49 protein-coding genes, 3 tRNA genes and 1 pseudogene (2 of these 53 cut by a window edge) are annotated in these 57,671 nt (G+C 38.5%); 8 read left to right on the forward strand and 45 right to left on the reverse strand.

Annotation, left to right across the window (positions count from 1 at the left end):
* From ACXYSM_RS08005 to ACXYSM_RS08070, 14 genes and pseudogenes are all read right to left on the reverse strand, one after another.
* Window positions 1-54 carry the 5' portion of an Mbeg1-like protein gene (locus ACXYSM_RS08005; RefSeq protein ID WP_414288143.1) on the reverse strand. Its footprint begins 1,134 nt before the window's first position, so 54 of the gene's 1,188 nt are visible here — the first part of the coding sequence; it begins with the start codon at window positions 52-54; its stop codon lies off the left edge, out of view.
* Window positions 51-1,238, reverse strand: a complete 1,188-nt coding sequence (locus tag ACXYSM_RS08010; RefSeq protein WP_458634959.1) for a hypothetical protein — start codon at window positions 1,236-1,238, stop codon at window positions 51-53. The genes ACXYSM_RS08005 and ACXYSM_RS08010 overlap by 4 nt, the downstream gene beginning before the upstream one ends.
* Window positions 1,239-1,329: 91 nt before the next feature.
* Window positions 1,330-1,713, reverse strand: coding sequence for a TM2 domain-containing protein (locus ACXYSM_RS08015; protein ID WP_024053632.1), 384 nt, complete (start codon window positions 1,711-1,713; stop codon window positions 1,330-1,332).
* Between the two features lie 352 nt (window positions 1,714-2,065).
* Window positions 2,066-2,446, reverse strand: a pseudogene (locus ACXYSM_RS08020) (TM2 domain-containing protein); the annotation flags it as partial.
* Window positions 2,447-2,580: 134 nt separating this feature from the next.
* On the reverse strand, window positions 2,581-3,441 hold the full coding sequence (locus ACXYSM_RS08025) for a DUF4299 family protein (RefSeq protein WP_458634960.1): 861 nt from the start codon (window positions 3,439-3,441) through the stop codon (window positions 2,581-2,583).
* Window positions 3,442-3,564: 123 nt separating this feature from the next.
* Window positions 3,565-4,551, reverse strand: coding sequence for an oxygen-dependent tRNA uridine(34) hydroxylase TrhO (trhO, locus tag ACXYSM_RS08030; protein ID WP_414262761.1), 987 nt, complete (start codon window positions 4,549-4,551; stop codon window positions 3,565-3,567).
* A gap of 293 nt (window positions 4,552-4,844) precedes the next feature.
* On the reverse strand, window positions 4,845-6,329 hold the full coding sequence (locus tag ACXYSM_RS08035; protein ID WP_458634961.1) for an ABC transporter substrate-binding protein: 1,485 nt from the start codon (window positions 6,327-6,329) through the stop codon (window positions 4,845-4,847).
* Window positions 6,330-6,435: 106 nt separating this feature from the next.
* On the reverse strand, window positions 6,436-7,356 hold the full coding sequence (locus ACXYSM_RS08040; protein ID WP_458634962.1) for a carbohydrate ABC transporter permease: 921 nt from the start codon (window positions 7,354-7,356) through the stop codon (window positions 6,436-6,438).
* A gap of 13 nt (window positions 7,357-7,369) precedes the next feature.
* Window positions 7,370-8,299: an ABC transporter permease gene (locus ACXYSM_RS08045; RefSeq protein ID WP_458634963.1), complete on the reverse strand. Its 930-nt coding sequence runs from the start codon at window positions 8,297-8,299 to the stop codon at window positions 7,370-7,372.
* 203 nt (window positions 8,300-8,502) lie between these two features.
* A complete protein-coding gene (locus tag ACXYSM_RS08050) occupies window positions 8,503-10,383 on the reverse strand; it encodes a beta-N-acetylhexosaminidase (RefSeq protein WP_458634964.1) in 1,881 nt (626 codons plus the stop codon).
* Complete coding sequence (locus ACXYSM_RS08055; protein WP_458634965.1) at window positions 10,377-11,246, reverse strand: ROK family protein; 870 nt, start codon at window positions 11,244-11,246, stop codon at window positions 10,377-10,379. Before ACXYSM_RS08055 ends, ACXYSM_RS08050 begins: the two co-directional genes overlap by 7 nt.
* A gap of 84 nt (window positions 11,247-11,330) precedes the next feature.
* A complete protein-coding gene (locus ACXYSM_RS08060; protein WP_458634966.1) occupies window positions 11,331-13,976 on the reverse strand; it encodes an alpha-mannosidase in 2,646 nt (881 codons plus the stop codon).
* A gap of 232 nt (window positions 13,977-14,208) precedes the next feature.
* Complete coding sequence (locus ACXYSM_RS08065) at window positions 14,209-15,489, reverse strand: glycoside hydrolase family 125 protein (RefSeq protein ID WP_458634967.1); 1,281 nt, start codon at window positions 15,487-15,489, stop codon at window positions 14,209-14,211.
* 127 nt (window positions 15,490-15,616) lie between these two features.
* Window positions 15,617-17,035, reverse strand: a complete 1,419-nt coding sequence (locus ACXYSM_RS08070; RefSeq protein ID WP_458634968.1) for a hypothetical protein — start codon at window positions 17,033-17,035, stop codon at window positions 15,617-15,619.
* Window positions 17,036-17,158: 123 nt separating this feature from the next.
* Between ACXYSM_RS08070 and ACXYSM_RS08075 the strand changes: the two genes are divergently transcribed.
* Entirely contained in the window at window positions 17,159-19,243 is a 2,085-nt protein-coding gene (locus ACXYSM_RS08075) for a GH92 family glycosyl hydrolase (protein ID WP_458634969.1), read from the forward strand.
* Between the two features lie 430 nt (window positions 19,244-19,673).
* On the forward strand, window positions 19,674-21,122 hold the full coding sequence (locus tag ACXYSM_RS08080; protein ID WP_269797858.1) for an APC family permease: 1,449 nt from the start codon (window positions 19,674-19,676) through the stop codon (window positions 21,120-21,122).
* A gap of 106 nt (window positions 21,123-21,228) precedes the next feature.
* On the opposite strand, the gene polA is transcribed toward ACXYSM_RS08080, so the two are convergent.
* The 9 genes from polA to ACXYSM_RS08125 all read right to left on the reverse strand — a co-directional run bounded on the left by polA (window position 21,229) and on the right by ACXYSM_RS08125 (window position 31,965).
* Window positions 21,229-23,862: a DNA polymerase I gene (polA, locus tag ACXYSM_RS08085; protein ID WP_458634970.1), complete on the reverse strand. Its 2,634-nt coding sequence runs from the start codon at window positions 23,860-23,862 to the stop codon at window positions 21,229-21,231.
* A gap of 63 nt (window positions 23,863-23,925) precedes the next feature.
* Window positions 23,926-25,047 (reverse strand): N-acetylmuramoyl-L-alanine amidase family protein, encoded by a 1,122-nt coding sequence (locus tag ACXYSM_RS08090; RefSeq protein ID WP_458634971.1) that lies wholly within the window; start codon window positions 25,045-25,047, stop codon window positions 23,926-23,928.
* Between the two features lie 94 nt (window positions 25,048-25,141).
* Window positions 25,142-25,408, reverse strand: a complete 267-nt coding sequence (locus ACXYSM_RS08095) for a Veg family protein (RefSeq protein WP_004250994.1) — start codon at window positions 25,406-25,408, stop codon at window positions 25,142-25,144.
* Window positions 25,405-26,763 (reverse strand): replicative DNA helicase, encoded by a 1,359-nt coding sequence (gene dnaB / locus ACXYSM_RS08100; protein ID WP_458634972.1) that lies wholly within the window; start codon window positions 26,761-26,763, stop codon window positions 25,405-25,407. The genes ACXYSM_RS08095 and dnaB overlap by 4 nt, the downstream gene beginning before the upstream one ends.
* A 41-nt stretch (window positions 26,764-26,804) precedes the next feature.
* The gene (gene rplI / locus ACXYSM_RS08105) at window positions 26,805-27,257 is read right to left on the reverse strand and encodes a 50S ribosomal protein L9 (RefSeq protein ID WP_004250991.1); all 453 of its coding nucleotides are present in this window, start codon (window positions 27,255-27,257) and stop codon (window positions 26,805-26,807) included.
* Window positions 27,254-29,227 carry a GGDEF domain-containing protein gene (locus ACXYSM_RS08110; RefSeq protein ID WP_458634973.1) on the reverse strand — a complete coding sequence of 658 codons (1,974 nt, stop codon included), beginning with the start codon at window positions 29,225-29,227 and terminating at the stop codon, window positions 27,254-27,256. The genes rplI and ACXYSM_RS08110 overlap by 4 nt, the downstream gene beginning before the upstream one ends.
* Before the next feature lie 152 nt (window positions 29,228-29,379).
* Window positions 29,380-29,928 carry a ribosome hibernation-promoting factor, HPF/YfiA family gene (gene hpf / locus ACXYSM_RS08115; protein ID WP_414265837.1) on the reverse strand — a complete coding sequence of 183 codons (549 nt, stop codon included), beginning with the start codon at window positions 29,926-29,928 and terminating at the stop codon, window positions 29,380-29,382.
* 79 nt (window positions 29,929-30,007) lie between these two features.
* Window positions 30,008-30,670, reverse strand: a complete 663-nt coding sequence (locus tag ACXYSM_RS08120; protein WP_458634974.1) for a ComF family protein — start codon at window positions 30,668-30,670, stop codon at window positions 30,008-30,010.
* Window positions 30,667-31,965: a DEAD/DEAH box helicase gene (locus ACXYSM_RS08125; protein WP_458634975.1), complete on the reverse strand. Its 1,299-nt coding sequence runs from the start codon at window positions 31,963-31,965 to the stop codon at window positions 30,667-30,669. The genes ACXYSM_RS08120 and ACXYSM_RS08125 overlap by 4 nt, the downstream gene beginning before the upstream one ends.
* A 55-nt stretch (window positions 31,966-32,020) precedes the next feature.
* On the opposite strand from ACXYSM_RS08125, the gene ACXYSM_RS08130 reads away from it, so the two are divergent.
* Window positions 32,021-32,656: a YigZ family protein gene (locus ACXYSM_RS08130; RefSeq protein WP_458634976.1), complete on the forward strand. Its 636-nt coding sequence runs from the start codon at window positions 32,021-32,023 to the stop codon at window positions 32,654-32,656.
* Window positions 32,657-32,810: 154 nt separating this feature from the next.
* Window positions 32,811-33,737, forward strand: a complete 927-nt coding sequence (gene cysK, locus ACXYSM_RS08135; RefSeq protein WP_458634977.1) for a cysteine synthase A — start codon at window positions 32,811-32,813, stop codon at window positions 33,735-33,737.
* Between the two features lie 88 nt (window positions 33,738-33,825).
* Here cysK and tsf read toward each other — a convergent pair whose 3' ends face one another.
* The 12 genes from tsf to yfmF form a co-directional block, all read right to left on the reverse strand.
* On the reverse strand, window positions 33,826-34,866 hold the full coding sequence (gene tsf / locus ACXYSM_RS08140) for a translation elongation factor Ts (protein WP_049494452.1): 1,041 nt from the start codon (window positions 34,864-34,866) through the stop codon (window positions 33,826-33,828).
* Window positions 34,867-34,944: 78 nt separating this feature from the next.
* Window positions 34,945-35,727, reverse strand: coding sequence for a 30S ribosomal protein S2 (gene rpsB, locus ACXYSM_RS08145; RefSeq protein ID WP_004250981.1), 783 nt, complete (start codon window positions 35,725-35,727; stop codon window positions 34,945-34,947).
* A gap of 224 nt (window positions 35,728-35,951) precedes the next feature.
* On the reverse strand, window positions 35,952-37,160 hold the full coding sequence (gene pcsB, locus ACXYSM_RS08150) for a peptidoglycan hydrolase PcsB (protein WP_414314666.1): 1,209 nt from the start codon (window positions 37,158-37,160) through the stop codon (window positions 35,952-35,954).
* Window positions 37,161-37,253: 93 nt separating this feature from the next.
* Window positions 37,254-37,748 (reverse strand): rod shape-determining protein MreD, encoded by a 495-nt coding sequence (mreD, locus tag ACXYSM_RS08155; RefSeq protein WP_006153377.1) that lies wholly within the window; start codon window positions 37,746-37,748, stop codon window positions 37,254-37,256.
* A complete protein-coding gene (gene mreC / locus ACXYSM_RS08160) occupies window positions 37,745-38,566 on the reverse strand; it encodes a rod shape-determining protein MreC (protein WP_458634978.1) in 822 nt (273 codons plus the stop codon). The genes mreD and mreC overlap by 4 nt, the downstream gene beginning before the upstream one ends.
* Window positions 38,567-38,597: 31 nt before the next feature.
* A complete protein-coding gene (locus ACXYSM_RS08165; protein ID WP_458634979.1) occupies window positions 38,598-39,392 on the reverse strand; it encodes an energy-coupling factor transporter transmembrane component T family protein in 795 nt (264 codons plus the stop codon).
* A complete protein-coding gene (locus ACXYSM_RS08170) occupies window positions 39,385-40,224 on the reverse strand; it encodes an energy-coupling factor transporter ATPase (RefSeq protein WP_458634980.1) in 840 nt (279 codons plus the stop codon). The genes ACXYSM_RS08165 and ACXYSM_RS08170 overlap by 8 nt, the downstream gene beginning before the upstream one ends.
* Window positions 40,209-41,036: an energy-coupling factor ABC transporter ATP-binding protein gene (locus ACXYSM_RS08175; protein WP_458634981.1), complete on the reverse strand. Its 828-nt coding sequence runs from the start codon at window positions 41,034-41,036 to the stop codon at window positions 40,209-40,211. Before ACXYSM_RS08175 ends, ACXYSM_RS08170 begins: the two co-directional genes overlap by 16 nt.
* Window positions 41,037-41,038: 2 nt before the next feature.
* Window positions 41,039-41,578 carry a CDP-diacylglycerol--glycerol-3-phosphate 3-phosphatidyltransferase gene (gene pgsA, locus ACXYSM_RS08180; protein WP_024054159.1) on the reverse strand — a complete coding sequence of 180 codons (540 nt, stop codon included), beginning with the start codon at window positions 41,576-41,578 and terminating at the stop codon, window positions 41,039-41,041.
* An 11-nt stretch (window positions 41,579-41,589) separates the two neighbouring features.
* Window positions 41,590-42,414 (reverse strand): cytoskeleton protein RodZ, encoded by an 825-nt coding sequence (rodZ, locus tag ACXYSM_RS08185; protein ID WP_458634982.1) that lies wholly within the window; start codon window positions 42,412-42,414, stop codon window positions 41,590-41,592.
* Window positions 42,415-42,456: 42 nt separating this feature from the next.
* A complete protein-coding gene (gene yfmH, locus ACXYSM_RS08190) occupies window positions 42,457-43,737 on the reverse strand; it encodes an EF-P 5-aminopentanol modification-associated protein YfmH (protein WP_458634983.1) in 1,281 nt (426 codons plus the stop codon).
* Window positions 43,734-44,984: an EF-P 5-aminopentanol modification-associated protein YfmF gene (gene yfmF, locus ACXYSM_RS08195; protein WP_458634984.1), complete on the reverse strand. Its 1,251-nt coding sequence runs from the start codon at window positions 44,982-44,984 to the stop codon at window positions 43,734-43,736. The genes yfmH and yfmF overlap by 4 nt, the downstream gene beginning before the upstream one ends.
* A gap of 159 nt (window positions 44,985-45,143) precedes the next feature.
* Between yfmF and yaaA the strand changes: the two genes are divergently transcribed.
* Window positions 45,144-45,512, forward strand: a complete 369-nt coding sequence (gene yaaA, locus ACXYSM_RS08200) for a S4 domain-containing protein YaaA (RefSeq protein ID WP_006153329.1) — start codon at window positions 45,144-45,146, stop codon at window positions 45,510-45,512.
* Between the two features lie 2 nt (window positions 45,513-45,514).
* Window positions 45,515-46,606 (forward strand): DNA replication/repair protein RecF, encoded by a 1,092-nt coding sequence (gene recF, locus ACXYSM_RS08205; RefSeq protein WP_458634985.1) that lies wholly within the window; start codon window positions 45,515-45,517, stop codon window positions 46,604-46,606.
* 54 nt (window positions 46,607-46,660) lie between these two features.
* Here the strand turns inward: recF and guaB are convergent, their stop codons facing one another.
* Window positions 46,661-48,139 (reverse strand): IMP dehydrogenase, encoded by a 1,479-nt coding sequence (gene guaB, locus ACXYSM_RS08210; RefSeq protein ID WP_458634986.1) that lies wholly within the window; start codon window positions 48,137-48,139, stop codon window positions 46,661-46,663.
* Between the two features lie 162 nt (window positions 48,140-48,301).
* Window positions 48,302-49,327, reverse strand: coding sequence for a tryptophan--tRNA ligase (trpS, locus tag ACXYSM_RS08215; RefSeq protein WP_458634987.1), 1,026 nt, complete (start codon window positions 49,325-49,327; stop codon window positions 48,302-48,304).
* A 207-nt stretch (window positions 49,328-49,534) separates the two neighbouring features.
* Here trpS and ACXYSM_RS08220 point away from each other — a divergent pair, with 207 nt between their 5' ends.
* Window positions 49,535-51,157: an ABC-F family ATP-binding cassette domain-containing protein gene (locus ACXYSM_RS08220; RefSeq protein WP_458634988.1), complete on the forward strand. Its 1,623-nt coding sequence runs from the start codon at window positions 49,535-49,537 to the stop codon at window positions 51,155-51,157.
* Between the two features lie 112 nt (window positions 51,158-51,269).
* Here ACXYSM_RS08220 and ACXYSM_RS08225 read toward each other — a convergent pair whose 3' ends face one another.
* Complete coding sequence (locus ACXYSM_RS08225) at window positions 51,270-53,924, reverse strand: YhgE/Pip family protein (RefSeq protein ID WP_458634989.1); 2,655 nt, start codon at window positions 53,922-53,924, stop codon at window positions 51,270-51,272.
* A gap of 129 nt (window positions 53,925-54,053) precedes the next feature.
* On the opposite strand from ACXYSM_RS08225, the gene ACXYSM_RS08230 reads away from it, so the two are divergent.
* Window positions 54,054-54,596, forward strand: coding sequence for a TetR/AcrR family transcriptional regulator (locus tag ACXYSM_RS08230; protein ID WP_454380073.1), 543 nt, complete (start codon window positions 54,054-54,056; stop codon window positions 54,594-54,596).
* Between the two features lie 39 nt (window positions 54,597-54,635).
* On the opposite strand, the gene ACXYSM_RS08235 is transcribed toward ACXYSM_RS08230, so the two are convergent.
* From ACXYSM_RS08235 to rlmH, 7 genes are all read right to left on the reverse strand, one after another.
* A tRNA-Asn gene (locus tag ACXYSM_RS08235) sits at window positions 54,636-54,709 on the reverse strand.
* Between the two features lie 5 nt (window positions 54,710-54,714).
* Window positions 54,715-54,786: transfer RNA gene (locus tag ACXYSM_RS08240), tRNA-Glu, on the reverse strand.
* A gap of 51 nt (window positions 54,787-54,837) precedes the next feature.
* Window positions 54,838-55,590, reverse strand: coding sequence for a competence system response regulator transcription factor ComE (gene comE, locus ACXYSM_RS08245; protein WP_414265818.1), 753 nt, complete (start codon window positions 55,588-55,590; stop codon window positions 54,838-54,840).
* Entirely contained in the window at window positions 55,587-56,906 is a 1,320-nt protein-coding gene (gene comD / locus ACXYSM_RS08250; RefSeq protein ID WP_458634990.1) for a competence system sensor histidine kinase ComD, read from the reverse strand. Before comD ends, comE begins: the two co-directional genes overlap by 4 nt.
* A gap of 16 nt (window positions 56,907-56,922) precedes the next feature.
* Window positions 56,923-57,048 (reverse strand): competence-stimulating peptide ComC, encoded by a 126-nt coding sequence (gene comC / locus ACXYSM_RS08255; protein ID WP_223334365.1) that lies wholly within the window; start codon window positions 57,046-57,048, stop codon window positions 56,923-56,925.
* A 163-nt stretch (window positions 57,049-57,211) separates the two neighbouring features.
* Window positions 57,212-57,285 (reverse strand) — tRNA-Arg (locus tag ACXYSM_RS08260).
* A gap of 41 nt (window positions 57,286-57,326) precedes the next feature.
* Window positions 57,327-57,671: the 3' portion of a 23S rRNA (pseudouridine(1915)-N(3))-methyltransferase RlmH gene (gene rlmH / locus ACXYSM_RS08265; protein WP_006152892.1), read on the reverse strand. The gene runs 135 nt beyond the window's last position; the window shows 345 of its 480 coding nt (coding positions 136-480); its start codon lies off the right edge, out of view — the gene reads right to left on this strand; its stop codon occupies window positions 57,327-57,329.

Consider the following 57,671-nt stretch of genomic DNA (forward strand, 5'->3'; position numbering starts at 1 on the left):
TTGATCAAATGAGTAGGACTTCAATCCCTGAGCATAATCAATGATGTTCCTCATTCTACTCTCCCTATTCTTTTATTACTGTTCTCTTCCATATTTGAAATGGATTCAAAAATAATACTTAACGCAAGTAACAATACCCAAAACGGAGCAAACCATATCATTACCAAATTCATCAAAAACATCAGATACTTCCAATTGGTTTTTACAACTAAGGTTGGAATAAAAAAGCAGAAAAACAAGAAACCACCAACCAGCGAAAAGAATATTCCAAATGATGCTTCTAGAGTATATATTGGAGAAAGGACTTCGTAAGTATTCAAAATTGGGACAACAAGGGCTAGTACAAGCGCTAATAAGACACTCATCACTAAAACCGCAATGTTCACTAATTTTGAATAATTTGCTTTGCTGTTTAACCAGTTATTCCATTTCTGTATTTTTGAATGATCTTTCTTCTGCCTTACTTTTCCTGTATCTGTGTAGGTATAATAATTGGGGATATGTGCCCAGTACATTCTTTCAATCACGGTTGCAAAAAAGTTTGAGCGAGATTGGAACGGTTGTAAAAGCACATTCTTTTGTTGACCCAGATGTCTTTTAAATAAAGGTAAAAAGCGAAAGGGGTCGTGAGTCGAATAGAAGTTTATCAAGTTGTCGTCATTCTTTAAAAAGTTAGACTCTTTCAACATTTCTTGGCTACGTCTATTGAAGGTCCACCATGGCGAAGTCGCAGAAAATGTTAGACATCTCTCAATACCATCCTCAAAAATATATAAGCGTTGAGCCAGCAATCCTCCCAAAGAGACACCTGAAACTACAAAGCGTTTATGGGGGTATTTCTTTCTCAAAGAATGGTAAAAAGTTTGAAGGCTATCATACTGATACAAGTGAACCAAGCCCATACTACCTAGAGTCGAGCTATAAATCCAGTCTTGAAAAATCGTTTTGAAACTATCTTCATCATTCACTTTCGGGATAAAGCGAGCATCCGCACCTGTTTTCCGAAAGAGTTTTTTCCCAATCCCTACATCGGCACCTCTAACAACGATATAGATAGTATCTTCGCCTTCCGTTTCGTAGGCAACAGCTTGTAAACCATTTACCCATGAAGCATTTTCATCGATTGAGGAAAGTTTCTTTATAACCTTATCATCAAAAACTACACTTCCGTATCGCATTATTTCTGTATTAAACACAATACTTGTTAAGTATACTAATAATCTAGTTTCTTTAATCATTTACCTTATATATTGTCAAAAAAAAGATAAGTAGTGAGCGGGATCTCCTCCCGTTTTGTATAACACTACTTATCTTTAAAGATGATTCTACTTATCCTTCGTTTGCTTCTGAACTAGCTGAAGGGACTGTCATTGTAGCAAGGGCGTTATTGATAGCCACCAAGTTTGCTTTCTTAGTCGCATTGATGATAAGGAACCAATCGACAATTGTCCAGATACCAAAAGTCAACCATGCCAAAAGAAGTTTTGCAACTCCTAATCCAATGTGGCCAATGTAAAAACGATCAACACCAAGAGTTCCTAAGAAGATAGAAAGAATCAAAGCTGTTGTAGGGCTTTTAACATTTGCAGCAGCGATAACTTGGTTGGCTTGTGAGTCATCTAGTTGGCTCAAACGCTGACGAAGTGATGGAAGTTGTTCTGATGGAAAGTTTGCAGTATTTGCTGACAAGAATGAATCTGTAAAGTTTGACATAATAATCTCCTCTTTATGTTTTCCTCTATTCTAGAGATTTTTTCCCTATTTGTCAAGTTTTCAACAGATTTCTCACCCGTTTCAACAAGATTTCAATACCTCTATCATATGATAACTTTGATTTAGTTCTATGCAGATTTTATGTAGCAATCAATATAAAATCCTATCAAATACTGACAGGATTTTTAAATATACAAAAAGATTAGTCTGCTTGTTCTTCAGTAACCTCTACTGATCCTTCGATAACTTCTGTTGGTTCGGCAACGACTTCTACTTTTTCTTCAATCACTTCTGCTGGTTCGGCAGTAACTTCTACTTTTTCTTCGATGACTTCTACAGTTTCTGGAGTAGCTGTCATTGTAGCAAGAGCAGTGTTAATAGCTTCCAAGTTCGCTGCTTTTGTAGCGTTCACGATAAGGAAGCAGTCAACAACAATCCAGATCCAAGTAAAGAAAAATGAAAGTCCGAGTGTAATGATAGGTAAAAGCAAAGTAGTCAATAGCTTACCAATTCCTAGACCAGTATGACCGATGTAGAAACGGTCAACCCCAAATCCACCTAAGAAGATAGAAAGGATCAAAGCTGTTGTAGGGTTTTTTACATCTGCAGCAGCAATAACTTGGTTGGCTTGTGAATCGTCTAGTTGTGCCAAGCGTTCACGAAGTGAAGGAAGTTGCTCAGATGGGAAGTTTGCAGTATTTGCTGACAAGAATGAATCTGTAAAGTTTGACATAATAATCTCCTCTTTATGTTTTCCTACATTTTAGACGTTTTTTTCTTCTTTGTCAAACTTTCTCTGTATTTCCCAACTTCTAAGTCAATTTGACCAAGACAAAAGTGGTCAATACATCCTCCTTGAGGATTCCTTTACTTCACATTTGCCAATGTATCAAGAGCCTCACCTGAAACAGGGCCTACTTCTACTTGGTTAGCATCTAAATCCTGATAAAGTTCTTTTGGAAGAGCTTCTAAGAAGGCTTGATAATCCAGTCTAGCTACTGCTTCATAGTCTTCTGGTTTTGAACCATCTCCAGAGATTTTTACCAAATCAATCTCCCAAACAAGTTCCTTGCCTACCAATTGCTCAACGTAAGGAGCTGGAATCACCGGTTCTTTTGGCAAAATGGTTTTTACTCCCTGAGCTAGGTGATAGACCCCATGAAGCTTACCTTCACCATCTGGATAAAATTTAGCGCTGGAAGGAAAAGCATCTGACCCTTGAACCCTCTTAACTAGCTCTTCAAAACGTGTCAATCCATCTTCTTCTAGGAAACTCTCTAAATCCTTCTTATCAAAGTAAACAGGTGAAAGAATTCCTTGGCAGAAGGCCATACGAGCAGCCTTATCAGCTAGATAGTTCTTAACCGTTTCTTGGAAATAGTTTTCCAAACCAAAGTCTGCCAAGCCTTCAACTGCTTCACCAACCTTGCTAGACAAAGCTCGCAAGAGCTCTTCTAGTATCTCCCAGTCAGCTCTTGTAATCAAGTCAGGAATAATTACTTGATAGCCGTTTTGAGAGTCAAGGTAGCGAACTTTAAAGAGAAACTGAGATTTTCCCACAACAGCACACTCGATATACTCAAGACGATTGAGAGGTTGACGGAGGTAAACAGCATCATAACTATGCGACTCTAGGCCTTCTACTAAACCTAAAATTGATTTAGCTGTAAGAATCTCCTGTTGCCCTAAAATACTTTGTTTATTTGGAATAAAAAATGTCTTCACCATAACGGCCTCCTTTGAAATCGTTTACATATAGTATACACCATTTTCCTGAAAGATGCAGAAACAAATTTAAGATTTTTTAGTCAAAAGCATAGAAAAACAGCCCTTTAGGACTGTTAATGTTTATTATACAACTTCAGAATGGTCTAGGCTCTCACCAATTGCTGCTAAACGCTCGATGACTTGATCTTGTGTCAATTCATGTTCTAAAACATAGCGATTACGTGGGTGAACACGGCACTCGTGCGAGCAACCACGAAGATATTTGTCTTCGTTCTCTTCTGATGCCAAGATGCGGCGGTTACAGAATGGATTTCCACAGTTGACATAACGTTCACATGGTGTTCCATCAAACCAGTCTTTCCCTACGATAGTTGGATTGACATGGTTGACATCGACTGCAATACGCTCGTCAAAAACGTACATTTTCCCATCCCAAAGTTCCCCTTGAACTTCTGGATCTTTCCCGTAAGTCGCAATTCCTCCATGCAATTGACCGACATCTTTGTAGCCTTCACGTACCATCCAACCTGAGAATTTCTCACAGCGGACTCCACCTGTACAGTAAACAACGACACGTTTATCCATGAATTTTTCCTTGTTATCACGGACCCATTGTGGTAATTCACGGAAGTTGCGGATGTCAGGACGGATAGCCCCACGGAAGTGCCCAAGGTCGTACTCATAGTCATTACGAGTATCAAGGACAACTGTATCTTCATCTAGGAGGGCTTCTTTAAATTCTTTTGGTGACAAGTAAGCACCTGTTGTTTCAAGAGGATTGATGTCGTTATCAAAGTTATCATCCTCTAAACCAAGGTGAACGATTTCCTTTTTGTAGCGAACAAACATCTTCTTGAAGGCTTGCTCACTTTCTTCGTCAATCTTGAACCAGAGGTCTTCCATACCTGGAAGGCTGTGAACGTAGTCCATGTATTTTTGCGTTGTTTCGTAGTCACCAGAAACGGTTCCGTTGATCCCTTCGTCAGCCACTAGGATACGACCTTTGAGGCCGATTGATTTACAGAAAGCCAAGTGGTCTGCAGCAAATTGTTCCGCGTTTTCGATGGGAACATATTTATAGTAAAGTAAAACTCGAATATCTTTTGACATTTGCTTCTCTTTTCTAAGATTAAATTATCAGAAATTTTCATTCAACTATACCAGTATACTCTCCCAAGAAAGCGAATGCAATTTATTTGACCGAAAAATAAAAAACAAGACTCATTTTTAGATCTTGTTTTAATTAAATATTCGATGAAGAAAAGTTAACAAAAAGATATCCATAGCCTCTCTTTCCTAAAATACCTATCATGATCCAAAAAAGGATCACCACCCCGTCTGGAAATATCCAGACAAGGCAGTGATTGCATCTTTTAGGAATGAATACACGAAATCAATCTATCTTAAGATTTTTTGTTTTTCAAGAATTCGTCGTATTGTTTTTGCATTTCATCCAATACTTTTTGGTATGCACCTTCAGATTTAAGTTTTTCCATCAATTCTGGAATAGCTTTTTCTGGGTCTACAGTACCAGTGTTGATAGCTGTATCGAATTGTTGCATAGTGTTAGTGATAGCTGAGATGTCAGATTTCACGTTGTCAGTGTTGAAGATGAATCCAAGCGCTGGTGATTCTTTAGCAGTTTCCAAGTCTTTCTTAGATTGTGCAATTTGCTCATCTGTAACGTTTTCGTTGATGTAAAGGATCCAGTTGTTACCAGTGTTCCATCCTGACATGTGAGTGTTTCCTTTGTATCCATCAAGAACGCGAACTCGGTTTTCTTTACCTTCAACTTTTTCCCAGTTCTTGCCTTCTGGTCCATAAACAAGTCCGTTCAAGAGTTCTGGGTTAGTGTTCAAGAGGTTCAACACTTCCATTGCTTTTTCTTTGTTCTTAGAGTTGTTTGAGATTACAAAGTTAGCAACTTGTGTTGTTTGGTTTTTCTTGATGAAGTTAGTAAATGGTTTGATTTGAATGTCTCTGTTAGCAACACGAGAAAGCAAGCTGCTACCGTAGTCAGCTGGTCCTACTGTCTCTTCGCGAACAAGCCAAGTATCTTGAGTAAGGTCATATGAAGTTTCGCTTGTTGCTACGTCTTTTGGAATGTATCCTGCTTCATAGTATTTGTGAAGAGTCTTCAAGTGTTCTACGAAACGAGGAACTTCGTAACGGTTTACGATCTTAGTTGTATCGCCTTCAAGGTCGATGACGAATGGAAGACCATTTGCAACTGGGTAGTCAAAGTTTTCTGATGGAATAAAGTTTTTACCAACAGCGAAAGGCATTACATCTGGAGCTTTTTCTTTGATTTGTTTCAAGACTGGTTCAAGTGTTTCGTAAGAATTTACACCTGAGATGTCGATACCATATTTTTCAAGAAGTGGGCCGTTGAAAGCAAAGTTTTGTGAAGATGCAACGTTGGCTGCAACTGGAACTGCATAGATCTTACCGTTTATTGTGTTACCTTTGATGTAAGCTGGGTCAAGCGCTTTGTAAAGTTCAGCTCCTTCTTTCTTGTACAATTCTGTCAAGTCAGCATAAGCACCTTTTTGAGCGTTTACGACATAGTTATCTGCAAATGCGATATCATAGTTTTCACCTGATGAAGTGATAACTGACATTTTCTTACCGTAGTCACCCCATCCAAGGTATTGGATGTCTAATTTAGCACCAACTTTTTCTCCGATGATTTTGTTTGCATTTTCTAGCAATTCATCCAAGTTATCTGGTTTGTCACCGATTTGGTACATTTTGATAACAGTTTTGTCACCTGAAGCAGAGTCAGCAGCTTTTTGGTTGTTTCCTTTAAGGTTTCCACAAGCTGCAAGGCTAGCTGCTAAAGCGACAAGGCTAGCAGATGCAAAAGCATATTTTTTCCAGTTTTTCATGATAAAAACTCCTTTTTTTTATTTTTAATTTATAAACAATTTTAATGAGTAACTTTTCTGATGATGAAAAGTTAGATAGAGAAGAGAAAGCTTGTTTCTCAATGTTTTATTCTTTAACACCACCGATAGTCAAACCTTTTACAAAGTAGCGTTGGAAGAATGGGTAGAGAATCGCAATCGGAACAGTCGCAACTACAACCATAGCCATACGTCCTGTTTCTTTTGGTAGGGCAACTGCAAGTTGTCCAGACATTCCAACTGACTTGGCAATATAATCCATGTTGTTTTGAATTTGCATGAGCAAATATTGCAATGGATACAAGTTATCACTCTTGATGTAAAGAAGTGCATTAAACCAGTCGTTCCAGAATCCGAGCGCTGTCAATAGTGTAATCGTTGCGATACCTGGTAGTGAAAGCGGCAAACAGATTTGGAAGAAGATACGAGCTTCGCTAGCTCCGTCAATACGAGCTGATTCGAGGATTGCTTCTGGGATGGTCTTCTTGAAGAAGGAACGCATCAACATGATGTTGAATGGTGATAGAAGCATTGGAACAATCAAGGCCCAAATGGTATCACCAAGGTGAAGCAACTGAGTTACCACGATGTAGCCTGGTACCAAACCAGCATTGAACAACATACTAAGAAGAGCGAAGATTGTAAAGAATTTACGATACTTAAATGTTGAACGTGAGATGGCATAGGCGTAAGTTGTAGTAATAAAGACGTTTGTCAATGTACCGACAACTGTCACAAATACTGAGATAAAGAGTGCTTGTAAAATCTTATCTTTGAATTGAGCCAAAAACTCAAAACCATCTAATCCAAACTTAGAAGGGAAGAAACTGTATCCATTTTGGACGATACTAGTTTCATCTGTAATCGAGATAATGATAACAAAGATGAAAGGCAAGATACAAGAGAAGGCCAGCAAACCAGATATAAGACTAAAGAAGATATCTGCTTTTTTGCTGAAGGAGTGTATGCCAACATTATCAATTTTTTCTTTTTGAATTTTTTTTGCCATATGCTCCTCCTTTCTAGAATAGTGCTGAGTTAGGATCAACACGTCTTGCAAGTAAGTTTGATAGGATAACGAGAATCAAACCGACGACTGACTGGTAGAGACCGGCTGCTGAAGCCATACCGATATCTGCTGTCTGAGTCAATCCGTTAAAGACATAGACGTCCAATACGTTTGTTACACTATAGAGCTGACCAGCGTTGTGAGGGATTTGATAGAAGAGACCGAAGTCTGCACGGAAGATGTTTCCGACTGCAAGGATGGTCAATACTGTCACAAGTGGTGTCAACTGAGGGATGGTTACGTTACGGATACGTTGCCATTTGCTAGCACCGTCCACTGTCGCTGCTTCATAGTAAGTTGGATCAATACCCATGATGGTAGCGTAGTACATAACACTACTGTATCCAAACCCTTTCCAGATACCTAGGAAAAGGAGAAGATAAGGCCAGATACTGACGTCAGCGTAGAAGTTAATCCCCTTCATGCCAAGAGCTTCCAAGGTGTGGTTAATAAGCCCTTTATCGATATTTAGGAAAGCATCAGTAAAGAAACTGATGATAACCCAAGATAGGAAGTAAGGAAACAACATAGAGGTTTGGTAGATTTTAACCATTCTCTTAGAGCGAAGTTCACTAAGGATAATGGCGATACCAACTGACACAATCAAACCGATAAAGATAAATCCAAGGTTATAAAGGACAGTATTTCGAGTGATGACAAAGGCATCTTTCGAACTAAACAAGAATTTAAAGTTATCTAGTCCGACCCATCTACTATTTATAATACTGTGGACAAATCCTTCACCAGTCATATGGTAGTCTTTGAAGGCAACCACATTCCCAAAAACTGGAATGTAGAAGAATAAAATCAACCAAATTGTTCCTGGCAAAACCATTAAGAGAAAAATCCAATTATCTCTTAAAGTTTTTGAAAACTTATTCATAATTTCCTCCCTTTTTATTTTTCTAAAACTTCATAATCTCACATTTTTAGTCTTGATAACGTTTACAAAAATAGTATACTCTTATTTTTAGGACAGTTTAAACTACAAATTATAGAAAAAACTCCACAAATTATTTTATGTGGAGAACTTTTTTATATGAGAAGTGTGTTTCACGGGAAACTTTCTTCTGGAATAGAGTTTTTCTAGGTCGTGTAAATAGTCGAAGCTGTCGCAATAGTATGCCACTGGTTAGCTGTTGTGGCTGCGAAGTCCTTATCTGCGTAGAAGTCAGTAAATGGAAGAATTTCGACTTCTAATTCTTCGATGCGGTCAATTTGACCAGCCAAATAAGCCTCGATACGGCTTTCTGCTCGCTTGATCCGCTGCAAGAGCCCACCCATACGGATATCTACTGTATCCAAACCAAAGACCTTGTTTTCTTTCAACCATTGGTGGCTAAAGAGCTTGTGGAAGGTTTCAACCTGGCTTCTTAATTTTGGTAATTCTTCCCTAGCAATTTGTTGCAAGCTTTCTTTATCATCTGCATGATAGGCTTGACGAATGCGTCGTCCCACATCCACCTTGCTACTTAAAATAGCATTCAACTGGGCCTGAGTCTCAAAGAGATAAGCATAGATGCCAGCTTTTTCTTTAATAGCAGCAAGAGTCTCAGCTGCTTGGGCAAAGTGTGGTTTGTCCTGTTCAGGGGTCATGTGCTTATCAAGGATTGGACAGAGAACATCCTGATAAAAGACATAGCGATTGGGATTAATCCCACTGAGATTGTCTGGTAGATCTGGCAAGAGATTGGCCAAATCAAGCTGCATAAAGTCCTCAACGGATAGCCCTGTATTGGTCTTGAAATGAGCTGACAAACGGTCTAAATCATTGCGGTAGCTGAGTTCTGTCCAGATTTGCAAGCTTGGCAGAATAGAGAACTGAGCTGTTTCGCCACCATTGTCTCCCCAACCAGTCACAATGACTTCTTTGATCTGATTAGCACGGCAGGCTTTGTTTGCTTCGATAGCGATGAGACGACTGAAATGGTTGTGTGGTGTGAATCCAATCCACTTCCAAGCACCACCTGCAAAGGCAATATCCTGGCTAATCTTGTGGTGATTACTGAAGTTACGGTTGTATTTTTCTTCGCTATCCTGATAATAATCCCAGTAAACCAAGGTCACACGGTCTTTAAGGCGGTCAAGAAAAACTCGTGTTTCCTCTGGAATTTCGACATCACGGTCGTACTGGCCATCTGCTGACATGAGTTTGAAGAACATATCGCTCCACATCTGGCAGTGGAAACCATACTTATCGGCAATATCCAGCACGCGCTCCAAGTGTTGACACATGAGGAGGCTACGATCCACCACACCATTTAGGATAAGGTAGCGTCCCAAACCAACCAGGTGGGCTTCGTCCATCCCGATATTGACCTTGCGAGTTTGTAGTTTAGACAACGTCGCAAACATACCATCAATCAAGTCGTAGACTTTTTCTTCACCGATGAGAAGAATATCTTCTACATCGCGGAGCTCTTGCACTTCTTTGACGCCCCATTTGACAAAGGCTGATAAGTGAGCCAAAGTTTGGATACATGGCACAAAGGTCATGTCAAACTGCTGGGCGTAGCTTTCGATTTCCTGTAACTCTTCAGCTGAGTATGCTCCACGGAAATAACCAAAGTAAGGTTGTCCTTCAATTTGATAAGTGTCTTCCATGTAGAGCTCAAAGGTTGAATAACCCATCAGAGCCAAGACTTCAATCATCTGCTTGGCAGATGCGACATTGAGCACGGCATTGCGCGAACAGTCTGCCATATAGGCTAAATCTTCATAGGCCGCCTGCTCTTCAATCTCTACCTTGTCCCCTTCTGCTAAAGCTGTTGCGAGGACAGACAAGGCACGGTAGAGTTGATGAGGCTTACGGTAGGTCAGTTGATACTGCCCATTCTCACCCTTGATAGAGATAGAAGCTTGGTCAGACTGAGCGACTGCCACTTCTACATCTGGTAGAGAAATGTGATTTTTTAATACTTCGATAGCTTGGGCTTGTTTGGGACTAAGTCCTGTAAAACTTACCATTGGTTTTCCTCCTGTAACCAGTTGACAAGGGCACCGTAGAGATTGGCATCTGCATGATAGGTGCAAGCTTGAATCACTGGAGCGATAGTATATTCTTCATATCTTTCCACAAAGGCGTCTACTGCTTTTTGCACGCCTTTGATAAAATCTGGGTTCTGACTGATAGAACCACCTAGGCTAATGACATCTGGGTCGATTAGGTACTGGATATTGAGCAGACCTTGAGCTAGGTTACGATTCATGCGCTCAATGGCTTCTTGGCAGAGGGCGTTTCCTGTTGCAGCCTCTTGGTACACCTTACGGCCATCCCAGTCAGACTGACCTGATTTTTCAATCACATAACGCACCATATTTCCTGTAGAAGCTAGTAGCGACCAGTTATTGAGTCTTTCTGCGGGCTCGATGGTTGTCATGTAGCCAAACTCACCGCCCAAACCATGACGACCACGGTGAAGCTTGCCATTGATAATCATAGCGCCACCAATCCCTGTACCAATCACGACACAGGCTGCATTTTCAATCTCAGGGTGAGCTAACAGTTCACTGAGTCCAACACAGTTGGCATCATTTTCTAAATGAACAGGTAGTTTGTGATGAGCAAGGGCCTCATACCAAGAAAAACCATGGATGTAAGGAATGGCGCTAATTCCCTCAATCACTCCTGTTTCTTGATTGACCGCTCCTGGAACACTCATAGCAATCCCACGATAGTCCTGTTCTGACAAGCGTTGGTCCAACCAAGCCAATAAATCTTCTAGAGTTTCTGGAGTTGGGGTGCTGGTCTTATCTAAAATCTTTCCATCAGGAGTTAGACTAGCAAACTTAATGCCAGTCCCTCCGATATCAATCGTTGCAATGGTCATTGCTTCCACCTGCAAAAAGGAGCGAATCAGCAGTTGGTTCTTACTTTTTCGCTCCTCCTTTCTGTTTATGTTTACTTTTTGAAATTAAATTTCTTCTTTTTGAATAAGTTCTGTACGAATTTCCTGTGGCGCCAATAGTCCTGAATGGACTGGGTATGGGCGTTCCAGCAAGTCAAGAATGGTTTGTTGTTTTTCAGACACGCGGATATTTTCTTGACTCATGTTGTAGTAACGAAGGACATAACCTTCTTCATTCTCAGCCACCTTAAAGGCTGTTGGGCAGACTTGTGGCAAGTTCAGTGCCGGATGGTTAAAGAGGCTACCCGTTGCTGCAACGCTACCCTCTTGTTTTGCAACTTGAAGAGCTGTAAATGGCACCTGGAAGGCTTTGGCACGACGGAAAGCTGAGAAGCGTTCCCCTGCTTGGTGGCATTCTACTGCAAATTCAACTTCGATATCACGCAAGCACTGTGCTTCTGGTGTTGGGAAGTAGCCCCAATCACCTAGCTCACCTGAAGCACGAAGAAGGGTTACAGCCATGGTGTCATCTCCAAGAATTTCATACTCGTGCAATCCTTTATTGGATACAGTCACTCCTTTGACATCATCATACAAGCTGACAAAAGCTTGTTGGTGTTGTGGATTTTCAGGATTTTCCCAAGAAGCTGCTGGTTTATTTGGTCTTGTCACAACTTCATAGATGCTTTCAGAATCATTGCTTGGACGAGTGTTATGAGTTTTGACCAAGAGACGGATGCGGTGATCCTTGGCTGTGTTGGTAAAGCGAGTCTTGAAGCGAAGTTGTGGATTGTCCACAAAGACTGTCATCTCCGTTTCAAGAGGAATGGTTGTCAACTCTTCTGAACGACCTGCATCTCGTTTCATGAACTCGATGATACCTCTTTGTTCTGCATCTAATTTTTCATCTGCACTAACTGGAATAGTCAAGTCATGTTTGAGCAAGATTTTGGCATAGCGAGCATTGTTTTCTAAGAGTTCATAACCTTTCAGTTGAGCATAAATTGGCTCAGTTCCTTTTGGTTGGAAGTAAATGTACTCGTTACCAATATCTCCACGGTCCTCGAATTGGATGAAATCTTCGTAAGCTTCGTTTGTAGTCTTGTCATAGACTGTGATTCCTTGGTCTACACTGACAGTTACGAATGGGGTATCAATGACTCCATTTTGGTAAATACCATCACGGTGATCTACTTGACCTTCGACCAATTGGAAGCTTGCCCAAGAAAGAGGTGCAAGGTGGACTGGGATTGTCACGCGCACTTGGCGTGCAATATATGGTTGGCGGAATTTATCCTTAGGCAAGGTATAGCCAAAACTTGCTCCCAAGTCTTCAATCTTGGCTTCAAGGACATGGCCATCCAAATCTTCAACATGGTAATCTGGCAAGGTCACGGCCGCCATTTTCTTGTAGCCTTCTGTCGGATGCAATTCTTTGAAATCACAAGTCACAACATCCACTACAACACTGACTGTATCAACCTTGTCATGTAAGGCTGTGTTGACAACGGTAAAGAGGTGGTCGCTTTGCGCATTTTGAGTAGCTAATTTACCCTTCCATTCGTTGAGAAGGTTAGTCTTAACAAAATTCCCGACTTGATTAACCTTAGCAAAACGAGTTTCCATTTCACGGTGAACTTCGTCAATACTACAACCACAGATACTATCGTGCGGTGCATTTTGCAGAAGTACTTTCCAAGCATAGGTCAATTGATCTTTGTGGTTATGTCCACCAGTGATAATGGTTAATGGTTCCACGACCTGCTCTAACAAATTGCTATTTTCTTGGAAGGCTTGTTTGAGGTAAACGCGTGAAGAAGAAGTATTGGCAAGAGTGTACCAGCCATCCGTTTCCTGACTAGTCAACTCACCTGTGACCGTTGATAATTGTTCAGGAAGGGCACTTTCCAGTGCTTGGACATATTCGTCAAATGAGCTATGAATAAAGGTCACGTCAGGGAAGAGTTCGTTTGCCACACGAATGGCTTCGCTCAGATTTCTCTGAACAGGTTGGTGATCACAGCCGTTCATCATCAACCATTGGTTGGTCGATGCATAATCACGGACGTCTGCTAATTTTTGCTTCCAGAAAGTCAAAGCCTCGTCTTTATCCACTGGAATTTCGTTCCCATTACTATACCAGTTAGCAAAAAGAATGCCGAGTACACGGCTACCATCAGCCCCCTGCCAGTACATCTCAGAAAATTGAGAGGTAAACTGTTCATCTTCAAGGACTTGATTGTCAAATCCGATTGGCTTGACACCGCGACCAAAGGCTGCTACGTGAATCCCTGATTTTTGAAGGATTTGAGGAGCCTGCCCCATATTTCCAAAAGTATCTGGGAAATAACCGATTTGAGTAGATTTGCCCCATTTAGCACATTCCGCTTGTCCAATCAAAGTATTGCGGACGTTAGCTTCACTGGAAATCAAGTAATCATCCTGCAAGATATAGAAAGGCCCAATTTTCAATTTGCCTTCGTCGATATAACGCTGCACCTTGTCACGGTTTTCAGGGCGAATTTCTAAATAGTCATCAAGGACAATGGTTTGACCATCTAGGTGGAAGCTCTTGAACTCAGGATCGTTTTCAAAAAGATCAAACAGATTGTCAAAAAGTTCCACCAATTGCATACGGTGACTTTCAAAAGGTAGATACCACTCACGATCCCAGTGACTGTGAGAGATGATATGTACAACAACATTTTCCATGAGTAAAACCTCATTCTAACTTAAATTTAAAAATATATTTGTGATTCTTTCCTAGAATCAGTTGAGCGAAAACGTGCTCCTTATACTCAATGAAAATCAAAGAGCAAACTAGGAAGCTAGCTGCAGGTTGCTCAAAGCACTGCTTTGAGGTTGTAGATAGAACTGACGAAGTCAGTAACATATATACGGCAAGGTGAAGCTGACGTGGTTTGAATTTGATTTTCGAAGAGTATTAGCGAATATCTAGGTAATCCAAGACCAATTCACAGAACATCATGTTGGCCCATGAGAACCATTCACGAGAGTAGAGAGTCGGATCATCTACGTGGAAGCTTTCGTGCATCACACCTGTTCCGCCATCACAGGCAACTAGTTGGTCTAGCAAGTATTTTTTTTCAGCTTTATCTGTAGCTGTTAAGCCTTGGATTGATAGGGCAATCGGCCAGATATAACGATAGAAGGTATGAGAGCTTCCGAGACCGCTAGCGTATTCTCCTTGGTAGAAGTATGGATTTTCAGGGCTCAAAATAGTGCGACGAGTGGCTTGGTACACTTCATCGTTCACATCACAGTAACCAAGATAGGGAGCAGCTAACAAACTTGGTACGTTAGGATCGTCCATGATGCTAGCATTTCCTAAACCATCCACTTCAAAGGCATAGATCTTCTCGCCCTTGTTGTTAGTCGTGTAGGCGTAATTTTCGATTCCTTCTTGGATTTCAGCCTGCAGACGTTTAGCATCAGCAATGATGCTTTCACTATCAGCTAGACTCAATGTAGCAAAGATTTCTTGGACATAACCTAAGACAACGACTGCGAACATATTTGACGGAATCAAGTAGCTATACTGACAGCAGTCATCACTTGGACGAAAAGCTGACCAGGTCATTCCTGTAACGGCAAAGTCAGGTCCAAAACCATCATTAACCAAAGTATCTTCCTTACGGTCGGTATCACGAACAAAGCGATATGGTGAGTTCTTGTGGTCTTGTTCCACCGTCCAGAGATGGAGAATCTCCTTAGTCGCCGTAACAAAAGTTTCATCAAACTGGCTAGTCTCACCAGTTTCCTTCCAAAGAAGGTAAGCCAATTGCAAGGGGTAGCAAAGCGAATCTACTTCATACTTGCGTTCCCAAATCCAGCCATTGAGGTCTGTATGGTCTGTCTCGTGATGACCCTTCCAGTTCTCCTCAATATTGAAAGAGTTGGCATAGGGATCCTTGAGAATCAAAGTCATCTGGCGTTTAATCAAACCAGCAATGGTCTGGCGCAAACGAGGATCTCTTTTTGCCACATGAAGGTATGGTCTAAGCTGAGCAGTTGAATCACGAAGCCACATAGCTGGGATATCCCCAGTTAGTACAAAAGTTGAGCCGTCTTCTAAAATTTCAACTGTATTGTCTAAAGTGTCTGTATAGCAACGCTCAAAGACATCCACCCATTCAGGATGTTCCTTGGCACGCTCCGCTACCTCATCTAGCCACTCTCTGACGATTTCTTTAGAATAAACCATAAACTATTTTGCCTCTTTCAAACAGATTTTCATTTTCAGTATAAGAAAAAATAGGTCCAAAAGATATACACAAACTAAAGTCGTTTTGAAACAATCTTATGAAAAAAAGTTGGGCAAGCCCAACTTTTTATTCACTTTTCTTTTCGTCTTTTTTATTTTCGAATTCTTTGTATCCGTTCGTCAACAATTCCGATTTCAAACCTTCATAGTCTTGCGTTCCCCAACTATCAGATACTTTTGAAGCAGTATCAAGATCTAAGTTTCCATCCTTCAATAGGAAGGCTTCGTAACCAAAGTATTTGTAACGGACGGTTGTTGTGTTTGAAAATCCTGAACTTGCCTTCGTTACTTTATAAACAGTAATTAATGAGATTTTCGCACTTGATTTTTTATCTTCGCTAGGAATAACTTTCAAGTAACTTCCTTGTGGCTCTAAAGTATAAGTAACATATGAATCATTCTTGTGTTCTGACTTGCTGTAGTCTTCGTTTTTCTTCAACAAATCAGCAAAGTTCTTCACATCTTTCAAGTCTTTTAGACCTTCAACTGTCACTTCTACAGTCTTAGAATCTACCATTTTACCAGCTGATTTCAATGAATTGATATAAGCTTCATTTACGTTAAGAGTGACTTTGTCGCCGTTTTTCAAATTCTTTGGACGTTCACCATTTTCAAAATCAAAGTAGGTTTCATTCTTAGAGTTTTTAGCGATTGAAATAGTCCCGTAGCCGTTAAGACCAGCGAATGTTACAGGTGTTTCTGTCAACAAGTCAGAAGCTGAAACCTTTTCATATTCTTTAAGATTTTCAACTTTAAAAGTTTTCTTTTCGGCCTTAACTGGCGCACTCTTAGAAGTAGTTACAACGCTGAAAGTAACCTCATCTCCATTTTTTAGGTCACTTGTTTTATCAAAGCTAAATTGGACACTTCTAATTAAAGCGTCTGCCTTGCCATATTTTGTAGCTAATTTTGGATCTCTAGTAACTTCTGAGAAAGTAACTGGGTCATTTTGTGCCAAGCCTGTTGCTTGTTTGGAACTAAATCCAGCCTTCTTATAAGCTATTTCTCGAAGCTTAGCTGCAACTTCCTCACTATTGTATGTCAATGTTCCAGATTCTTCGTAGCCTGAAAACTGTACCTGAACAACATCTAGCAAACTCTTTGGTTGAGAATCATATACTTTAAATCCAACAAGTGCAACAATAAGCACAGCAACTGCTGCAAGGGCACCGATTACTGCAATTTTTCTCTTTTGGAACAAATCTTTTGCTTTCTCCACAAGTTCATTTACATCAAAACCTTTAGTAGCTGCAGGTGTAACTACCGCCTCTTTTGCTGGTTCCTCTGTTGCAGATTCTGGAGTCTCAGTAGAAGATGGTGCCTCTTCTTTTTCAACTGTAGGTTCAGCTGTCTCTGAAGGTTGCACTTCTTCCTTCACAACCTCTTCTGTTGCTTCTGTAGGCTGCAACTCCTCTTTTTCCACTAATTCTTCATTAGTAGATTGTTCATCAATATTACTCGTAATAATCTCCTTTCTTACCCTCATTCTAGCAGAAAAGAACCTATTTGTAAATCTTCACTATATATTTATACATTCTTTTATCTTTTAGATGTATTCCTTTATTTTTATGATATACTGAATACAAAACTCCTACAGAAGGAAATCGCTATGAAACCGATACTTGAAACCATAGATACGCGTTTTGGAACAGCCAGTAAACATGCCTTTTCTCGGGGAAATACCCTACCTTACGCTGGAGTGCCTTTTGGGATGAATTACTTTGTTCCACAAACTAGTGACCAGGACGGGTCTTGGTTTTTTGATCCCCATCTTCCCATATTTCAGGGTGTTCGACTCACCCACCAGCCTAGTCCTTGGATTGGTGATTATTCTTGGTTACTACTGACTCCTGTTACAGGAGAAATCAGTGGCGACACCCTCTTCCATCGTCAGTCTTCTTATAACCTTGATCGTGCTATTTTCAATCCCCATTATCTCAGAATTTTTTCTGAGCGTTATCAGATTGAAACCCAACTCACACCTACTTGCTATGGGGCTTCTATTCAACTAAGACAGATACAAGGCAAGAAGCTCTCACTCTATCTGCATGCAGCTGATGATTTATCATTAGAGCAAGTAGATGAGTGTACTGTCAGCCTTGGTCAAAGCGGATTAACCGAAACCAACAAAAGTCCCCTCGTCATGTTTACTGCTCTCGCATTCTCTACGGATATTCTATCTATCAATCAAGTAGGGCAAGACTGGCGTATCGACTTGGCTAGAGCAGAAGCTCTGGTTCAACTAGCTACTTCTTTTATTTCTAAAGAACAGGCCCTCTTTAATCTGCCTAGAAAAGACTTTGAAGAAACGAAATCAGAGGCTAAAGCAAGTTGGGAAAACCTTCTAGGTCGTTTTGATGTCGTGGAAACTGGCTCTGTAGACCGAACATTTTTTGATCACTGTCTCTACAGACTTTTCCTCTTCCCGCAAACCTTCTATGAGGTAAATCAGCAATGCGAGAATATTCATATAGACCTTGCTTCAGGAACGATCAAGCCTGGTCTACTCTATACCAACAATGGTTTTTGGGATACCTTCCGCACTTCATTCCCACTCTTTGCCTTAATTATTCCAGAGCACTATCGTCAGTTTCTTGAGGGTTTCCTAAATAGCTATCGAGATACTGGATATCTCCCTAAGTGGCTTGCTCCTGACGAACGAGGAATGATGCCTGGTACTTTGATTGATGGCCTTCTTGCAGATAGTGCCTGCAAGGATATGGCACCTGAGTTTGAAGAAGAATTTCTCAAAGCCATGCTTGAAACTGCTACTAAGGCAGATCCAAAAGCTATCAACGGGCGACACGGCCTAAGCCAATACCAAGAACTGGGCTATTTATCCACAGACTACCACGAAAGTGTCAGTCATACGCTAGATTATGCCTACAGCGATTTTTGTATCTCTACTTGTGCAGAAAAATTAGGTCAAGAAGAGCTAGCTCAAACCTATGCTCAATATTCTAAAAACTATCAAAACCTCTTTGACTTTGAGACAGGTTACATGAGGGCGCGTGATGTAGATGGGAACTTCCGTCCTGACTTTTCTCCCTATAGTTGGGGTCGTGACTACGCTGAGTGTTCAGCTATTCAAGCCAGTCTCGGTGTCCTACACGATATTTCTGGACTTAGCCAACTAATGGGTGGAAAAGAAGCCTTTAGCAACTATCTTTTGAAAGCTTGTCAAAGTCTCCCACTTTTTGAAACGACGGGCTATGGATATGAAATTCATGAGATGAGCGAGATGGCAACAGCGCCATTTGGTCAACTAGCCATTTCCAACCAACCAAGCTTCCACACCCCTTATCTGTTCCGCTACAGTAGTTATCCTCAATATACCAGTCTCTTAGTCAAGACTCTCCGTCAAAAAGCCTTTCAAGCTGGCTGGGATGCTTATCCAGGAGATGAGGATAATGGTAGTCTATCGGCTTGGTATATATGGTCTGCTCTCGGACTTTACCCAACCTGCCCAGGAAAAGCAAGTTATGACCTTGGAATTCCGCTTTTTAATCACCTTCGTGTCTATCTGGCAGAAACAAATCAGTGGTTGGATGTTCGTACTCAACAAAATTATGAACACTTCCACTTTGTCCAAGACTGTCAACTGGACGGGAAAGAAAAACAAAGCATCAGCCATCAGGAACTGCTCAATGCCAAGACTCTTGACTTTACCCTCAGCTGGTTGCCAAAGCATTAATAGATCAAAACCCTTTGTCATGCACAAAGGGTTTTTCTTATCCATATAAAGTTATCCACAAACTGTGAATAACTCTCCAACTTTTCTTTGGAAAAGATTTTCAAGTTTTTCCAAAATATCTTTCCAATCCAAGTTCATAGGATATACAAGAAAATAAAGCCTATAAACCTTGTCCTAACAAGGTTTATAAAAGATTGATTTGTTTCCTATTCTATAAATTTCGTCTCTCTTTTTCCTATTAAAATTACAAAGAGACAGTTGTTGTTGATACCTTTAGTTATCCACAGGTTGTGGATAATCCTTTTCTAAACCAACAAGCCCTTTCCCCTATCTGTTAGCTGGGTTTTACAATTTTTATAGTAAATTTCAAATTTTGTTAGGCGCTTTCAAAAAATCATGATATACTGAAATTATAAGAAAAGGAGACATTATGAAAAAAGATCAACACCAACTTAATTGGCTGATGGTTTCTCTGATTGCTTTCAACATGGTTTGGGGGCTAGGAAACGTCGTCAACAACTACTCTCAACAGGGGATTTCAGTAGTCGTATCTTGGGTTTTAATCCTCGCACTCTACTTTATCCCATATTCACTCATCGTCGGACAACTAGGTTCTACCTTCAAGGAAAGCGGAAGCGGTGTTAGTGACTGGGTTGAAAAAACATCAACCAAACGCCTCGCCTACTTTGCCGCTTGGACCTACTGGGTTGTGCACATCCCTTATCTTGCACAAAAACCTCAAGGAATCCTGATTCCACTTGGATGGGCCTTGCAGGGTAACGGACAATTTCTGAAACAAATCGACATCCACTGGATTGTTATTCTCTGCTTGCTAATCTTTGGGCTTTTCCTCTACCTTTCTACAAAAGGATTGACAACACTGAAAGTCATCGGTAGCTTGGCAGGAAGTGCCATGTTGATTATGTCTTTACTCTTTGTGCTTTTGGCTGTCGGTCTGCCTTTCATTAAGCCAGACATCCAGTTTGCGACACCGCACATGGATCAACTGAGCACCTACATTCCAAACTTTGATTTTTCTTATTTCACAACGATCTCATTACTGGTCTTTGCCGTTGGTGGTTGTGAAAAAATTTCCCCTTATGTGAATCAGACTCGCAATCCTGCAAAAGAATTTCCAAAAGGTATGATTGTCATGGCTATCATGGTAGGACTCTCTGCTATCCTTGGTTCAGTTGCTATGGGAATGCTATTTGATGGTAATAACATCCCTGAAGACCTCATGCGTAATGGTGCTTATCAAGCCTTCCAAATGTTAGGAAATTCTTGGGGAGTTGGAAATCTTTTCGTTGTGATTTACGCTCTTACAAATATGGTCGGACAAATCGCGGCACTTGCCTTCTCTATTGACGCACCATTACAAATCCTACTCAATAACGCTGACGAAAACTACATCCCAAGCTGGCTTCGCAAACGTACTGAAAAAGGTGTCCTCATTAACGGCTACCTCCTTACAGGCGTCCTCGTTAGCCTTATCATCATCCTTCCAATTTTTGGTATTCAGGAAATTGACGGACTTGTAAAATGGATGACCAACCTCAATTCTATCGTAATGCCAATGCGTTATCTCTGGGTATTCCTTGCCTATATGATGCTCAACCGCGCTTGGAAAACATACAAAAATGCTGAATACAAGTTTGTGAACAATCCTAAGCTTGGCTTTGTGATCGGTACTTGGTGCTTCCTCTTCACTGCCTTTGCTTGTATCCTAGGTATGGTTCCAAAAATTAGCTATGCTGAGAATCCAACTGCTTGGCAATTCTCTCTTCTTACAAACATCTTGACCCCAATTATTCTGATTGGTTTAGGTGTTATTCTACCAGTACTTGCCAAAAAAGAACAAAAGAAACAAATCAAATAAATCCTACTATTAGCTAGATAGTTTCACTTTTGTCTTTTCCTGAAAGAAAAATCCCCTTTGAACCATAATGTTCAAGGGGATTTCTTTTTTGTCTGATAGGCTATTTCTACTTAGCCTCATACCAAGTCACGCCTTCATTTTCATCAGCAATCAAGGGTACACTGAGTTGAATGGCTTCTTCCATGGTTTGTTTGACAAGTTTTTTAATAGCTACCAATTCTGACTTAGGCACTTCAAGAACAATTTCATCGTGCACTTGTAACAGCATCTTAGTTTGATAACCACCTGCAACCAAGGCCTTATCTAGCTGAATCATGGCGATTTTGAGAATATCTGCAGCCGATCCCTGGATAGGTGAGTTGATAGCTGTGCGTTCCGCAAAACCACGAATGTTAAAGTTACGCGAATTAATATCTGGCAACTCACGACGACGTTTGAAGAGAGTCTCTACATAACCCTTATCACGCGCCTCACGAACGACTTCATCCATGTAATTTTTGATACCAGGGAAGCGTTCAAAGTAAGTGTCGATGTATGCTTTAGCCTCTTTACGGCTGATACCTAGGTTATTGGATAAACCAAAGTCTGAAATTCCGTAAACCACTCCAAAGTTGACAGCCTTGGCATTGCGACGGTCGTTTGGAGTCACATCTTCAGGACGTTCAATTCCAAAGACCCGCATGGCTGTCGAGGTATGGATGTCAGCTCCCTCTTGGAAGGCCTTGATTAAGTGCTCATCTTTAGAGATATGCGCCAAAACTCGCAACTCAATCTGTGAGTAGTCAGAGCTGAGGAGGACACTATCCTCCCATTCTGGTACGAAAGCCTTACGGATAAGGCGCCCTTGTTCCAAACGAACAGGAATATTTTGCAAGTTTGGATCCACACTAGATAGACGCCCTGTCTGAGTCAAATCCTGCACATAGCGCGTGTGAATCTTGCCATCCGCTAAAATCCAATCCTGCAAACCAATCACATAAGTCGATTGAATCTTAGCAATCTGACGGTAATCTAAAATTTTCTTGACGATTGGGGCAATAGGAGCTAGGCGCTCTAACACATCCACTGCTGTTGAGTAACCTGTCTTGGTTTTCTTGGTGTATTCTATAGGGAGACCTAGCTTTTCAAAAAGTAGTTCTCCTAACTGCTTAGGCGAGTTGATGTTAAATTCCTCACCAGCCAATTCATAAATCTCTTGAGTTAGCTTTTCAATGACAAGCTCATTTTCAGCTTGCATCTCGAGTAGAGTTTCTTTTTTAACCTTAATCCCAGCGATTTCCATCTTAGCAAGAACAAAGGCCAGAGGTTGCTCCATGTCATAGAGAAGGTCTAATTGCCCGTTTTCACTTAACTTTTCAAGCAATACAAGCTCTGTCTCAACCAGCACAGCAACCTTGCGAGCCAAGTGTTCCAAGAAGGTATCTCTCTCAGGGATAGCTTTCTTGACACCCTTACCATAGAAGGTTTCATCATCGACTAGGTAAGTTTGACCATAGAGACTAGCAATGGTTGAAATTTCATTATTCTCTACAGTAGAGAGAAGGTATTTGGCCAAGCGACTGTCAAAAGCAGGAGCCTGCAAGTCCAAACCAAAGCGATTTAAGAGAACTTTAGCTTTCTTAAAGTCATATACTTTCAGAGGTGTTTTTTCTAGAAAATTCTTAAAAATCGGATCCTGCAGAAGTTCCAGCTTATCTGTAGCATAGAGCTTGTCTCCACAAGACCAGGCAAAACCAACCAAATCATCTGTATGGTAATTTTCACCAAAAAGTTCAAAGTGGAAGATAGAGTCGGCACTCAGCATGTCTTCACTCACTTTGTCCACCACGGTGAAATTCAAAGTCTCAGCTTGGTTAGTCTGAGAAGCATTCAAAGCCTGCTTGAGTTGTTTAAAGCCCATCTCATCGTAGAATTTCCCAAGGTTTTCCACATTTGGTCCACTATAGACCAAATCATCTAGACCTATCTCGATTGGCGCTTTCGTGTCGATGGTTGCTAGTGTTTTAGACAGAAAGGCTTGTTCCTTGTCATTGACAAGATTTTCCTTCATCTTGGAAGCCTTCATGCCATCGATATTTTCATAAATACCTTCCAGCGATCCGTGTTCTAACAAGAGCTTGATCCCAGTCTTTTCACCAATCTTGGTCACCCCAGGGATATTATCAGACTTATCCCCCATAAGGGCCTTAAGATCAATAAACTGAGCTGGGGTAATTCCCATCTTTTCCATGAGATATTCTGGTGTAAAGGCCTCAAACTCAGCCACGCCTTTCTTAGAAATCTCAACTACTGTATGCTCATCCGTCAGCTGAATCAAGTCCTTGTCTCCACTAACGATCGTCACATCAAAAGAATCCTTTTCAGCCAAGCGACCAAGAGTTCCAATGATATCATCCGCCTCATACTGGGCTAATTCATAGTGGCGAATCCCAAGATGGTCTAGCAACTCACGAATGAAGGGAAATTGCTCACGAAACTCATCTGGAGTCTTAGCACGACCACCCTTATAATCAGCATACATCTCTGTACGGAAAGTCGTTTTCCCCGCATCAAAAGCAACCAAAATGTGGCTTGGCTGGACACGTTCCAGTAGGTGATTTAGCATCAGATGAAATCCGTAGATTGCATTGGTATGTAGTCCATTGTCATTTTTAAAACGATCCAGTTGCTGGTAAAGTGCAAAAAATGCTCGGAAAGCAACTGAAGATCCATCAATCAATAATAATTTTTTCTTGTCCATACACCCATTATAAAGGAAAGCAGGGAAAAATACCATTGCTAAGAGTTAGATTATCGGGGAAGCTTATTGGGGTGATTCTTCCACTCGCGCACCATTGCTGTCAACCTGGAACCCATCGATAGTCGTATCTACTGCCAATTCTCCAGATGCGTTCACGTAATAATGTTTCCCTGAGACTTGGAACCACTGACTAGTCTTCATAGCGCCCGAGCTTTCGAGATAATACCAAATACCTTTATCCTTCAACCATCCTGTCTGCATTTCTCCAGATGATTTCAAGTAGTACCACTTGGAACCGTCTTTTAGCCAACCTGTTCTCATTGAACCATTAGTTTGGAAATAGTACCAACTGCCGTTTATCTTTTTCCAACCAAGAGCGACTTTGCCATTTTCATAGTAGTACCATGTTATCCCCTGTTTTTCCCATCCATTCTTAGCAGTTGCTGTTTTAGCTAGCTGGACATATCTGCGATTTCCAGTTCGGGATAGATAACTAATCCATTTATAACCATCTTTTTCAAGAGCCTGATCGTAATGAACACTTTCTCCAGGATAATAATAGTCAATAATCGTAGCCGCTTGTGATGGCTGGTTCATAATAGCAGCTTTTTCTGTAAAAACATGGGTTCCACTAGATACTAAAGTTGACTGATGATTTCCTGTGCTAGACTGTCCGACATCTTTAAAATGAATGAAACCAGACATAGAGCTTGCCTTCACAAGTCTACGATTGTACTTCTCTCTAATACCATAATTGTACTCCTCAATTTCAATCATATCGCCAAAAACATTAGAAACCCATGCAACGTGGCCATATTCTCCGCTTCCGTCCCAAGCAATCGAACCAATTGTTGGAGTCTTGTCCACACGATAACCTTCTCGTTTAGCACGATAACCCCAATCCTTAGCATTCCCGTACGCAGCAGGCAACTCAAAACCATTGACACTACTTAAACGAAAGGCAGCGAAAGATGTACACTGTCTGGAGTATAGACGCCATTTATCAATTTCTTGACTTCCATTTTTATAATAATAGGGATAATCATCTCCTCGTGCCAGTGAGCCATTGTTTGCCTGATTGGCATGAACAGCTCCTCCACCAAACAAAAAAGCACCTGCTAACAGTAGGGAAGCTGTCCCCACTGTCGTTCTCTTAAGAAAAGTTCCCTTTTTACTATATGTCATTCATTCTCCTTCGAATAGATAAATTTTTGAGGTTGACCTCATTTATATCATTCGAAAGAAAAAGAAAAAAGTGAGAAAACTCCCACTTTCAAGCTTAATCCAAATAGTGAATCAAATTCTTTTCCGTTAAAATATCAGAATACGTGAAGGATTCAACGTAGACGTTGGCCTGTTTGTCCCCTTCAACATCCCCAAATTCAACGATAAAGAGTGATGGATAGACTTCAATAAGTCTTCCTAAGCGATTCTTTTGGCGTTTACGACCATTTTCCAAGGTCATTTCCACCACTTGTCCTTCATGCGCCTTGATTTCTTCTTTGATTTTTTTCATCTTGGCTACATCTGTAAATGCATCTGTCATCTTTGTTCCTCTCTCTTCGAAATACTTGAAAACTTGTTATACTCTTTTTGAAAAATCAATTCTACCGTTCCACGCGCACCGCTACGGTTCTTCTCAATAATAACTTCTACTTTGTTATTAGGAATACCTTCCTCTTCTTCGCCACCACGTTCATAATAGTCATCACGATAGAGAAAGGCAACGATATCCGCATCTTGCTCGATAGATCCTGACTCACGAATATCTGATAGTACAGGCCTTTTATCTTGACGTTGCTCAACACTACGTGACAGCTGACTTAGCGCAATTACAGGCACCTTCAATTCCTTGGCTAGAATTTTCAACTGACGTGAAATCTCTGACACCTCTTGCTGACGGTTCTCACGACCAGTCCCTGTAATCAACTGCAGGTAGTCAATCAAAATCAATCCAAGATTGCCTGTTTCCTGAGACAATTTTCTGGCGCGTGAACGAATCTCCGTAATTCGAATTCCAGGGGTATCGTCAATATAGATACTTGCTTTTGCAAGATTACCTTGAGCAATCGTATATTTACGCCACTCTTCCTCAGTCAATTGCCCTGTACGGATAGAGTGAGACTCTACTAGTCCTTCGGCAGCTAACATACGATCGACCAGACTCTCAGCACCCATCTCAAGTGAGAAAATTGCAACGGTCTTGTCTAGCTTGGTTCCGATATTTTGAGCAATATTCAAGGCAAAAGCAGTCTTACCAACCGCAGGACGAGCAGCAAGAATGATTAACTCCTCCTCGTGCAAACCAGTTGTCATATGATCCAGGTCCTGATAACCAGTTGCAATCCCTGTAATATCAGAAGTTTGTTGTGAACGAGCTTCTAAATTTCCAAAGTTAAGATTTAGGATGTCTCGAATATTTCTAAAACCACTACGATTTGCATTCTCACTGACATCAATCAAACCTTTTTCTGCTCGTGCAATGATTTCATCTACAGGACTAGAAGCTTCATAAGCTTGGTTTACAGACTCTGTCAACTTGGCAATCAAACGACGAAGCGTGGCTTTCTCTGCTACAATCTTTGCATAATATTCAGCGTTTGCAGAGGTTGGTACAGAGTTGATAATCTCAACAAGGTAGGACAAGCCACCAATATTTTGCAGATTACCTTGATCATCTAATATCGTACGAACAGTCGTTGCATCAATGGCTTCGCCTCGATCTGACAAATCAACCATGGCCTGAAAAATCAAACGGTGAGCATACTTAAAGAAGTCTCGAGAGTCAATATATTCTCGAACAAATACGAGTTTACTCTCATCGATAAATATAGCTCCCAATACAGATTGTTCTGCCAAAATATCCTGGGGCTGAACTCGTAGTTCTTCTACTTCTGCCATCAGATTCCCCTTCCTTTTACAACATAATTACTCAATCTAGATTAGCCTTCTTTTACACGAAGATTGATGACGCTAGTTACATCCTGATAAATTTTTACTGGAACATCAATCAAGCCAACTGCTCGAATTGGAGATTGAACTTGAATATGACGTTTATCAATTTTAATTCCAAATTGTTTTTGGAGCTCTTCCGCAATTTTCTTGCTAGTAATCGAACCAAAAGTTCTTCCATCTGGACCAACTTTTTCAACAAACTCAACAATTGTTTCCTCTGCTTCAAGTTTCGCCTTAATTTCTTGTGCTTCTGCAAGAAGTTGAGCATGTGCTTTTTCTTCAGATTTTTGCTTCCCGCGCAACTCACCAATTGCTTGAGAAGTCGCTTCTTTAGCAAGGTTTTTCTTAATCAAAAAGTTTTGCGCATAACCTGTTGGCACTTCCTTGATTTCGCCTTTTTTCCCTTTGCCTTTTACATCTGCTAAAAAGATTACTTTCATTCTTCTGTCTCCTTTTCTCTAATTTCATTAGAAATAACGGTTTTTAGTTTATCACCTGCTTCTTGCAGAGTCATATCTGTCAGTCGGGCAGCTGCCAGGTTGAAGTGGCCCCCACCTCCCAACTCTTCCATAATCCGTTGCACATTGATCTTACTTCGACTTCGTGCAGAAATGGAAATATCCCCTTGGCTGTTTTTAGCAATGACAAAGCTAGCTTCAATACCTGACATAGCTAACATAGTATCAGCCGCTTTACTAATCACTACAATATCATACTCCTTATCATCCTTGGCCTGAGCTACAAGAATAGAAGGTTGTACGGCCTGTCCTTGCAAGATTAGCTCATTAACCAATCGATACTCTTCAAAGTCAGTCGCCGCAAGTTCTTGAATTACAATACTATCACTACCACGTGTTCTTAGATAACTTGCCACGTCAAAGGTTCGGCTAGTTACACGAGAGGTGAAATTCTTAGTATCCAGCATCATACCGCCCATAAGAACACTAGCTTGGATACGACTTAAGCGTGCTTTCTTAGAGTTTTGGAATTGAATTAACTCTGTTACAAGCTCGCTCGCACTACTTGCTCCACTCTCGATATAGGTGATAACAGCATTTTCCGGGAAATCCTGATCTCGTCTATGGTGGTCAATAATGATGGTTTGTGTAAACAAATCATAAAACTCTTTTGACAAGGTTAAAGCTGTCTTAGAGTGGTCGACCATCACTAGCAAGGAACGATTAGTGACCATTCCCATAGCTTGAGTTAGAGGGATGAGTTTTGTTACTCCCTCATTCTCTAAGAATTGAATGGCACGATGAATGTCCGGAGACATTTGTTCTTCATCATAGACTACATAACTTTCATCCAAGACGTTACTCGAGAACAATTGCATACCAACAGCAGAGCCTAAAGCATCCATGTCTAAGTTTTTATGACCAACTACGAAGACATGGTCAACACTTCTCAACTTTTCAGAGATTGCCGTCATCATTGCTCTTGTACGTGTTCTTGTTCGCTTAATAGAAGCTGCCGAACCACCACCAAAATAAATTGGATTTTTCGTCTCATCATTTTCTTTTACAACGACCTGGTCTCCACCTCGAACTTCTGCAAGGTTGAGATTTGATAAAGCAACTTTACCAATACCCTCATGATCGCCATCACCATATGACAAGCCCATACTCATGGTTAAGGCTAAATCTCTCTGCTTAGCTTCTTCACGGAAGGTATCAATTACAGAAAATTTATCCTGCATCAATTGCTCTAATACCGTATAGTCGGTAAATAAGTAAAAACGATCCATGGTCACTCTACGAGAAAACATCTGATATTTTCCAGTAAATTCTGATACAAAATTTGCGACAAAACTATTAATATGACTGATGTCTGATTCAGATGTTTCGTTCTCTAAATCATCGTAATTATCTACCGAAATAATACCAATAACAGGGCGACTTGTAACCAATTCTACTGTGGCTTCGTACTCTCCAGAAACGTCAAAAAAGTAGAGCACACCAGAATTTCTATCTAGATGTACCGCATAACGTTTTTCTCCCACATTTGCATAAATTCCAGGAGAAGATATGGATGTTTTTATAATTTCTTGAACTTGAGGAAGGTCAATTTCTCCATCTTCCGTTGTCAGCATTAACTCTGCGTAGGGATTGAACCACTCAATCTCACTGCTTTCCATGTTTAGTTTGACAACTCCAACCGGCATCTGTTCTAAGAGTGAACTTAAACTATCTTCCGCCTGATGGTTTACGTATTGGATTTGTTCAATTTCTGTTTTTTGATAAGATTTCTTCTGAAAATAAAATAGCAAAAGAAATGCCACCATCAAGAAAAATAAGCATGCTATTGTGACTAGGTTATTTTGAAGAAAAATAACCAATGCGGTCATGATTATAAAGGCAATCCCAACAAATAAGTATATAAAAAAGGGATTCATTTCATTTTTTTTCATTACAAACCTCTTGCGCAATATTATACCATATTTGCACTGAAAAAGCGACCGTTAAAGAAGGAATAGCACTTGTGCTCAAATGTAGTATTCATGAACACAAAAGGTGGTTTACACTAGTGTAAACCACCTTTTTAATCTAAGCATATTAAGTATTATGATTCTTTCACTTCAAGAAGACCAATATCTCCATCTTCGCGTCGATAAATGACATTTGTTGTTTGATCTTCAACATCGATATAAATGAAGAAATCATGGCCCAATAAGTCCATCTGAAGAAGTGCTTCTTCAAGGTCCATTGGTTTTAAATCAATTTGTTTTGAACGAACAACTTTAGGTTGAGCAGCATCTGTCTCTTCTACCAAGGCATCTGTAAATAGTTGGCTAGTAGAAACTTTATTTCTGTTCTTACGTTCAATTTTAGTTTTATTTTTACGGATTTGACGTTCAATCTTATCTGTCACCAAATCAATAGATCCATACATATCTTGAGAAACGTCTTCTGCACGAAGAGTAATAGACCCAAGTGGAATTGTTACTTCTACCTTAGCAGTCTTTTCACGATACACTTTCAAATTGACACGCGCATCTAATTCTTGATCTGCTTGGAAGTATTTTTCGATCTTTTCGAGTTTAGAAACTACATAATCACGAATTGCTTCAGTTACTTCTAGGTTTTCACCACGGATACTATATTTAATCATATAAGTACCTTCTTTCTAAACATATTTGTTTTTCTACATTTATTATAACGCTTTCATAATCTTTTTGCAATCTTTTTCCTCATCTTACGAGGGAAAATGTTTTAACCTCTTCTGCTCCTGCATTTTCTAGCATACTCTTGACACGGTTAACAGTCGCTCCAGTCGTATAAATATCATCAATCAATAGAATCTTTTTGGGAATCCTACTGTCTTCTTTAATAAAAAACGGAAGTTCCGTGGCCAAACGCTCCGAACGATTTTTAGAAGAACTGGCTTTCTCTTCTCTTTTCCCTAATACATCCAGATGGGAAAGTCCTGCTGCTTCTATTAGGCCTGCAACCTGATTAAAACCTCTTTTTGCATACCTCTCAGGGCTTAAGGGTATTAAAATAAAATGATAATCCTTGTATTTGATTAGAAAATTCCTCAAAATCGTTGCAAAAATCTTTCGAAGTATATAATCACCATCAAATTTATAACGACTAAAGAAGTCTTTCATGGCTTGATTATAACTAAAAATCGCTTCATGGCTTACTTCAATCCCTTCTTTACACCAAAGTTGACAATCTTGACACGAACTTGACACTCCTTTTTTATGACAATTTGGGCAATGTTCTTCCCCAATCATTTCAAAACTTGAGTAACAAGCTAAACAAAGTGAGCCCTCCTCCTTTTTCAAAAAAAGAAGCTCTCCAAATGTTAGATTTTTCTTCAAATGTTGGTCACAAAGTAAACAAATCATAGGCCTGCCTCCTTGTTCATCAGTTTAATTTCCTTTATAGCATTCTTAATCGAACGATTTAATCCATTATGAAAGAAAATTAGATCTCCTGTAGGTCTATCCATGCTACGACCTACACGTCCTCCAATTTGAATGAGGCTTGATTTTGTAAAAAGACGATGGTTTGCTTCTACGACACAGACATCAACACAAGGGAAGGTAACTCCGCGCTCCAATATTGTTGTGCTTATCAATATGGTCAATTCCCTATCCCTAAAAGCTTGAACTTGCTCTAATCTATCTTCAGTAACTGAGGATACGAAACCAATTTTCTCATTTGGAAATTTCTCTTGTAAAATTTCCTTCAACTTCTCTCCCTTTGTAATTTCTGATGCAAATATTAGTAAGGGGTAGCCAGTTCTTCTCTGGTTTTCCACATATCTTTTTAGCTTTGGTGGTAGGCGAAACTTATCCAAACATTTATCCAGATCAGATAGCCAAACGGGTTTTGGAATAATTAAAGGATTTCCATGGAACCGTCTTGGCAAACTCAACCTTTTCAGTTCTCCTAAGCGAACCTTCTTATCCAACTCATCTGTAGAAGTTGCAGTGAGAAAAATTCTGAGTCCATTTTCCTTTACACAATTCTTTACAGCTTTGTAAAGCATCTTGTTGTCAACATAAGGAAAAGCATCTACTTCATCTACTACTAGCAAATCAAAAGCATGGTAAAACTTTAATAATTGATGAGTTGTTGCAACAACTAATGGTGTCCGAAAATATGGTATAGACTCTCCATGCAGTAAAGCTATTTCGCAAGCAAAGTCATTCTGCAATCGCTTATACAATTCCAAACAAACATCTATCCGTGGACTTGCTAGACAAACTGCGCCACCATCATTAATAACTTTCGCAACAACTTTATAAATCATCTCTGTCTTCCCAGCGCCAGTCACTGCATGAACTAAAGTCGGTTGCTGGTTCTCTACTGCTTGAAGTAAGCCTTCTGACACTTTCTCTTGAAATGGAGTCAATTGTCCCTTCCATTTAAGAACATCTTGTTTAGGAAAATCTTCTTGAGGGAAATAATATAAGGCCTGATCACTCCTGACTCGCTTCATCAACAAACATTCTCGGCAGTAATGAGCATTAATAGGTAGAGACCATTCATCTTGAATCATACTATCACATCGTTGGCAGAAGAGTTTCCCCTTCTCTTTTCTCATGCTTGGTAGCTTCTCCGCCAGTTGTCGTTCTTCAGGGCTTAATTCTTGTTCTGTAAAAAGTCGACCAAGATAATTTGGATTTATTTTCATACTTCTTTATTCGTAAAATCTAGAACTTTAGGTTATTTTTTAGTACAATAAAATTATGGAATTTAGAACGATAAAAGAGGACGGACAAGTCCAAGAAGAAATCAAAAAATCACGATTTATTTGTCATGCAAAACGTGTCTATAGTGAAGAAGAAGCTCGCGCCTTCATCAACGCAATCAAAAAAGAACACTATAAAGCTACCCACAACTGCTCTGCTTTTATCATAGGTGAGCGGAGTGAAATTAAGCGAACTAGTGACGATGGAGAGCCAAGTGGTACTGCTGGTGTACCTATGCTAGGAGTTCTAGAAAATCACAATTTGACCAATGTTTGTGTAGTTGTTACCAGATATTTTGGTGGTATCAAACTGGGAGCAGGAGGTCTTATTCGCGCTTATGCAGGTAGTGTTGCCTTAGCTGTCAAAGAAATTGGAATTGTTGAAATTAAAGAACAAGCAGGAATTCAAATTCAAATGAGCTATGCTCAATATCAAGAGTATGGGAATTTTCTTAAAGAACATAATCTTATGGAACTCGAAACCAACTTTACAGATCAAGTTGACACAATTATCTTTGTCGATAAAGAGGACAAAGAGGATACCAAAGCTGCCCTCATAGAATTTTTTAATGGGAAAGTTATCCTAACAGATCAAGGCTTACGAGAAGTTGAAGTTCCTGTAAACCTTGTGTAAATCACTTTTAAATATCTTTCTCAATTTTTAGATTTACACTGACTATTTTTCTGATTGTTATAAAAAAATCCTATCGCTTCGATAGGATTTCTATATTTTACAAAAGTTTAAGATAGCGTTATACTAGAAGCATCTTATATAAAGAGGTGCTAACATGGCTATTTATAACAATATCACAGAACTTATCGGAAAAACACCGATTGTTAAATTGAATAACATTGTACCAGAAGGTGCAGCAGACGTTTACGTAAAACTAGAAGCTTTTAACCCAGGTTCATCCGTTAAGGACCGCATTGCTCTCAGCATGATTGAAAAAGCAGAGCAAGAGGGTAAACTGAAACCAGGCTCTACTATTGTAGAAGCAACAAGCGGGAACACTGGTATCGGTCTTTCATGGGTTGGTGCTGCTAAAGGTTATAAAGTTGTCATCGTTATGCCTGAAACAATGAGTGTTGAACGCCGTAAGATCATCCAAGCTTATGGTGCTGAACTAGTCCTCACTCCCGGTAGTGAAGGAATGAAAGGTGCGATTGCAAAAGCGCAAGAAATTGCTGCTGAACGCGATGGTTTTCTACCATTACAGTTTAATAACCAAGCTAACCCAGAAGTTCACGAAAGAACAACAGGAGCTGAAATTCTAGCTGATTTCGGAGCTGATGGTTTAGATGCCTTTGTTGCTGGTGTTGGTACTGGAGGAACTATTTCTGGTGTCTCTCATGCTCTTAAAACTGCTAACTCAAACATTCAAGTTTTTGCAGTTGAGGCAGACGAGTCAGCAATCTTATCAGGTGAAAAACCAGGACCTCACAAAATTCAAGGTATCTCTGCAGGATTCATCCCAGAAACACTTGATACAGAAGCTTATGATAGTATCGTTCGCGTGACATCAGACAATGCTCTTGCACTTGGTCGCGAAATTGGTGGAAAAGAAGGTTTTTTGGTAGGTATTTCTTCTGCCGCAGCTATCTATGCAGCAATCGAAGTTGCTAAAAAACTTGGGGCAGGTAAAAAAGTCCTTGCGCTTGCACCAGATAACGGAGAACGTTACCTATCTACAGCGCTCTATGAGTTCGAAGTCTAGTCTCCTAAATACACAAAGCCCTTGTTAAAGGGCTTTTTAAATTTTTAATAATAAAAAGAGGAAGCAAACTTGCTTCCTCTTTTTATTATTAGTTATTCAAGGCTGCTGCCATTGTAGCTGCAACTTCAGCTTCAAAGTCATTTGCAGCTTTTTCGATACCTTCACCAACTTCAAAGCGAGCGAACTCAACTACTGAAGCGTTAACTGATTCAAGGTATGCTTCAACTGTCTTGCTGTCATCCATGATGTAGACTTGTGCAAGAAGTGTGTATGCTTGGTCAACTTTAGTGTTGTCAAGCATGAAGCGATCCATTTTACCTGGAATGATTTTGTCCCAGATTTTTTCTGGTTTTCCTTCTGCAGCCAACTCTGCTTTAATGTCAGCTTCAGCTTGAGCGATAACTTCATCAGTCAATTGTGCTTTTGATCCATACTTCAAGTGTGGAAGAGCTGGTTTGTTAACCATTGCACGGCTTTCGTTATCTTGGTCAATTACGTGATTCAATTGAGCCAACTCATCTTTAACAAATTGCTCATCCAATTCTTTGTATGAAAGAACCGTTGGTTTCATCGCAGCAATATGCATTGAGATTTGTTTAGCAAGTGCTTCGTCTCCACCTTCGATTACAGAGATAACACCGATACGTCCGCCGTTGTGTTGGTAAGCACCGAAGTGTTGTGCATCTGTTTTTTCAAGTAAAGCAAAACGACGGAATGAGATTTTTTCTCCGATAGTCGCTGTTGCAGATACATATGCAGCTTCAAGTGTTTCACCTGAAGGCATTGTCAATGCAAGTGCTTCTTCGTTGTTAGCTGGTTTACCTTCAGCGATTACTTTAGCTGTTGCATTTACCAATTCAACGAATTGAGCATTTTTCGCAACGAAGTCAGTTTCAGCATTTACTTCAACTACTGCTGCGACGTTACCGTTAACAAATACACCAGTCAAACCTTCTGCAGCAACACGGTCAGCTTTTTTAGCTGCCTTAGCCATACCTTTTTCGCGAAGCAATTCAATCGCTTTTTCGATATCACCTTCAACTTCGACCAATGCTTTCTTAGCGTCCATGACACCAGCACCAGATTTTTCACGCAACTCTTTAACAAGTTTAGCTGTAATTTCTGCCATTTTGATTCTCCTATATTTTTTAAAAATAGGAGAGCCGGGCTAAGCCCTGCCCTCCTAGGTAATGATTACTTATTTGAATTAAGCGTTGTCGCCTTCTACAACTTCAACGATTTCTTCGATTGAGTCTGCTTGAGCTTCTGAAGCTGCAAATTCTGCTTCAACTGCTGCTACAGCATCTTCACCTTGGCGACCTTCGATGATAGCGTCTGCCAATTTAGCTGTGATCAACTTAACTGCGCGGATAGCGTCATCGTTAGCTGGGATGATTACATCGATATCATCTGGATCAGTGTTTGTGTCAACCATCGCTACAACTGGGATACCCAATTTTTTAGCTTCTTTAACAGCGATTTGCTCTTTATGTGGGTCAACTACGTACATTACATCTGGGATGCGAGGCATGTCTTCGATACCACCCAAGAATTTTTCAAGACGAGCGCGTTGTTTGTTAAGAAGTGCAACTTCTTTCTTAGGAAGAACGTCGAAGATTCCTTCTTCTTCCATGCGTTTGATTTCTTTCAAACGAGCGATACGTTTTTGGATTGTTCCCCAGTTAGTAAGGGTACCACCCAACCAACGGTGGTTGATGTAGTATTGACCTGAACGTTCTGCTTCTTCTTTAACAGCGTCAGCAGCTTGTTTCTTAGTACCAACAAACAATACAACTGCATCGTTAGCTGCTGCATCACGCATAAAGTCGTAAGCTTGGTCAGCGTATTTTACAGTTTGTTGCAAGTCGATAACGTGGATTCCGTTACGCTCAGTGAAGATGTACTTAGCCATCTTAGGGTTCCAGCGACGAGTTTGGTGACCAAAGTGTACACCAGCCTCAAGAAGTTGTTTCATTGAAATTACTGCCATGAGTATTTCTCCTTTTTTGTTTTTTCCTCTTCTCGATTTCAGCTTGCAAAACAACCCAAAGGCAACAGTTTCACAATTCATCAAGAATGAGTATTATCGTTCACACGACAAAGTTCATTCTACCATAATTTCTCAATATTATCAAGCTATTTTGATAGTTTTTTAGCAGAACTTCTCAATTTAAAGACAAGAAAAGAGACTCAGAAAGAGTCTCAATTTTTTCATTAGTTTGGATAGATGTAAGTAACATAACCTTCAGAAGTTGTAGTTGGGTTGAACCATCCACGTTTGTTACCGATTGTACGATCTCCACCGTAGTTAGATTCTGATACTTGGATACTTGATGATGATGAAACAGCTGTAACAACCGCTACGTGTCCATAGCCACCATCATTCCAACATGCAATCGCACCAACTTGTGGTTGAGAACCAGTACGGAAACCTGCTGCAGCTGCACTTGTTGCCCACTGCGCTCCGTTACCCCAGTAATCTCCAGCCCAAGGTGCCAATGTTTTAGCTCCCCATGTACATTCACCTGTTGGATAACTTGAAGCGTTTGTACTATATGTAGGACGTTGGCTTACAGGAGTTGGTGCAGGTGTGTAACTTGAGTCATCATCTGATGAAGATGAAGAACTTGAAGTTGCTTGTACTTGTGCTGCAAATGTTGTGTTTGCTGAAGCTGCAACTGTTTGTTGTTGACTTGTTTGTTGAGCTTTGTAAGCTGCTTCTGCCTCAGCCGCTGCTTTCGCTTCTGCCTCAGCTGCTGCCTTTTGCTCTAGCAAGGTAGCTTTTTCACCTTCTGCAGTAGCTTTTTCTGCTGCAAGATTCAACTCAGCCACTTTCAATTCAGCTTGTTTTGTTGTCAAAGCTTGGGCGTCATCTGCAAGTGTTTGTTGGTTGGCAATAACTGTGTTGATTGCTTCATTGTTAGCAACTTGTTTCTCAGCAATAGCTTTTTTATCTTCTTTTTGTTGTTGCAACATTTTGTTGTTAGCTGACACAATTTCACTCATAGCTGCTACACGAGAAATAGCTTCTGTGATTGAGTTTGAGTTAATAATTGTGTTAATGTAGCTTGTAGCAGTTCCGTTAGTTTGTGCACTACGAGCTTGGTTTTCAAGCGATTCATTACGAGCTACGATATTTTTTGAAAGCTCTGTGATTTCACCTTCAAGTTTTTTAGATTCTTCTTGAAGATTTTCATTCTCAGTTTGCAACTTTTCTTGTTCTGTTTGAATAGCTGTAACTTGAGTTTGAATCTCATCAACTTGTTTTTGAGCTTCCTTTTGTTGCGTTGTCAACTCACTAATTTTGCTATCTTGAGCTGCAATTTTTTCATCTGTTGTGTTAGCTTTAACACTTGAAAGAACAGCTCCTTGCGAAACCAATACTGTACTTAACAAAAGTGATGCTAGAATTTTTTTCTTCATATGTGTAAATACTCCTTCTTAAAAAAGACAATACTAGTATATCAAAAAAAGGCCTAATAAATATTACGCCTTTATTACAGTTTTGTTTCTTTCTTATAGATATATTTTTTCAAAAATATATTGGAAAACTATCATCCATATAAAATTCAATATCATAGTAGGACCCAGACTATAAACTATAAAAACAGGTAGATTTTCTGCAGTCAATCCTACCAGGTGTGCTAGGATAAAGCTACCAAATTCAAATGTAAAAGTCATCATTAAAATAGCTAATAATCTTGTCCATCTATTTAACAAAATAACAGAGTTGCTTTTATATACGATTGCTCCAATAATCACAAAAAGAAGACTGGCTATCCCTATCAGATGGAAGAAATAGATATCGTATATAAGTCCTAGAACCAAGCAATAGGCCAAAAACAGATATTCTGATACTTCTATTGTCTCGAATAATAAGAAGATGAAGATAAAGTGGCTTACAATTTGAAGATGTGGAAAAAAGCTATTTACAAATTGTCCTAAGTGGCTATCTATTAAAATGATTACGGGCAAGAGCAAAAACATCCCTATTTGCTTAAAAAGTCTCATGATGGATTCCCCACTAACTCTACGACTTTAAGATTCATTGGATCAGCATGCATTTTGACCATAACTTCTCTTGTCAGATAATCATTGGTAGGGGTCACAGATACGACTTCTCCTACAGGAATGTCTGTGACATTGAAGTTCCCCAAACCTCCAGTTACTACTTTATCACCTTGACTAATATCTCCACTATTATTTAGCTGACTAATTTTCAGTAGTTCTTTTTCCTTGTCATAGCCAACGATAATACCATAAATACTACTAGATCCATGCTGAATTTTAACAGAAATTTTCTCTGTATTTTCAGCATTTGTTAATAAATTGACCACAGTTGAGTTATCTTCTACGTTTTCAACGCTTCCAACCAATCCTCCACCAGAAACAACAAGCATACTAGTTGTTACACCTTGTTGCGAACCAACATTAACTGTTAATTCTTGTTTCCAAGTCGCCGGAGTTCTCATGATAACATCCGCAGCAATTAGCTTAGTCGAATTCAATTTTGACTTCATATCTAGTAATTGACGCAGTTGTTCATTTTCTTCTTTTAAGCGATCTGCTTCATTCTTTTCCTTTTCCATCTGATAGAATTCTTTTTTGAGAGTTTCATTCTCATTGTAAGCCCTCGTCAAATTTCCTAAATCTGACTTTGTAGATTCTATCCATTGAAATGGTTTTTGCACAATTCTATCTATCAGAGAAATGCCATCTCCAGCTTTTGTCACAACTGTACTTGATTTCGTCATTACTAAAAGAACAGAAACTACTAACACAACGACAAATAGAACAATGATATATTTTGATTTTTTAAAACGGTTCATACCTCTACCCTATCTCATTCTATACTTCACTTTAGGATTTCAACAAAAATAGAATCAAACCCAACACACTTACAAGGAGTAAGGCCACACTATCTTTATTCATCCAATTCAACTGCCGGTACTGACTGCGTCCGTTACCACCTTGATATCCTCTAGCCTCCATGGCTGTAGCAAGAGAATCCGCTCGTTTCAAACTCGTAGCGAATAAAGGAATCAAAATAGGAATCATAGCCTTAACTTTTTGGATTATATTCCCTTCTCCAAAATCAACACCACGCGCCTTTTGAGCGTTCATGATTCGAATCGTATCATCCATTAATGTTGGTACAAAACGTAAACTCATAGACAACATGAGCCCGATTTCATGAACAGGAACCTTAAATCTTTTCAAGGGTTCAAGCAAGGACTCAACTGCTGTAGCCAAGCTTAATGGCATGGTTGTCAAGGTAAGCAAAGTTGAGAAAAAGATAATCAACACAAAGCGGCAAAAAATGATTCCCGCCTGCTCAATGCCATGACTCGTGATTTTAATAAACCCCATCTCGAACAAGACATCTCCACCAGAGATAAAGAAAAGTTGAAAAAGGGTTGTAAAAGCAATCAGAAAAAACATGGACCGCAAACCTTTTATGAAAAAGGATAAGGGAACCTCAGATAAGGCTACAAATATACCTGTTACAACGAAAAGGATCAGATTAGTTATTGGATTATTGGCCCAAAAAACGATCATAATCAATAAAATCATTGCCACTAACTTACTACGAGGATCCAAACGATGAACAATCGAATTTCCTGGTATGTAACGACCTAAAATCATGTTATCCATTGATGAACTCCTTAAACTCCTCTATTGTTATCGGCAATTGTTTAAAAGAAACCCCTCGTTCAGCTAGCCTTTGGGCAAATCTTGTAATTTTTGGAACACCTAATTGGATTTTTTCCATGAATTCGACATTTTGAAAAACAAGACTTGGCTTCCCACTCTTGACCAACTTTCCTTTTTCCATCACATAAACTTGGTCAGCAAATTCGGCCACATCATCCATCAGATGGGTCACTAAAACAATCGTGATACCATCCTGATGAAGTTTTTTAAACAAGGCCATTAACTCTTTTCGACCAATTGGATCCAAACCAGCTGTTGGCTCATCTAAGACCAAAATGCTAGGCTCCATCGCCAAAATACCAGCAATCGCAACCCTTCTCATTTGTCCGCCTGAAAGCTCAAAGGGACTACGTCCAAAGAGTGACTCATCAATTCCTACTAAAGCTAGTTTTTCACGCGCAATAGCTTCTGCCTCTTCTATAGAAACTCCAAAATTTTGAGGTCCAAAAGCCACATCTTTTAAGACAGTCTCCTCAAAGATTTGATTTTCTGCAAACTGAAAGACTAAGCCCACTTGTTTGCGAATTTGACGAATTTGCTTATTGACGGATGTTGATGTAATTAATGTATCAAAGACACGAACACTTCCCTTTGTGGGAACCAACAAACCATTCAAAAGTTGAAGAATTGTAGATTTCCCACTTCCTGTATGCCCAATAATTGCTGTATAAGATCCATCCTCTATTGACAAATTAACATCGGACAAGGCAGCTGAGGCAAAGGGGGTACCTTCCTGATACGTATAACTCACATTGTCTAGAATAATTCCCATAAAGCCTCCTCGAGCTCCTCTTCGGTCAGGTAGTGCTCTGGTAATTTCAAGCCACTAGTACGTAGCGATTCTTTTAATTGGTTGACAAAGGGTTGATCTAAACCAATTTGATCTAAATCTGACCTAGAAAATAGTTCTCTAGGAGTACTAGTTGATTCGATTTCTCCTTTTTTCATCACCAAAACACGGTCACTCATGGCCACCTCATCTAGGTCATGCGTAATGGAGATTACTGTCATTTGGTGATCTTGGCGAATCTTTTGGACAATCTTAATCAACTCTAGTCGTCCCTCTGGATCCAACATGCTTGTAGCCTCATCCAAAATTAAAATGTCTGGTCGCAGAGCAACAACTCCTGCGATAGACACTCTCTGTTTTTGGCCACCTGACAAGCGAGCTGGTTCCTTTTTAGAAAATTCAGCCATCCCAACTAATGACAGAGCTTCAGAAACTCGCTTCTTCATCTCTTCAAGTGGAATCCCTTGATTTTCAAGCCCAAAAGCAACGTCATCTTCTACGGTTGCCCCCACGAATTGGTTATCAGGATTTTGAAATACCATACCAATCTTACGTCTTTTTTCCCAGACGTTTTCCGGAGTTAGGCAATCACCGTCTATCCAAATTTCTCCAGATTCCGCTTCTAGCAAACCGTCAATCAAGCGAACAGTTGTTGATTTTCCACTACCATTATGACCAACGATAGACAACCATTCTCCACGTTTCACGTGAAACGAAATGTTATGAACATCATAGTGTTCTTGATCTGCCTGGTATCGAAATGACAGATTCTTAATTTCAATAATCGATTCCATATCTAGCGAAAGGTTCCTTTAAACAAATACGCGCTTCCCTTGAAGTAATCATAACCAGAATAAACTGTAAAGAACAAAGCGATATAAAGAGTTATCTGACCAAGTAAATTCCAATGAAATAACAAGAAGATAATCGCAAACATCTGGCTAAATGTTTTGATTTTTCCTGGCATTGCTGCAGCTAAAACAGTTCCTCCAGTTTCAACTAAGAGTAGACGCAACCCAGTAACAGCAAGTTCTCGGCAAATGATAACAGCTACTACCCAAGCAGGAGCCATATTTAGACCTACTAGCATGATAAATGCCGACATAACTAACAACTTATCTGCCATTGGATCTGCGAATTTCCCAAAATTGCTAACTACTTGCCATTTTCTAGCTAAATAGCCATCTAGATAGTCAGTGATACTGGCAACGGCAAAAATAATTGCTGCTATTTTATGTAACACAGGAGACTGTCCAAATGATAGAAGGAGAACAAAAATCGGAATAAATAAAATTCTACCAAGCGTAAGTATATTAGGAATATTCTCTTTTTTCATGTTATCCTTCCTTAATTTGAACTTAATTTCAATGTAATCCAGCCAGTTTGACCAGTTAATTTCGAAGTATCAATTTCCTGATTATCTATCTTGATTTTCACGCCTTTGACAACACCTAATGTGATAGTTACTGGAGAGCCTTTAGAAACTGTTGTTTTGGCCATCTTATTATTAGGCTCAAGAGTTGTTCCTCCAGCCAATTCAGTATCTGAAACACTAATCCAGCTTGTTGCATCCGTCACAGATAGTTGAAGTTCGGCAGTATCTTTAGCAGTTTTATATTCTACCGATATAACATCTCCCTGACCAGAAACCGTCACAGTTGATGCGTCGCTCGAACTTGATGGGCTAGTGGTTTGATTGCTAGTTGTTGTTTCACTACTTGTTGCACTTGTTGTCGTCACAACATTATAGTTGGCTGAAGTTGTTGCTGTCGGTTGTGTTTGAATGTAATTCCAAACATAATAAGAAACAAAAATTATAATAGATAAGGAGAAGAGAATAAAGTAAAACAGAGGGAGCAAGGAACGTTTCTTGCGATTAGAACGTCTACGACCTGATAGTTCTATCTCATCAACATCAACTTCCTCATAGGTAATCATACTCCCTGAATCATATGCGTCTAAAACAAGATTTTCATCCAACTCAACTGCCCAAGCATACTTCCTCAAAAAAGAACGTGTATAAAAAGGGCTTGGCAATTGGTCGAAATCATCTGATTCTAAAGCCTCAAGCAGATTCAGCTGAATGTCTGTCTTGCGCTGCAATTCCTCTAAACTCAAACCTTGATTAATTCTTGCTAAACGTAACACTTCGCCAATTGTTTTTTTTCTCATACTTACCATGCCTTCTTTCTAGTCTATTTTATATTTCAATGGCTATAGTGGAAAAATTGTAAATTCAACTATTTCACTATTGTCGATAAAATGATGTCCTACCTCAAGAACATCATCCAAGGTCATTTCCTGTATAATCTTTGGCAAATCAAACAGGGTTGTTTCGTCAGAATGTGACTGATATTGGGTCGCAATAAATTCTAAAGAGTTCATATTATGGATAAATTCTCCATAAATTTCACTTTTGATTAAATCAAGATGTTCCTCTGATACATCCGAATCAGTAGCAAAGTTCTGAATTGCCTTTCGGAATTGATGCGAAATTGACACAGGCTCCTTCGTGTCCATTGTCAGCATCAAAAAGTTAAAACGTCGATTGATTTCAACTTCTAAAGATAATGAAGAATCTAATTTCCCAGTTTCATACAAACTCTGAAATCTTTTAGAGGTCCAACCAAACATCATCGTAAATAACGCTCTTAATAGAACGCTATATCGATAGCAGTCCTGATGACCCATATCAGAATTCGTTCGAACTCCTATTGCTAATTTAGGTGATGCAACATCCATACGAATGCTCTCAACCTTCTTTACAGGGTGTAAAGTGATTGGTTCTTTTGGATTTTGAACTATACAACCTCCAATATCCTTTTGCGAGAAATAATTCTGTATCAACTCTAAATCAAAATTTCCAACGAGGAAAATTTGGCTATTGACAGGAGTGTAAAATTCATCAAAATTGTCCCGTAGATCCTCTAAACTAATATCTTCTATCGAATCTTCAGTCCCAACAATGTCTGAAGCTAGTGGAGTTTCTGGATATAGATTTGCAAGTGTTTTAAAGAACAAGCAAGAATCAGGATCATCCTGATACATTTCGCGTTCTTGTTGAATAATATCCTTTTCTCGTTCAACAGATTCTTCAGTAATGTTAAAGCTAGTAACAAGCTCGTCAAGCAAGTCCAAACACTCAGCGACATTGTCAGAGGTTGAAAAAAGATAACTTGTATTTGTAAAGCTTGTAAAGGCGTTACTATCTGCACCTAATTTGGTAAATGCAGCCATGATATCTTCAGAATTTTCTCTTTCAAAAAGTTTATGTTCTAAAAAATGAGCAATCCCCTTAGGATATGTTTTCTTTTTACTATCTCTAGCTGTAAACTCAGTGTCAACTGAACCAACATAGACAGTTACTACACCATAAACTTCGTTAAAATCATTTTTAGGAAGTAAAGAAACTGTCAGTCCGTTTTCTAATTTTGCTTGATAAAGAGTTTCCTTTACAGCAGGATAATATTTCTCTTGAAAAGTAACTCTAGTCATTCTGCTCCTTCCATAAAATAGATAGCCTGCAATTTCAAACTAGATGCCACCCTACAGATTTCATCCTTGTCAACTTGCTCTAGTCTCTCTATCAAAGTATCTAGGTCTAAAGCCGATTTACCAAAAAAGAGGCTTAAGTACTCTCTGTCTATAATCGAATCTTGATTATCCTGACTCAACAACATCGTCCTACGAATCATTTCCTTAGTTTGATTAACTTCAGCATCTGTAAATCTACCATTTTTGATAGCTAACAATTGATCATTCATCAATTTTCTTACCTTGTTTCGGTTTTGACGATTTATCCCAGCAAACAATCTTAAAAATCCACTAAAGAGATCTAAGTGACTAGAAACAGTGTAGGCCAAACCTTCCTTTTCCCTAACTTGGGTAAACAATTTAGAGTGCGGGAAAGCTCCAAGCAAACCATTCACAAGAAGCAAGGCCATCTTTTGATCATCTCCATAACCAATTGTGCTATGATAACCCATTTCTAGAATAGACTGACCTAGGTTTTTCCTAGCAATTCCTTCTCTAAGAACATTTGAATAACCTTGCTGATATTGAATGTTTACAGTTTCTTTACGACCTGTCAAGTTAAATTTCTTCAAGTTTTCTAAGACTTCAATTTCATTAAAATCACCTAAAAAGAATAAATCAATTCTATCTTCCTTCAGCATTTTTTGAAAACTTGAATAGCAAGATTTAGAAGTCTCTTCGGAAATTCTGGCAATTAAATCTCTAGGAACTAACTGCATTGATTCCTCTTGGAAAAACAACTGATCCAATTCTTTATGGGCAAAGAAGAAAGGATCCTCTAATTCTGATTCTAATCTCGCCAACAATTGTTTTTTTTCAATTTCAAAGGCATTGTCGTCAAATTCATCTTCATTTGACAATGGATTAAATATGACTTGATACAATAATTCTAAAATCTGAGCAGTTAATACGTTCTTCTTACTTAAAAATTCATCTCGAACATAAGTCAAACTCACGTCTACTAAGTGACTTTGCCCCCTTCTATACGCATGAGTTGACAAATCTGCTCCATACAATGCTGCCAGATGTTTTCTAAGAACCTGAGCAGTTGGATAGCCTTTATTAGCAGTTTCAAGCATACTGGCACTTAGCATGCGACCAGAAATTAAATCCAGAGATAATGGAGCTGTGAAACGCATGGTTATTTTATTTGTCTTAAACTTTTTAGATTGGATAAAATGCACTGCAATTCCAGGGAATAACTCCATCTTTTACCTCCTTTTACATAGAGTTCTATTATACCATGAAAACGAAAATTTTTCCCGTTCTCTTTGACTCTTTTGAAATTAAAATCGTTTTCATATCAGTTGTTTCTTCTCAACTATTTTGTGCAAAATATGGTATAATACCAAAGATTGAGGTGAACTATGGAATACAAATTATTTGAAGAATTTATTACTCTCCAAGCTCTTTTGAAAGATCTTGGAATCATCCAAAGTGGCGGTGCTATTAAATCTTTTTTAGCGGACCATCTTGTATATTTTAATGGAGAATTAGAGAATCGTCGAGGCAAGAAAATTAGAATCGGGGATTCTATTGAAATTCCTGATTTAAAAACTCAAATTATTCTAGTTAAACCAACATCAGAAGAACTAGAGGAGTTTCGTCTAGAAAAACTTGAGAAAGAACGTGTAGCTAAGCTTGTCAAGGAAATGAATAAAAAAGTTCAAAAAAAGCCAACAAAAAAAGCTCAAGCAACAAAAACAAAACCTACACCACGTTTCCCAGGTAGATAAATATGTGGCTGAAAAATCTATCCATTAAACAATTTCGTAACTATCGAGATGTCGAAGTTAATTTTAATCCAAAATTAAATGTATTTGTTGGCCGAAACGCTCAAGGAAAAACCAATCTTCTTGAAAGTATTTACTTTTTAGCCTTAACGAGAAGTCATCGAACTAAGACTGATAAAAATTTAATTCAATTTGAAGAAGAACAACTGCAAGTTTCTGGAATCTTACAAAAGAAAACAGCAAGCATTCCACTTGAAATTGACCTAACACAAAAAGGGCGAATTACTAAAGTGAATTACTTAAAACAAGCTCGCCTATCAGACTATATTGGTCATATGAATGTTGTCTTATTCGCTCCAGAAGATTTACAACTTGTCAAAGGCGCTCCGGCCATTCGTCGTAAATTCATTGACATAGAATTAGGGCAAATTAAACCGATTTACTTGTCAGACCTGTCAAGTTATAACCACGTCCTTAAACAGAGAAATACCTATCTCAAATCTACACAAAACATAGATGAGACTTTCCTAACTGTTCTTGATGACCAACTGGTAGAGTATGGCTGTCGTGTAATGAATCATCGAGCTGACTTTATCCAGAAAATGGAACTCTTTGGCAAAAAAAAACATTTTGACATCTCAAATCAGTTAGAAGAGTTGTCAATCCGTTATCAACCTTCTGTAAACTTTGTTGATAAGGAAAATTTGGCTGAATCTTTCCATATAGCACTTCAAAAAAGTAGATCCAGAGATTTATTTAAGAAGAATACTGGAGTTGGTCCTCATCGAGATGATATGATTTTCATGATTAATGGAATGGAAGCAAGTTTCGGAAGTCAAGGGCAACATCGTAGCTTGGTGCTTTCTATAAAACTTGCTGAAATCGAATTGATGGAGAGCATTACCAAAGAATCTCCCATTCTTTTACTTGACGATGTCATGAGTGAACTTGACAATACTCGTCAACTTAAATTATTGGAAACTATTTCTCATAACATTCAAACTTTTATTACAACTACTAGTTTAGACCACCTTCAAAACTTACCTGATAACTTGAGCGTCTTTACAGTAGATAGTGGTCAATTGACTGTAAATTAAACTTTACATCTATGTAAAATAAAAAAATCTCCCGTTTAACAGGAGATTTTTTTATTACATTGAATAGTTAGGTGCTTCATTAGTGATTTGCACATCGTGTGGATGGCTTTCTTTTAGACCCGCACCTGACATTTCGATAAACTGAGCATTGTCATGTAATTCTTTTAAGTTAGCAGCACCACAGTAACCCATACCAGAACGAATACCACCAATCATTTGGAAAACAATATCAGCTGCTGCACCTTTATAAGCAACACGACCTTCGATTCCTTCTGGAACCAGTTTGTTTGCTTCATTGACAGAACCTTGGAAGTAACGGTCGCTTGAACCCTTCTTCATAGCAGCGATTGAACCCATACCGCGGTATGTCTTGAACTTACGTCCTTGGAAGATTTCAGTTTCACCTGGAGCTTCATCCGTTCCTGCAAACATTGATCCGAGCATCACTGCGTTTCCTCCAGCAGCAAGGGCTTTTACAATATCTCCAGAATACTTGATTCCACCATCAGCAATGATTGTTTTGCCATATTCACGCGCAACTGCTGCTGCATCGTAAATTGCTGTTACTTGAGGAACTCCTACACCAGCGATAACACGAGTTGTACAGATTGAACCTGGGCCAATACCGACTTTAACAACGTCAACACCTGCATCATAAAGAGCACGCGCACCTTCAGCAGTAGCGATGTTCCCAGCAATCAGTGTACGGTCTGGGAAATGAGCACGAATTTCAGCGATTTTACGAAGTACACCTGCTGAGTGACCATGGGCAGTATCGATAACAATAGCATCAGCTCCTGCTTCAAAGAGGGCTTCTGCACGTTCAAATGTATCAGAAGTAACACCTACTGCACCAGCAACTAGAAGACGACCGAATTCATCTTTTGCCGCATTTGGGAACTCAATCACTTTTTCAATATCTTTAATGGTGATTAAACCAGAAAGACGACCCTCTTCGTCAACTAGAGGTAGTTTTTCAATACGGTGTTCTTGAAGAATACTCTCAGCAGTTTTTAAATCTGTACCAACCGGAGCAGTAACTAGGTTTTCACTAGTCATGTGTTTTGAAATTGGTTGGTTGTAGTCAGAAATGAAACGCAGATCTCGGTTAGTCAAAATACCAACTAACTTACGGTTTTCTAGAGTTTCAACCACTGGGACACCACTGATACGGTAACGGCCCATGAGTTCATCTGCTTCAGCGATTGTATGTTCAGGAGTCAAGAAGAATGGATCAATGATAACACCATTTTCAGAACGTTTTACCTTACGAACTTCATCTGCCTGTTGTTCGATAGACATATTTTTATGGATAACTCCAAGTCCACCTGCACGCGCGATTGCAATGGCCATTTGGCTCTCTGTTACAGTGTCCATTGCAGCTGTAATAATTGGGATATTTAAAGTCAAATTATCTGCCAATTTTGTTGTTAAATCCGCATCATTAGGCAACACATGACTCTCTGCTGGAATTAGCAATACATCATCAAAGGTAAAACCTTTTTTCAAAAATTTAGTGCCCCAATTAGACATTGAAGTTTCCTCTTTTCTTTCTTTATTGAGCTAAACGCTTTTTGTATTGTATCTATCATACCATTCTATGAAAATTTGTCAATTAAATTTATAAGAGAATAAATAAAAAACTATCCCTCTTATTTTAAAGAAGAAATAGTTTTATAGTTCATATTTTATCCATTAGTGAAAGTAATTTAGACCCATTGCAGCTTTTACTTCTGATAGTGTTTGCCCAGCAACTTCTCGAGCTTTTTCACTACCTTTTTGGAGCATATTATAAACCTCACCCATATCTTTAGCATATTCTAGGCGACGTTCGCGGATTGGACCAAGTTCACGTTCTAGGATTTCAAGTAGGTAACGTTTGGTCTTAACATCACCAAGGCCTCCACGTTGATAATGTTCCTTCATTTCAGCAATTTCTTGAGCATCCTCAGGTCGACCGAATACGTCCAAGTAATGGAAAACCATATTTCCTTCAATCTTACCTGGATCCTCAACACGAATATGGTCTGGATCTGTATACATACTCATTACTTTTTTACGCAAAGTATCTGCATCATCAGCTAGGTAAATTCCATTATTAAGTGATTTCGACATTTTGGCATTACCATCAAGACCTGGTAAACGTCCCGCACCTTCGTGCTCAGGGTAAATTCCTTCTGGTTCTACTAAAACATCACAGTTATAGGTATGGTTGAAAGAACGCACAATTTCACGTGTTTGTTCAATCATCGGCTTTTGATCATTCCCTACTGGAACCAAGTTAGCCTTAAATGCTGTAATATCTGCTGCTTGCGCAACAGGATAAACTAAAAATCCAGTTGGAATACTTTCACCAAAGCCTTTTTGAGCAATTTCAGTCTTTACGGTTGGATTTCGTTCCAAGCGAGCTAATGAAACTAGGTTCATATAATACATAGAGAGCTCTGCCAATTCTGGAATCTGGCTTTGAATGAAAATCGTTGCTTTATTAGGATCTAATCCCACTGCAAGATAGTCCAAAACAACATTCCCAATAGACTCTACAATAGTTTGTGGATCTTTTGCATGGTCTGTTAGTGCTTGCTGGTCAGCTAAAAAAACAAACATGTCATATTTATTTTCTTCTTGTAGTAAGACACGATTTTTCAAGCTACCAACGTAGTGCCCAATATGTAATTTCCCCGTTGGACGATCTCCTGTTAAAATAATGGGTTTACTCATAATATTCTCCTTTGATATGGTCCTTTCAATTATAGCATTTTTTTGATAAAAAGACAGATAATTTTTTTATTGAAACAATAGAGATGTTACCCCTTTCAATCGTAAAGGAGTTGTCAACTTTGTTTACAAAAAATTGACAAATAAAAATTTGAATAATTGATGATTTTCTAGTAGAATTAGAGTATTACATATAATAGGAGAAAAACTTTGCTAACAGTATCTGATGTTTCACTACGTTTTAGTGATCGTAAACTTTTTGATGATGTAAACATCAAATTTACAGAAGGAAATACCTATGGTTTGATTGGTGCCAACGGTGCTGGAAAATCAACCTTTTTAAAAATCTTAGCTGGTGATATTGAACCAACAACTGGTCATGTCTCTCTAGGACCAGACGAACGTCTTTCAGTTCTTCGTCAAAATCACTTTGACTATGAGGACGAACGTGTTATTGATGTTGTCATCATGGGAAATGAAAAACTTTACAACATCATGAAAGAAAAAGACGCCATTTATATGAAGGAAGATTTTTCAGATGAAGATGGCGTTCGTGCTGCTGAACTTGAAGGAGAATTTGCTGAACTAGGTGGTTGGGAAGCTGAGAGTGAAGCTTCACAACTTTTACAAAATTTGAATATCCCAGAAGAACTTCATTATCAAAATATGAGTGAACTTTCAAATGGTGACAAAGTGAAAGTACTCCTTGCTAAAGCTCTATTTGGTAAACCGGATGTCCTTCTTTTGGATGAGCCTACCAACGGTCTTGATATTCAATCTATTACCTGGTTAGAAGATTTCTTGATTGATTTTGATAACACAGTTATTGTCGTATCTCATGACCGTCACTTTTTGAACAAAGTATGTACTCACATGGCCGACCTTGACTTTGGAAAAATCAAACTCTACGTTGGTAACTACGACTTCTGGAAGGAATCCTCTGAACTTGCAGCTAAATTACAAGCTGACCGTAATGCAAAAGCAGAAGAAAAGATCAAACAACTTCAAGAATTCGTTGCTCGATTCTCTGCCAATGCTTCTAAATCAAGACAAGCGACTTCACGTAAGAAAATGCTTGATAAGATTGAATTAGAGGAAATTGTACCTTCTAGTCGTAAATACCCATTTATCAACTTTAAAGCAGAACGAGAAATCGGTAATGATCTCTTGACAGTAGAAAATCTATCTGTAAAGATTGACGGTGAAACTATCCTTGACAATATCAGCTTTATTTTACGCCCAGGTGATAAAACAGCTCTTATCGGTCAAAACGACATCCAAACAACTGCACTGATTCGTGCAATTATGGGTGAAATTGATTATGAAGGAACTGTCAAGTGGGGAGTTACAACTAGTCGCTCATACTTGCCAAAAGACAATTCAGCTGATTTTGCTGGTAGCGAATCTATCCTTGACTGGTTGCGTCAATTTGCAAGTAAAGAAGAAGATGATAATACCTTCCTACGAGGATTCTTAGGTCGTATGCTTTTCTCTGGAGACGAAGTTAACAAACCTGTAAACGTCTTGTCGGGGGGAGAAAAAGTGCGCGTGATGCTTTCAAAACTCATGCTTTTGAAATCAAACGTCCTTGTGCTTGACGATCCTACAAATCACTTAGACTTGGAATCAATCTCAAGTCTGAATGATGGGTTGAAAAACTTTAAAGAATCAATCATCTTTGCCAGTCATGACCATGAATTTATTCAAACACTGGCAAATCACATCATCGTCCTTTCTAAAAATGGTGTCATTGATCGTATTGATGAAACCTATGACGAATTCCTAGAAAATGCTGAAGTTCAAGCAAAAGTAAAAGAACTTTGGAAAGACTAAATTCGATTATAAAAACTCAGTTGGTTAATCCAACTGAGTTTTATTGTTTTTATGAATTTTTAGTTGATAGTTCTATCAATCTGTTTATATCATTGTTTCACGTGAAACCTATCTAATCTTCGTCCATTTTCTTAGGTTGATAAGCCAGCATACCTAATCCTATGAATAGAACTAACGTTACAAGAAGGAAAATTACTTGATGATGCATATTTCCTGTCATAGAAATTGTTTGTCTCAATCCTGAAACTGAATAACTCATTGGTAACCATGGATTGACAGCTTTAAAGAAATCATTTGTCAAAGCAAGTGGATAGGTTCCTGCACTTGATGCTAATTGCAATAATAACAAAATAAGAGAGAAGAAAGCACCTAAACGACTATTCCATGTCGTTAAAGCAGTTACCATCGACATAAAGGTCAAACTTGCGATAATGATTAAGAATAAGGTTCTCATTTCATGATTTGCCGTTAGGCCTATAAGATGAACTCCTCCATAGACTAAGACAGCTGCTAACACAGCAATGACTCCATTTATCTCGAAGCGAGATTTAAACCAAGCCCAGCGACTTTCAGGATGACGACCTGAAGGTAATTTAGCAAAAATCATATTTGTTGATAATGCAGCAACAAAGAGGGCGACTGATATCATATAAGGAGCCATAGCAATTCCATTTACAGGAACTTGATCATTATCTGTTTTTGAAAGACTCAAAGGCTCAGATAATATTTCTGCATTATTAGGCTCTGTTGATGCTGATTTTAGTTGATTGTTAGCATTACTTAATCCTTTTCCTAGCCCTGTAGCTCCTACTTGTAAACTTTCTATACCAGCAGTTAAAGTTGCACCGCCATCTGCTAATTTCCCAGCACCGTCTGCAATTTTTTCTGCACCACTTCCTAATTGAGAGCTAGCTGAAAGTAATTGACTTGATTTATCCGTTAATTGACTTGAGCCTAGATATATTTTATCAAGACCTAACATTAACTCTGGACTCTTACTATTTAATTGACTTGAGCCAGATGAGAGTTTTTCGATACCTGTTACTAGTTCTGGAGTTTTCCCAGCTAGCGAATCCAAACCAGTTGTCAAGGTTGAAGAGTTTTCTGTCAACTTACTTGATCCAGAAACCAATTGATCCAAACTTGTTGTTAAAGTTGTATTCTTTTCATTTAGTTGGTTTACACCTAAAGAAATGGTATCCAACCCTTTAGTATAATCATTAACTCCATTTTCAATCGATTGACTTCCAGGAACTAACTTATTATCTACAGCATTTTGCAACTGTGTAAATCCACTTGACATAGATGTCAAGGAACTAGACGCCACAGGTAATACTTGATTTGCTTTAGTCTGTAAAGTAGATAGATTAGAGACTGGTTGGTTTACACTTCCCAAATTTTCTTTTAAATCTCCTATCGTCGTTAAAATTGCTTTTGCTGACTCTATCGTAGAATTAGAATTATTTGAAACAGCTGCAGTCAGTTCTTGTTTCTGAGTATCAGTAAGAGATTGATAAGTTGCTGTTGCTTGAAGATTGGTAAGAGTTTTCTCTTGCTCTGTTTGACTATTAGTCACAATAGTTTGAGCAAGAGTAGATATAGTCGCTAAATCATTAGATATTGTACTTTTAAGTTCAGTATTATCTGAAATAGTTACAGCTTGAAGTGCTTTATTCAATTCATCTAAACTAGTTGCTAATTGAGTGATTTCCTCTTTTTGTTGAGATGAAGTATTCAATTGAGTCGAAATTTCTTTAATCCCTTTATTTAATTGGGTAATACCGTCTCTTAATGTATCTGATTGACTAGATAATTGATTTGCCCCAATAGATAGCTTGTCAACACCGCTTGTGTAAGCATTGACACCAACTGAAAATTGATTGAGACCTGTATTCAGTTGCGAAACTCCTCCTGCATATGACTTCATTCCAATATTTAGCTGATTGACACCTGCTACTAATTCTGGAGTCTTGGAAGATAATTGATTAAGTCCAGTGTCAATCTGTGAAACTGCACTTGTATAGTTCTGTAAACCATCATTAAATGTACCTAAGCCACTATTCAGTTGCTTTACTCCTGTTACATACGTTGTCAACCCTTTTGTAAATTGATTTGTGCCATCATAAAAGGTTAAACTTGAACTAGCTAAAGTATCAAGATTAGAAGACAATGTCTGACTTCCTACAGCTAACTGACTAGCCCCATTGGCCAATTGTTCACTTCCATCAGCTGCCTTCGTTAAACCAGATTTTAAATCTCCCATCTTTTGAAATAAAGCTTTCATATAGGTTTCGGTTACATTAGCAGAAACATTTTGTTTTAACTGTGTCATGGCAGAATCACTCATCTTGCTTGCAATGAAACTATGCCCGCTAGAAGTTTGATAGTTAATATTCATTTGTTCTGGGTGATCTGATAGAATAGAAGCAGCCTTTTCAGATAAGTCACTTGGTAAAGTTACTACCATATAGTAATCACCGTTTTCTAGACCCCTCTTACCTTCTTCTTCACTGACAAAATGAAAATCTAATGATTTATTTTGCTCTAAATTGGAAACCATGTCTTTTCCAATAGTCATTGTGTTTCCATTATAAGATGCTTCTTTATCATTATTAACGACCGCTACAGGTAACTCAGATAACTGGCCATATGGATCCCACATAGATGATAAAAATATGATATTGTATAAAGCAGGAATAAGAGAAATCCCTATCATTACAATGATAAAGGTTGGTTTTTTAAATATTGCTTTCCATTCTTTAAACATATTGTCTCCTTTTTTTATACATATTGTCTAAAATTTTGATATAATAGATTATACATTAAAAAATCTTATTTACAAGTCAAAATTATCATTTTTAGACATTGAGTCTATTTTTGTTCACAAGGAGGAACTATGAAAGAAAGTAACAAACGCTTAAAAACCAAACGTACTATTGAGAACGCCATGGTTCAATTATTAACGGAACAACCATTTGATCAAATTAGCACTATTAAGCTGGCAGAAAAAGCCGGAATTAGTCGGTCTAGTTTTTATACTCATTACAAAGATAAGTATGATATGATTGAACATTACCAAAGTAAGCTTTTTCATACCTTTGAGTATATTTTCCAAAAACACGCAAATCATAAAAGAGATGCTATTCTAGAAGTGTTTGAATACTTAGAGTCTGAACCTTTACTAGCTGCTCTTCTATCTGAAAATGGTACAAAAGAGATACAAAACTTCCTGAGAAATAAACTTCACATTATGCTTAGTACTGACCTCCAAAAACGCTTTATGCAATTAAATTTAAACAATATTGAGTTAGAGTATAGCAGTATTTATCTAACAAACGCACTATTTGGTGTATGCCAAACCTGGATTGCTCATGGAAAAAAAGAAAGTCCACAAGAAATGACAAACTTTCTTATGAAAATGTTAGGAGATGTAAATTAGAGACAAAAAAAGAACACCAATGGTGTTCTTTTTGTTTAACTCCGCCAGTAGGACTCGAACCTACGACATCATGATTAACAGTCATGCGCTACTACCAACTGAGCTATGGCGGATAATATAGTCCGTACGGGATTCGAACCCGTGTTACCGCCGTGAAAAGGCGGTGTCTTAACCCCTTGACCAACGGACCATCTATCTGTAGCAGATATAACCATTATATCAATTTCTTACTAATTGTCAATCACTTTTTAGATTTTTTCTCCAGAATATCTCTTAATTTCCGTACCTTTAGACGGGTAATTGGACAACGATGATCCTCATAAAAAACCACTTCTAAATTTTTTCGATCAATTTCCTTAATATTTCCTACATTGACAAGAAATGATTTATGAGCAGAATAAAATCTTTGAGTATCTTTATCTTTTTCTTGAATATCCGCCATAGTACCATAAAATTCTTTGGCAAAATTCTTACCAATAATCCTTAACTTATGAGATACTCCTGTTGTTTCAATATATAAAATATCATGGTAGGGAATTTTCAAATCATTTCCCTTGTAATTATAGTCAAAATAATCCACAACATCTTTATTTTCAAGCAGCATACTTTTGGTATATAAGATACTCTGTTCGATACGTTTTTTAAATAATTCATCATTGATATCTTTATCAACAAAATCCAAGGCTGATACTTGATATTTGTAAGTTAAGGTAGCAAATTCTGATCTACTAGTGATAAATACGATAATTGCATAGGGATTGTGGCGACGAATAAACTGTGCTACCTCAAATCCTTTTTTCTCAACGCCATGAATATCAATATCTAGAAAATAAAGCTGGTTTACTTCATCATTTTCGATATATTCCTTAAATTCTCGTTCTTTACCTGTTGTTTTATAAGAAATAGGAATATTCAATTCCTTTGAAATTTCATCCAAGGTTCTTTCTAATCTGACTTGATGTTGAATAACATCTTCTAAAATTAATACTTTCATTCAAACTCTCTCTTAAATCTAATAATCTGTCTAAACTTACTATCTTCCATCTCTGTCTCTAAAATGATATTTTCATACTTATCCAAAATCTCTTTGACATTATTAAGGCCAATTCCTCTATTTCTACCTTTAGTAGAAAAACCTAGTTCAAACAAGTCTTCTGAAGGCGTCATGGTAATTTTACACGAATTTTGAATCACGATAACTGTTTCTAAATCCATCTTAATCACTGCAACTTCCATTTGTTTTGAGGAACTTTCTGCAGCACCCTCAACGGCATTGTTCAATAATACGCTCATAATACGCACAAGATCAAGTAAATCAATTGACAACCTTGTGATAATATCCTTTACTTCTAGTGTAAACTCTACGTCATTATTTCTGGCATATACAATAGATTGAGCAATCAAACTTCGTAAAGCTGAATCTTCTATATTGTTTAAATCAAAGTATGTATACTTATCTGAACGTAATTTTTGATTAGCTTTGACTAGAACTTCATTGTAAACTCTGTCAATTTCCTGTAAATCTCCACTGTCAATAGCCATTTGCATACTGACAAGCATCCCTGCATAATCATGACGAAATCCACGGATTTCATTATACAAACCCACAATTTCATCTGTATAAGTCTGTAAATGTTCTTGTTCAAATTTTTTCTGTTTTAGGGCTATTTCTTTTTCAACTCGCACCTTATAAGAATTCATAGCGAAGAAGATTAGTAGTAAACAAATAAAGACAATTGTTGCTAAAATACTACCAAAGCTATTAAAATGTGCATGAGTACTTACCATATCTGAAATGAATGATAGAATATGTAAAGTAAAGAAACCAAGTATAACTTTTTTTAAAAATGGATAGAGGTAATCTTTGTCAAAATAATGAAGTTCAAGGTGAAAATAAGTAATAATTTCTTTTATTACAAAATAAGTCAGCAATAAAACTACTACAAAAAAGAGAGCTTCATATTTTGTTACAAAAGAATCACCTGTAATAGAGGATATGATTACTGCTATAAAAGTATGAGTACTATGATATAGTAAAGACAATAGTAGACTGATAAAAATAGCCTTGTACTTATTATATTTCTTTAATTCTATCTGGTAAATGGAAATAAGTAATGGAAATAAAAATTTAGATATACCAAAGCCACCTAAGTTTAATAGACTAATAAATTCCTCAAGTAATAACACTGAAATAAGTGTATAACATAGAAAAATAAATTGTTCTTTTCTAGTTACTTTACATATCCATCTATAACTTTTGCTAATTATAAAAAAATAGAAAATAGCTATAAATAATCCAAATAAATCCATTACTCTTTACCTTTTTTTATTTTTTCTTTGGAAATATAAGTTCACGTATTGAGCCTAAAAATCTCCAATCCCCACCTTGAATTTCCTGTAACTCTTCTTCTGTAAGTTTTTTGAACTGCTCTAATTTAACTGTTTTTTCCATATTAAATTCTCCTTTGTTGTTTTTTCTTGTAAATTAACTTACAAGCCTATTATACAAAACGGAGTCTGTTTTAAAACATTTCATTCTCAAGTGCACATTTTTGTACCTGAACTGTCAATTTTTACAAAAAACGCTGGGTTTCCCCAGCGTTAAATCTAGTATATGATCCCAGCAGGATTCGAACCTGCGACCGTTCGCTTAGAAGGCGAATGCTCTATCCAGCTGAGCTATGAGACCTAACTAGTTAATCTTATCAAAATAATCGAAAATAGTCAATCCTATTTATGATAGGGAGAACCTTGTTGGATGGTAAAGGCTCGGTATATCTGTTCTACAAGAACTAGACGCATTAATTGATGTGGAAGAGTTAAACGGCCAAAACTTACTGATAGGTTAGCTCGTTTTTTCACTTCATTGGATAATCCTAAACTTCCACCGATAACAAAGGTTAAGGTTGAATAACCATTTATAGAAGCTTGTTCTAATTGGCTACTAAATTCTTCAGAAGATAATGTCTTCCCTTCAATAGCCAAAACAACAACAAATTCTCTATCCCCAATTTTGGAAAGGATTCGATTTCCTTCTAAATTCAAGATTTTTTCATTTTCTGAATCGCTGGCACG

It is taken from the genome of Streptococcus sp. V940, assembly GCF_054353495.1.

Coding starts and splice junctions, on each gene's coding strand:
- ACXYSM_RS08010 (WP_458634959.1), bottom strand. CDS start 1,238: ATGATTAAAGAAACTAGATTATTAGTATACTTAACAAGTATTGTGTTT.
- ACXYSM_RS08015 (WP_024053632.1), bottom strand. CDS start 1,713: ATGTCAAACTTTACAGATTCATTCTTGTCAGCAAATACTGCAAACTTT.
- ACXYSM_RS08025 (WP_458634960.1), bottom strand. CDS start 3,441: ATGGTGAAGACATTTTTTATTCCAAATAAACAAAGTATTTTAGGGCAA.
- trhO (WP_414262761.1), bottom strand. CDS start 4,551: ATGTCAAAAGATATTCGAGTTTTACTTTACTATAAATATGTTCCCATC.
- ACXYSM_RS08035 (WP_458634961.1), bottom strand. CDS start 6,329: ATGAAAAACTGGAAAAAATATGCTTTTGCATCTGCTAGCCTTGTCGCT.
- ACXYSM_RS08040 (WP_458634962.1), bottom strand. CDS start 7,356: ATGGCAAAAAAAATTCAAAAAGAAAAAATTGATAATGTTGGCATACAC.
- ACXYSM_RS08045 (WP_458634963.1), bottom strand. CDS start 8,299: ATGAATAAGTTTTCAAAAACTTTAAGAGATAATTGGATTTTTCTCTTA.
- ACXYSM_RS08050 (WP_458634964.1), bottom strand. CDS start 10,383: ATGGTAAGTTTTACAGGACTTAGTCCCAAACAAGCCCAAGCTATCGAA.
- ACXYSM_RS08055 (WP_458634965.1), bottom strand. CDS start 11,246: ATGACCATTGCAACGATTGATATCGGAGGGACTGGCATTAAGTTTGCT.
- ACXYSM_RS08060 (WP_458634966.1), bottom strand. CDS start 13,976: ATGGAAAATGTTGTTGTACATATCATCTCTCACAGTCACTGGGATCGT.
- ACXYSM_RS08065 (WP_458634967.1), bottom strand. CDS start 15,489: ATGGTTTATTCTAAAGAAATCGTCAGAGAGTGGCTAGATGAGGTAGCG.
- ACXYSM_RS08070 (WP_458634968.1), bottom strand. CDS start 17,035: ATGAGGGTAAGAAAGGAGATTATTACGAGTAATATTGATGAACAATCT.
- ACXYSM_RS08075 (WP_458634969.1), top strand. CDS start 17,159: ATGAAACCGATACTTGAAACCATAGATACGCGTTTTGGAACAGCCAGT.
- ACXYSM_RS08080 (WP_269797858.1), top strand. CDS start 19,674: ATGAAAAAAGATCAACACCAACTTAATTGGCTGATGGTTTCTCTGATT.
- polA (WP_458634970.1), bottom strand. CDS start 23,862: ATGGACAAGAAAAAATTATTATTGATTGATGGATCTTCAGTTGCTTTC.
- ACXYSM_RS08090 (WP_458634971.1), bottom strand. CDS start 25,047: ATGACATATAGTAAAAAGGGAACTTTTCTTAAGAGAACGACAGTGGGG.
- ACXYSM_RS08095 (WP_004250994.1), bottom strand. CDS start 25,408: ATGACAGATGCATTTACAGATGTAGCCAAGATGAAAAAAATCAAAGAA.
- dnaB (WP_458634972.1), bottom strand. CDS start 26,763: ATGGCAGAAGTAGAAGAACTACGAGTTCAGCCCCAGGATATTTTGGCA.
- rplI (WP_004250991.1), bottom strand. CDS start 27,257: ATGAAAGTAATCTTTTTAGCAGATGTAAAAGGCAAAGGGAAAAAAGGC.
- ACXYSM_RS08110 (WP_458634973.1), bottom strand. CDS start 29,227: ATGAAAAAAAATGAAATGAATCCCTTTTTTATATACTTATTTGTTGGG.
- hpf (WP_414265837.1), bottom strand. CDS start 29,928: ATGATTAAATATAGTATCCGTGGTGAAAACCTAGAAGTAACTGAAGCA.
- ACXYSM_RS08120 (WP_458634974.1), bottom strand. CDS start 30,670: ATGATTTGTTTACTTTGTGACCAACATTTGAAGAAAAATCTAACATTT.
- ACXYSM_RS08125 (WP_458634975.1), bottom strand. CDS start 31,965: ATGAAAATAAATCCAAATTATCTTGGTCGACTTTTTACAGAACAAGAA.
- ACXYSM_RS08130 (WP_458634976.1), top strand. CDS start 32,021: ATGGAATTTAGAACGATAAAAGAGGACGGACAAGTCCAAGAAGAAATC.
- cysK (WP_458634977.1), top strand. CDS start 32,811: ATGGCTATTTATAACAATATCACAGAACTTATCGGAAAAACACCGATT.
- tsf (WP_049494452.1), bottom strand. CDS start 34,866: ATGGCAGAAATTACAGCTAAACTTGTTAAAGAGTTGCGTGAAAAATCT.
- rpsB (WP_004250981.1), bottom strand. CDS start 35,727: ATGGCAGTAATTTCAATGAAACAACTTCTTGAGGCTGGTGTACACTTT.
- pcsB (WP_414314666.1), bottom strand. CDS start 37,160: ATGAAGAAAAAAATTCTAGCATCACTTTTGTTAAGTACAGTATTGGTT.
- mreD (WP_006153377.1), bottom strand. CDS start 37,748: ATGAGACTTTTTAAGCAAATAGGGATGTTTTTGCTCTTGCCCGTAATC.
- mreC (WP_458634978.1), bottom strand. CDS start 38,566: ATGAACCGTTTTAAAAAATCAAAATATATCATTGTTCTATTTGTCGTT.
- ACXYSM_RS08165 (WP_458634979.1), bottom strand. CDS start 39,392: ATGGATAACATGATTTTAGGTCGTTACATACCAGGAAATTCGATTGTT.
- ACXYSM_RS08170 (WP_458634980.1), bottom strand. CDS start 40,224: ATGGGAATTATTCTAGACAATGTGAGTTATACGTATCAGGAAGGTACC.
- ACXYSM_RS08175 (WP_458634981.1), bottom strand. CDS start 41,036: ATGGAATCGATTATTGAAATTAAGAATCTGTCATTTCGATACCAGGCA.
- pgsA (WP_024054159.1), bottom strand. CDS start 41,578: ATGAAAAAAGAGAATATTCCTAATATACTTACGCTTGGTAGAATTTTA.
- rodZ (WP_458634982.1), bottom strand. CDS start 42,414: ATGAGAAAAAAAACAATTGGCGAAGTGTTACGTTTAGCAAGAATTAAT.
- yfmH (WP_458634983.1), bottom strand. CDS start 43,737: ATGACTAGAGTTACTTTTCAAGAGAAATATTATCCTGCTGTAAAGGAA.
- yfmF (WP_458634984.1), bottom strand. CDS start 44,984: ATGGAGTTATTCCCTGGAATTGCAGTGCATTTTATCCAATCTAAAAAG.
- yaaA (WP_006153329.1), top strand. CDS start 45,144: ATGGAATACAAATTATTTGAAGAATTTATTACTCTCCAAGCTCTTTTG.
- recF (WP_458634985.1), top strand. CDS start 45,515: ATGTGGCTGAAAAATCTATCCATTAAACAATTTCGTAACTATCGAGAT.
- guaB (WP_458634986.1), bottom strand. CDS start 48,139: ATGTCTAATTGGGGCACTAAATTTTTGAAAAAAGGTTTTACCTTTGAT.
- trpS (WP_458634987.1), bottom strand. CDS start 49,327: ATGAGTAAACCCATTATTTTAACAGGAGATCGTCCAACGGGGAAATTA.
- ACXYSM_RS08225 (WP_458634989.1), bottom strand. CDS start 53,924: ATGTTTAAAGAATGGAAAGCAATATTTAAAAAACCAACCTTTATCATT.
- ACXYSM_RS08230 (WP_454380073.1), top strand. CDS start 54,054: ATGAAAGAAAGTAACAAACGCTTAAAAACCAAACGTACTATTGAGAAC.
- comE (WP_414265818.1), bottom strand. CDS start 55,590: ATGAAAGTATTAATTTTAGAAGATGTTATTCAACATCAAGTCAGATTA.
- comD (WP_458634990.1), bottom strand. CDS start 56,906: ATGGATTTATTTGGATTATTTATAGCTATTTTCTATTTTTTTATAATT.
- comC (WP_223334365.1), bottom strand. CDS start 57,048: ATGGAAAAAACAGTTAAATTAGAGCAGTTCAAAAAACTTACAGAAGAA.